This window comes from Streptomyces sp. NPDC059355, assembly GCF_042752335.1.
Taxonomy (GTDB): Bacteria; Actinomycetota; Actinomycetes; order Streptomycetales; family Streptomycetaceae; genus Streptomyces.
Genome location: NZ_JBHYXN010000001.1, coordinates 169,635 through 224,942, shown reverse-complemented (window position 1 = coordinate 224,942; position 55,308 = coordinate 169,635). Strand labels below are relative to the sequence as shown.

Sequence of the window (55,308 nt, the reverse complement as noted above, 5' to 3'; positions counted from 1 at the left end):
CACCCCCGATCCCGGGGAGTTATCGCCCGGCAGCGCTTCCGTGCGGGGCGCGGACCCGGCGGCGGGCGGCCGCGTACTCGCCCCCGGTGAGATCCCCGGCCAGGACGAGATCGTGCACAGCGCCAACGTCAAGCACCTGGCCAACATCCCGAGCACCTATCCGGGCGTCATCAACACCGACCTGGCGTTCCAGGGCAAGTACGCCTACGCCGGCAACTACAACGGCTTCACCATCTACGACATCGGCAACCCGAAGGCCCCGAAGACCGTCAGCCAGGTGCTCTGCCCCGGCGGCCAGAACGACGTCTCCGTCCAGGGGGACCTGCTCTTCCTCTCCACCGACTCCTCGCGCAGCGACGACTCCTGCAACAGCGTCTCGCAGCCCGCGACCGAGAAGTCCTCGTGGGAGGGCATCAAGATCTTCGACATCAAGGACAAGAAGAACCCCAAGTACATCAAGTCCGTCGAGACCAACTGCGGCTCCCACACCCACACGCTGGTGCCGGGTGAGCGCGACATCTACCTCTACGTGTCCTCCTACTCGCCGAACGAGGCGTTCCCCGACTGCCAACCGCCGCACGACGGCATCTCCGTGATCAAGGTCCCGAAGAAGCATCCGACGCAGGCGGCCGTCGTGGCCTTCCCCGTCCTCTTCCCGGACGGCGGCAACCCCGGCGGGGCCGCCAACCCCGGGGTCACCAAGACCACCGGCTGCCACGACATCACCGTGTTGCCGTCGAAGAAGCTGGCCGCCGGCGCCTGCATGGGCGACGGCATCCTCTTCGACATCAGCAAGCCCGAGCAGCCGCGGGTGATCGACCGGGTACAGGACAACGTGAATTTCGCGTTCTGGCACTCGGCGACCTTCAACGAGAAGGCCGACAAGGTGGTGTTCACCGACGAGCTGGGCGGCGGGGGCGGCGCCACCTGCAACGAGGCCACCGGCCCGAACCGCGGGGCCGACGGCATCTACGACATCACCGGCCGCGGCGACCAGCGCAAACTCGTCTTCCGCAGCTACTTCAAGATCCCGCGCCTGCAGGCCGACACCGAGAACTGCGTGGCCCACAACGGCTCGCTGATCCCGGTCGGCGGCGGCCGCGACATCATGGTCCAGTCCTGGTACCAGGGCGGCGTCTCGGTGTGGGACTTCACCGACTCCGCCCGGCCCAAGGAGATCGGCTACTTCGAGCGCGGCCCGCTCACCACGGACCGGCTCGGACTCGGCGGGTCCTGGTCGGCGTACTACTACAACGGGTACGTCTACTCGAACGACATCGTCAAGGGCCTCGACGTGCTGCGGATCGACGACTGGCGCACCGAGAGCGCCAAGTGGGTGTGGATGGACCGGCTGAACGTCCAGACGCAGCCCGAATACCACTGACCCGAGGTGCACTAGCCCGCCGAGGGACCCGCCGAGGGAAACGCTGCGCCGGGCGGCCCGCCGTCCGGCGGGAAGCCGAGCTCCCACTCCAGCCCGTACCGCTGGAACAGCTCCGCCCGCAGCCGCGCCATCGGCATCGGAGCCCCCGGCAGCAGGACGGCGACCACCGCGCCCATCAGCAGAGCCCGCAGCAGCGGGTAGTCGGTGTCCACGTCCGCCGATCCGTACCGCGTGACCGTGTCCCGGAGCAGCTCCGCCAGCCGCCGCTGCTCCGGGCACTGCACGAAGCCCTCGGCCTGGAGGATGCCCGCCATGTGCGTCCGCATCAGCAGCGGCTCGTCCCGGGCGAGCCCGAGGATCGCGTCGATCGCGCGGGCGAGCCGCTCGCGGCCGTCGTCGCTGCGCGGCTCGCGCTCCAGGGCGGCGTCCAGCCTCAGGTGCATCAACCGGTGCACCGCCGACTGGAGGAGCTGGCGTTTGCCCGGGAAGTAGTACGAGACCAGGCCGCGGGCCGCGCCCGCCCTGTCGGCGATGTCGCCGAGCGTCGTGGCCTCGTAGCCGCGCTCGGCGACGAGTTCGACCGTGGCCTGGAGCAGCCGCTCCCGGGAACGTCTGCGCAATTCTTCATTGACCGATGCGCTGCGCGGGGACATGCTTACTCCTGCGTTGACTGGCTCCCAGCCAATATACTCAGCGCACGGGGTCGCCTGCTCTGGGTGACGCGGGGGATCACCCAGAGCAGGGACTTCCAAACCTCGGGGCAACGACCGCTTTCGGCCTGTCCGCAACCGGGCGGGCGCGAGCGGGCCCGGTGGATCGCGAGCAGACCCGGTGGATCAGGCGAGCGCGCTCAGGCCCGGCATCAGGGCCACCACCAGTGGGACGGCCGGGACCAGTGTGGCCAGTGCCGTGAGGCGAAGCCGACGGCCCGCCGACAGCCGCGGCGCCGCCGACAGCAGCCGCCGCACCCGCTCGGACACGTGCGGCTGCGGGCTCGGGCAGGGCCCGAACACCCCCCGGTCCTCGTTGAGCCCGACCAGCGCCAGCGCGATCGTCAGCCTCCCGAACCGCCGCGAGGCCACGTCGTCGGCGGCCAGCTCGACGAGCCGGTGCATCTCCGCCTCGAACGCCGCGAACACCGGCACCTGCGGGAATCCCCCGGCCAGCGCCCGCGAGCAGTGCAGCAGCCAGTCGTGCCGGGCCTGCGCGTGCCCCTGCTCGTGCGCCAGTACGGCGTCCAGCTGGCTCCCCTTGAGCCGTCCGAGCGCCGCCGTGGTCACCACCAGCTGAGGGGCGGCGCCCGGCAGCCACCACGCGTCGGGCCGCTCCCCCTCCAGGACCACGAGCCGAGCCCCGGCCGGGTCCTCCCCGGGCAGCAGCGGCGCCCGTACGAGCAGTTCGGCGCCCTGCGCCCGGCGCCGGGCCCGGGCCCGCAGCACCTCCCCGGTCAGCCGGGCCCCCGTCCACAGCCCGCCGCCGGCCAGCACCAGCGCGGTCCCCACGGCCCACGGGCCGCCGGTCGGACCCAGGGCGTACGCGTCGACCACCCCGTGCGGGGCCGCCGCGAAGAGCCGGCCCCGGACCGCCAGCCAGGCGGCGGCCGCGCTCAGCAGCATCGACAGGGCGAAGCACAGGAGCACCGAGCCCACCACGCACTGCCACACCCACAAGGCGACGACGGGCTCCCGCTCGGGCCAATCGGCCCGGGCCAGCAGACGGGGAGCGAGCACCGCGGTCAGTGCGCCGAGCAACAGGAGTGCGGCGGGGACCATCATGTCCGCCAGCCTATGAGCGCGGGGCTACCTGCCGGTACGGCCTTTCGGGATTGGTGACGCAGGACACGTTTGTCCACCCCGGCCCGGAGCTTCACAGACTCAGGAGCATCGCCAACATCCCGATCCCCATGGCGAGTCGGCACGCCCGCGTCAGCTCCGCGGGCTTCACGGACGGCCCGCCCGCGACCGGCTGCGCACCCCCGCCCTCCGTCACCAGCCGGGCCCCGCCGAGCAGCACGTACCCCGCGAAATAGAGGAGCAGTGCCCCGGTGACGAGCGGCGGCCCACCACCGTGCCCGTGCCCGGCGGTCATCGTCAGCGCCATGTACGCCATGGCCAGCGAGCCGACCAGGTGGTGTGCGTGGTGCACCCCGCCCCGCAGCAGCCACAGGGCGTGCAGCACGGCCCCGCAGAAGACGGCCAGCAGGATCCCGGGCCCCCACGGACCGACGCCCGGAGGCACGGCCATCACCGCCATCCCGAACCCCATCAGCGCCTCGCCCGCCGCCCCGCCGCGGGCCTCCCGCTCCGCTCTGCCCGCCCGCCGCAGGCAGTACGCACCGCTCGCCGCGCACAGCAGGACGAGCAGCCACGCGGAGAGGGAAGCGGGAAGGGACATGGCGGGACCGTGCACGGCGGAACCTCCCGGTTCGTCGGCGTCACGGGAAGAGATGCCCCGGCCCGGACGCCCGCACGCCGCCCCGGGTTAGGCTCTCCTTGCCGCACCGGGCATGTCATATGCCGCTGAGCTGAACGGAGCCCCCCGATGTCGACCGCTCACCCCACCGCCCTGAACTTCCGCAGTGCCGTGGAGGCGGACGTACCGGACCTGGTGGCTCTCGTCGAGTCCGCCTACCGCGGAGACGCCAGCCGCGCCGGCTGGACCACCGAGGCGGACGTCCTGGACGGGCAGCGCACCGACCCCGAGGGCGTCCGCGCGGTCATCGGCGGCGCCGACGGCGTCCTGCTCGTCGTCGAGCGCGCCGGCGAGCTCGTCGCCTGCTGCCAGCTCGAACACCGCGGCGACCACGCCTACTTCGGGATGTTCGCGGTCCGTCCGGGGCTGCAGGGCGGCGGCCTCGGCAAGGAGATCCTCACCGAGGCCGAGCGCCGCGCCCGCGAGACGTGGGGCGCCAAGGAGATGCGGATGACGGTGGTGAACGTACGGGAGGAGCTCATCGCGTACTACGTGCGGCGCGGCTACCGCCGCACCGGCGAACTGAGCCCCTTCCCCTACGGCGACGAGCGCTTCGGCGTCCCGCTCCGCGACGACCTGGCCTTCGAGCTGCTGGTCAAGCCGCTGTAGCGCGGAGAGGGAAACCGGGAGCGGGACACCGGGGCAACCGGATCCCGGCTCCGGGCGCGGCCGTCAGGCCAGGAACCGGCCCGTGCTGCGGATCTCCGGGAAGTCGGTGGCCGCGCCGTCCAGTTCGAGGGCCCGGGCCAGCCGCAGCTGCTGCAGGGTGTTGACGGTCCAGCCGGTCACCCGCAGTCCGGCCGAGTGGACCGACTCCACCATGGCCAGGGTGAGCTCGCGGATGCCGAGGGCGACCGTGTTCGCTCCCACGGCGAGCGCCCGGTCCTCGACGGACCTCGGGTGGGTCATGCGCAGGTCCGCGTAGAGGGTGGTCCGTACGCCCGGCAGCAGCCGGGCCGTCGCGGCGAGCACCGCGTCGTCGAAGGAGGCGACCTCCACCCGCGCGCTCAGGTCGTGGCGCAGGACCAGCTCCGCGAGCGCCGCGGCGGTCGGCCCGTCCTGCACCGATGCCTGGAGCGGGGTCCGGACCGCGTCCAGGACCTCCTCGAAGACCGGCACGCGCTCGCCGTGGCCGGCGTCCAGTTCGCGCAGCGCGGCCAGGGTCAGATCGGCGACGGCTCCGGAGCCGTCGGTGGTGCGGTCCACCTCGGCGTCGTGCAGGACGACGAGCACGCCGTCCTTGCTCAGCTGCAGATCCAGCGCGATGACGTCCATCCCGGAACGTTCCGCGCGGACGAACGACCGCAGGGTGTTCTCCGGTTCGACACCCATGACCCCGCGGTGACCGATGGTGAGGAAAGTCAAGGTTCTCTCGCTTCCGTCGACGGCGGCTCCCCGCACGGTCGCGGTGTCCCTACCGGCCGGGCGGTGAGGACGCATGCTAGTGCGCCGGGGATGCGATGGGACCGCCCGTGCAGCGCCCGGAACGGGGCCTTCGGCCGGTTCCCGCCAGGGCTGTACGCCGCCGCGCGCGCCGCGGGGGTCCTGCCGCGTCACCCGGGCGTGGGCGCGTCCCCGCCGCCTTGACGATCCGCGGCCGGGGCTCCCTCAGGGGCTCCCGCCAGGGCTTTCGTGCCGGCCGCGGCCAGCTCCGCGAGATCGGCCAGCAGGGCTTCGCCGAGCTCCAGTTCGGCCAGGTGCTGCCGCTCGCTCCAGCGCAGTGCGAGCGCGGGGAATGCCCACTCGGCCACCTCGCCCGCCCGCGCCATGGCCTCCCGGACGGCGGCAAGTTCGCCCCGGGTGCGCTCCAGGTGCTCGCCGACCATCGCGCGCAGCAGCTCGGGCTCGGCGAGGTGGCCGAGCCAGATCCGCAGCAGCAGCCCGTGCTTGAGCACCGGGGGTCCGGCCTCCGCGGTGTCCGAGGCCCAGCCGGTGAGGGCGGCGCGGCCGGCGTCGGTGATGGTGTAGCGGCGCTTGGCCCGGGCCTCCTCCGGCCCCGAGCGCGCGGAGGCCGCGTACCCGAGCTCCTCCAGCCGGCGCAGTTCGGCGTAGATCTGGCTGATGGCGGGGGACCAGTAGAAGAAGCGCAGGGAGGAGTCCGCCCACTTCTTCAGCTCGTACCCGGTGCGCTCCCCGGGGAAGGACAGCATCCCGAGCACGGCCCACGCGGTCGCCGGCAGGTCTTGCTTCTTCGACGTCTGACTACTAGTCATATTCCGAATTGAAGTAAGGCCGGGCACGGGACGCAACCCTGGAGGCATCGTGAAATTCTCCGTGATCTTCGAAGCTCAGCTCGCCGACCCGACCGTGGAGCGGGAGCACCAGGTCATCCGCGACTGCGTGGAGCAGGCCGTGCTCGCCGAACGGATGGGATTCGACCGGATCTGGGCCGTCGAGCACCACGCGCTGAAGTGGTACGCACACATGTCCGCCCCGGAGATCTTCCTGACCTGGGTCGCGGCCCGGACGCACACCATACGCATCGGCCACGGGGTCGTCTGCATGCCCTTCAACTTCAACCACCCGGTCCGGGTGGCCGAGCGGGCCGCCATGCTCGACCTGCTCTCCGGCGGCCGCCTCGACCTGGGCGCCGGACGCGGCGGCACCGAGCAGGAGACCTCCCTGTGCGGGGTGGACCGGGAGCGCACCGCGCAGGAGGTGGAGGAGGCGCTGCGGATCATCGGCAAGGCCTGGCAGGAGGAGGAGCTGGAGTACCACGGCGAGCTGATCGACATCGACCCTCACCCGATCCTGCCGCGGCCGCGACAGACCCCTCATCCGCCGCTGTTCCTGGCGTGCAGCCGCGCCGAGACCCTCGTACAGGCCGCCGAGCTGGGCGTCGGGGCCCTGGTGATGGGCTTCGCCGGGCCGGAGTCCATCGCCACGATGCGGGCCGTGTACGACGGGGCGGTGGCCGGCCGGGACGGCGCGCGCTTCGTCTCCACCGCGGTCAACGACCACTTCTCGGTGCTCTGCCCGACCATCGTGCTCGACGACCCGGCCGAGGCGCGCCGGATCGGCATCCGCGGCCAGCGGTTCTTCGCGCAGTCCATCGGCCACTGGTACGGCGGCGCCGGCGTTCCGGACGAGGCGGTGGTCGCGGGCGCCGACGAGGTGGCGCAGATGCGCAGCGCGGCGGAGCAGGTGGTGGCCCGGCTGCACGAGCAGGCCATCCCGGTGCGTCCCACTTCGACGGCGACCTTCCACGCCGACCACGCGTACGGGAGCGCCGACGACGCCATCGCGTACGTGCAGCGGCTCAAGGAGGCCGGGGCCGACGAGATCATGTGCCTGATCCAGATGGGCACGGTGCCGCAGGAGGCCTGTCTGGAGACCCTGCGCCAGTGGGGCGAAAAGGTCATTCCGCATTTCCGTACCGCCTGAGTGACCGACGTCACCCGTCGGCCCCGCGGGCGGCCGCCCGCGGGGCCGATGAGTGCGGGCGGCGGTGTGCGAAAGGGGCGAAGCGCTCGCTCGGACGGTGGACGGCGGGAAGAATTACGGTGCCGATGGGGGTCGCGCAGGATAATTTCCCGCACAGGCCCTTGAGCAGGACAGGCTCGCACGCATACGCTGTGTTGACGCGAGGTTCTCCTGTGGAGGAAGTGACATGACGGAAATTCTTGTGCCGGGTTCTGGCGGTGCGGTGATAGCCGCCGGTGCGCGGGTGGTCGACCACCCGGCGTGGCCCGAGCTCAAGGCCGCCGTGGAGGAGATCCGCCCCTGGCAGGCCAAGGACGGTTCGATCGACTTCGAGGCCGCGGACGCCCCGGCTCCGACCGAGGTCGCGGCCGCCGTCGATCGGGCGGTCGCCGCCGTGGAGGCGCTGTCGCCGCTGCTGCCGCACGCCGCCGCCTACCACCAGGCGCTCGTCTCCGACCTGCGCAAGTGGGTCGCCGACGGCTTCAGGGTGCCGGACTTCCTGGACTCCCTGCTGGCCTTCCACCCGGCCGCCGAGCGTGCCGACGGGCTCCAGCACCTGGTCGTCTTCCCCATGTACACGCAGAACGGCAATCTCGACCGCAACTTCGAGGCCGTCGTCCTGAAGATGGTGTGGCCCGAGTGGCTCTCCGAGCTGGAGCGCACCCGGTACGACAACCCGCTCTTCCTCGGCATCACCTTCGAGGACTTCACCCCCGGCTACGACACGCACTCCGCCGTGCTCTTCCCGGAGACCATCGCCGTCCGCGAGGCCCCCGAGCGCTTCACCTGGGGCGGCATCTTCTGCGACCGCGAGGCCGCCCGCTACCGCAAGGTCACCGAGGCCGCCGTCGACATCCTGGGCATCGAGCTGCCCGAGGACATCGCCCGCATGGTCGAGGACCAGGAGCGCTGCGAGAAGGCCTTCGTCCTGTGGGACATGGTCCACGACCGCACCCACAGCCACGGCGACCTGCCGTTCGACCCCTTCATGATCAAGCAGCGCCAGCCGTTCTGGATGTACGGCCTGGAGGAGCTGCGCTGCGACCTCACCGCCTTCAAGGAGGCCGTGAAGCTGGAGTCCGAGGGCAACGAGCACGGCCGTGACGTGCAGTACGCCGTCCTCTTCGACCGGATGTTCCGCTTCCCGGTCTCGGGCGACCGCAACCGCAACTACGACGGCCTCGGCGGCCAGCTGCTCTTCGCGTACCTCCACAAGCACGACGTCGTGCGCTGGACGGACAACAAGCTGAAGATCGACTGGATGCGCGCCCCGCAGGTCACCAACCAGCTGTGCGCCGAGATCGAGGACCTCTACCGGGCCGGCATCGACCGCCCGAAGCTCGTCCACTGGTTCAAGGCGTACGAGCTCGTCTCCACCTACCTGGCCCCGCACCCGGGCTCCAAGTGGGCCAAGGGCCCCGACGCCCTCGACCTCACGCAGCCGCCGCGCAAGCTCGTCGACGACGTGCTTCCCGACGAGTTTCCGCTGAGCATGTTCTATGAGGCGCTCGCCAAGAAGCTCAAGGGAGTGATCGCCTCCACGAAGGGCATCACTGCAGTGAACGCCGATTCGGCCGAGCGGGTCGCCGCGTGAGCGCTCGCCCACAGGAGGCTGCACAGATGAACAGCGCTGGAAAGTCCGGGAACGGCATGCTCCACGGTGCCGTGGTGGCGGTCGCCGGGGCCGGCGGCCCCGCCGGGCGCGCCGCCCTGCTCCGCCTCGCCGAGGCCGGTGCCGTCGTCGTCGCGGCCGACGCCGACCCGACGCGCCTCGCGGAGTCCGTGGACGCGGCCCGCTACGCCCACGGCGGCGCCACCGTCACCGGTGACACCGTCGACCTGCTCGACCTGGAGGCCACCAAGGCCTGGGCCGAGCGCACGGAGAAGGAGTTCGGCCGCATCGACGGAGTCGTCCACCTCGTGGGCGGCTGGCGCGGCAGCAAGACCTTCACCGACGTGGACCTCGCGGACTGGGACTTCCTGGAGAAGCTCCTGATCCGCACCGTCCAGCACACCTCGCTCGCCTTCCACGACGGGCTGCTGCGCAGTGACCGCGGCCGCTACGTCCTGATCAGCCAGTCCGGCGCGCACAAGCCGGTCGCCAACAACGCCGCGTACAACGCCGGCAAGGCGGCCGCCGAGGCCTGGACGCTCGCCCTCGCCGACTCCTTCCGCAAGGCGGGGGGCGAGGACGGCCCGGGCGCCGCGGCTGCGATCCTGGTGATCAAGGCACTGGTGCACGACGCGATGCGCGCCGAGCGCCCCAATGCGAAGTTCGCGGGCTTCACCGACGTCAAGGAGCTGGCCGAGGCCATCGCCGGCGTCTGGGAGCGGCCCGCCATCGATGTGAACGGACAGCGTCTGTGGCTCACTCCGCAACCGTGAAGACCGATGCCCGCCGCCACCACGATCCGGCGGTGCGCGGATTCGCGAGCGACAACTACGCGGGGGTCCATCCGGAGATCCTGGAGGCCCTCGCCCTGGCCAACGGCGGCCACCAGGTCGCCTACGGCGAGGACGAGTACACCGAGCACCTGCAGAAGATCATCCGCAGCCACTTCGGCCCGTACGCGGAAGCCTTCCCGGTCTTCAACGGCACCGGCGCGAACGTCACGGCCCTCCAGGCCCTGACGGACCGCTGGGGTGCGGTGATCTGCGCGGAGTCGGCGCACATCAACGTCGACGAGGGCGGCGCCCCGGAGCGGATGGCCGGGCTCAAGCTGCTCACCGTCCCGACCCCGGACGGCAAGCTCACCCCCGAGCTCATCGACCGGCAGGCCTGGGGCTGGGAGGACGAGCACCGGGCGATGCCGCAGGTCGTCTCGATCACCCAGAACACCGAGCTCGGCACGGTCTACACGCCGGACGAGATCCGGGCGATCTGCGAGCACGCGCACTCCCACGGCATGAAGGTCCACCTCGACGGGGCCCGCATAGCCAACGCCGCGGCCTCGCTCGACGTGCCGATGCGCACGTTCACCAACACGGTGGGCGTGGACGTGCTGTCCTACGGCGGCACCAAGAACGGCATGATGTTCGGCGAGGCCGTGGTGGTCGTCAACCCGGACGCGGTCCGGCAGATGAAGCACATCCGCAAGATGTCGATGCAGCTCGCGTCCAAGATGCGGTTCGTGTCGGTGCAGCTGGAAGCGCTGCTCGCCAAGGACCTGTGGCTGCGCAACGCGCAGCACTCCAACGCGATGGCGCAGCGGCTGGCGGCGGGCGTGCGCGAGACCGACGGCGTGGAGATCCTCTACCCGGTGCAGGCCAACGCGGTGTTCGCGAAGCTGCCGCAGGAGGTGACGCGGCGGCTGCAGCAGCGCTACCGCTTCTACTTCTGGGACGAGGCCGCCGGCCACGTGCGCTGGATGTGCGGCTTCGACACCCAGGAGGAAGACGTGGACGGCTTCCTCCAGGCGCTGAAGGAAGAGCTGTCCCGCTGAAGATCTGAATAGATATACCCTCGACCGTAAATTAATTGATTCACGGTCGGGGGTATGTCTATGCTCCGGGCCATGCAGCTGATCCCGCAAAGCCCGCAGATTGACGCCTATCTGGCGGCCGATGAGGTCATCGACCACGACCACCCGCTTGTGAGCGAGACCGCCGACGCCCTCTGGACCGCCACCGGCGACGCATACTCATACGCCAAGGTCGCCTTCGAGTTCGTCCGCGACACCGTTCCCCACTCCGCCGACTCGGGGGACCTGCGCGTCTCCTGGCGCGCCTCGGACGTGTTGCGCACCCGCAACGGCATCTGCTTCGCCAAGTCCCATGCCCTGGTCGCCCTGTTGCGGGCCCGCGGCATCCCGGCCGGCCTCTGCTACCAGCGGCTCACCGATGACGACGGCTCGAACCCCGTCGTGCACGGGCTGATCGCCCTGCGGCTGCCGGGCGCCGCGGACTGGGCCCGCCAGGATCCGCGGGGCAACAAGCCGGGTGTGGACGCCCGGTTCTCGCTCGGCGCCGAGCGGCTCGCCTTCCCCGTGCGCCCCGAGCTCGGCGAGGTCGACTACCCCGAGCTGTACGCCACCCCGCATCCGGCCGCGCTGGGGGCCCTGCGGGAGTCGGCCGACCGGCCGGCGCTCTGGCGCAACCTCCCTACGGAGATAGGAAAGTTTCCTGTCGGATAACGTTGTCAACTTGGCATGCCCATGGGTACTTTCGGCGGCAGAACATCCCCGTTCCCCCCACCCCCGAACGGAAGGTGCTCCATGCGCTACGGAGTTCCCGCCGGACTTGCCGCCCTCGCACTCGGCGTGACCGCGGCCCTGACCCTCACCCCCACCGCCCAGGCCGGACCCCGACCGGCCCCCGCCCCCGCCCCGGCAGCCGCCGCCCCCGCGCAGTTCGCCCACCCCGGAGTCCTCAACAGCCGGGCCCAGCTGGACTTCGTACGCACGAAGGTGCAGGCGGGGGAGCAGCCGTGGAAGTCGGCGTTCGACGCCTTGCTCGCGAGCCCGTACGGCTCGCAGTCGCGTACGCCCAAGCCGCGCGCCGTCGTCGAGTGCGGCTCGTACTCGAACCCCGACAACGGCTGTTCCGAGGAGCGCGAGGACGCCATCGCCGCGTACAGCGACGCCCTCGCCTGGTACGTCACCCGGGACGCCAAGTACGCGAAGAAGTCGATCGAGCTGATGGACGCCTGGTCCGCGAAGATCAAGGACCACACCAACAGCAACGCCCCGCTGCAGAGCGGCTGGGCGGGCTCCACCTGGCCGCGCGCCGCCGAGATCATCAAGCACACGTACACCGGCGGCTGGCCGAACCAGGGGCGCTTCGCCACCATGCTCCGCGACGTCTACCTGCCCGAGGTCGTCAACGGGAAGCCGAACAGCAACGGCAACTGGGAACTGATCATGATGGACGCCGCCATCGGTATCTCGGTCCACCTCGACGACCGTGCGAGCTACGACAAGGCGATGGCGATCTACCTCGGCCGGGTTCCGGCGTACTTCTACCTCGCCTCCGACGGGGCGCAGCCCGCGTACCCGCCGCGCTCCACCATCGACACCAGAAGCGAGCTGGTCGAGTACTGGCACGGCCAGAGCACCTTCGTGGACGGCCTGGCCCAGGAGACCTGCCGGGACTTCGGCCACACCGGCATGGCGATCGCCGCGACCATGCACGTGGCCGAGACCTCACGGATCCAGGGGCTCGACCTGTACCCGCGGTTCAAGGACCGCTTCCGGTACGCGCTCGGTTTCCACGCCCAGTACGAGCTCGGCGCCAAGGTGCCGTCCTGGCTGTGCGGCGGGAGCCTGGCGAAGGGCATCGGCCCGTCCACCGAGGTCGGCTACAACGCCCTGCACACGCGGCTGGGCGTCAGCATGGAGAACACCCGCAAGCTCACCGAGGGGCGGCGCCCGGCGGGCACCGAGAACCACTTCGAGGCGTGGGAGACACTGACCCACGCCGAGAACCCCAACTGACCGCCGGGCGGGTGAGGCACCACGGGCGCGACACCGCGGCCCCGCCGTGAACAGCGGGGCCGCACGATCACCCGGACCGGTGGTACCCGATCAGCCCGCTTCCTTGACCTGGGCGGCCGTCGGCGCGGTTCCGCCCAGGTGCGCCGGCACCCACCAGGTGTCCTCGGGGCCCTTGGGCTTGCCCGGGTAGGCGCTCTGCGCGGCGTCCAGCAGCTCCTGCACCCGCTCGCGCAGGCGGCGGGTGATGGCGCCGGCGTACTGGTCGGTGGGTGCCTCGATGGGCTCGCCGATCCGCATCGTCACGGGGATGTGGCTGCGCTTGAGGTTCTTCGGGCGGCCCTTGGTCCACAGTCGCTGGGTGCCCCACAGCGCCACCGGGATGAGCGGGACGCCGGCCTCCTGGGCCATGCGCGCTGCGCCCGACTTGAAGCTCTTGAGGGTGAACGACTGGGAGATCGTCGCCTCCGGGAACACGCCGATGATCTCGCCGGACCGCAGCGAGTCGAGGGCGTGCTGGTAGGCCGTCTCACCCTGCTTGCGGTCGACCGGGATGTGCTTCATCGCGCGCATCAGCGGACCGGACACCTTGTGGCGGAAGACCGACTCCTTCGCCATGAAGCGGACCAGGCGCTTCTGCGGCCGCGCGGTCAGACCGGCGAAGATGAAGTCGAGGTAGCCGATGTGGTTCGACACGAGAACCGCCCCGCCCTTGCGCGGGATGTTCTCCGTGCCCTTCATGTCGATACGGATGTCCAGCGCCCGGAAGAGGGTGTGCGCGGCGCCGATCACCGGAGGGTAGACGAGCTCAGCCATGAGGGGGAGACCCCGCTTTCTGCCTGGGGAGGTGCTCCCGGCCGGAAGTTACGGCTGCGTAGGTACGCTGCCCTTGGGGATCGTGCCCCATACGCGGGCTGCTGGCCAGCCCAGACGACCGTGCCCGAGGAGATTCTCGTCACGCCGGGAATGCGGTGCGTAGCCGGGGCGCTCGGATCACCGTACGAACGCAATTCAATGATGCGGCAACGAGGTCCGCGGCGATGGGAGCAGTGTGCACCGGGACGAGGACGGGCAGGCCACGGGCCTGGCACGGCTGGGCGCGGCCGAACTGGGCGCATCGCCCGGACGGCGGGCCAGCCTGGTGCAGTTCTCCAGCGCGTTCTGCCAGCCCTGCCGGGCCACCCGGCGGATCCTCGCCGAGGTGGCGGGCCTGGTCGAGGGCGTCGAGCACATCGAGATCGACGCTGAGGCGCGTCTCGAGCTGGTGCGGGCCCTGGGCATCGAGAAGACGCCGACCGTGCTCGTCCTCGACGCGGGGGGCCGGATCGTGCGGCGCGCGGTGGGGATGCCGCGCAAGGCGGACGTGATCGCCGCGTTGGGCGCCGCGATATGAGGGGTTCGGCGGCCGGTTCGGCGGCCGGGCCGTCGGCCGGCGTCATGACCGGCACGCCGGTGCATGCGCCCGCACGCAGCGTGACGCGCCTCGCATCTGCCCGATGCGGCTTGACTGTGTACACGGGAGATCGCCAGGCTGGCGGCATGCGGTATGAACTCCTGCTTTACGGGCGGGTCCATGTGGACCTCGTCCGCTACGCGAGCGCGCGTTGTCGGGGCCACTGAACGACCCCGGTCCCCGACCCGATCGACCTGATCCCACCGCGCCCGTGCCCGCCGCCTCCGCGGCAGAAGGAAGCACCTCCATGACGGCCCCGACCGCTCCCACCGTCCAGACCGCCGCCCCCGGCTCACCCGACCTGCTGCGCTCCGTCTTCCGCCGCCACGCCGCGGGAGTGGCCGTGATCACCGCCGAGGACGGCGGCAGCCCCGTCGGGTTCACCGCGACCTCGCTCAACTCGGTCTCCGCCGATCCTCCACTGCTGTCGTTCACCATCGCCACGGGGGCCTCCAGCTGGCCCGCGATACGCGACGCCGAGCACCTCGGCGTCCACATACTCGGCGAGCACCAGCGGGACCTCGCGGGGCTGTTCGCCCGCAGCGGAGCGGACCGCTTCGGTCCCGGCACCGGTTGGGCCCCGGGTCCGTACGGGGTCCCGGTGCTGGACGGCGTACTGGCGTGGCTGGTGTGCCGGGTGGTGGCGCGTGTGCCCGCCGGGGCGCATCGGGTGATCATCGCGGAGGCGGTGGCGGGGGACCCGGCCGGGGAGGGCAGGCCGCTGCTGTACCACCAGGGTCGCTTCAACGCGCTGCGCGACTGAATCGTCCCTGCTGGGGCGGGTTCGTGCGGCGTTGGACAGATCACAGTTCACCGGCCTTGCCACCGTGGAGGACCCACGGTGTACTGACGAGTAACATTCCCTTCGGAGCGCGGGCCGCCCCGACCGGGATCCGCCCGACAAGGCGCCTATGCTGCCTGCACAAGGCGGTATCAGAAAAAAGACGATGCGGTAGGAGAGCCGGCGTGAGCCTGAGGATCGTTGTCTGTGTGAAGTACGTGCCCGACGCCACCGGCGACCGGCACTTCGCCGATGACCTGACGGTCGACCGCGACGACGTCGACGGTCTGCTGTCGGAGCTCGACGAGTACGCCGTCGAGCAGGCGCTGCAGATCGCCGAAGACGCCGACGACGCCGAGACCACCGTCCTGACGGTGGGCCCCGAGGACGCCAAGGACGCGCTGCGCAAGGCGCTGTCCATGGGTGCCGACAAGGCCATCCACGTCGAGGACGACGACCTGCACGGCAGCGACGTCATGGGCACCTCGCTGGTGCTCGCCAAGGCCATCGAGAAGGCCGGCTACGACCTGGTCATCACCGGTATGGCCTCGACCGACGGCACCATGGGCGTCCTCCCGGCGATCCTGGCCGAGCGCCTGGGCGTCCCGCAGGTCACCCTGCTCTCCGAGGTCAAGGTCGAGGACGGCACCGTGACGGGCCGCCGCGACGGCGACTCCGCGAGCGAGCAGCTGGAGGCCTCCCTCCCGGCGCTCGTCTCCGTGACGGACCAGTCGGGCGAGGCCCGCTACCCCTCCTTCAAGGGCATCATGGCCGCCAAGAAGAAGCCGGTGGAGTCCTGGGACCTCGAGGAGCTGGAGATCGAGTCGGACGAGGTCGGCCTCGAGGGTTCCTGGACCGCGGTCGACTCCGCGACGCAGCGCCCGGCCCGCACCGCCGGCACGATCGTCAAGGACGAGGGCGAGGGCGGCAAGTCGCTGGCCGAGTTCCTGGCCGGCCAGAAGTTCATCTAAGAGCTTCGGCCGAAACCCGCTCGATCGCCCCCTGACTACTTCGCATTCGCAGGAGCATTCCCATGGCTGAAGTCCTCGTCTACGTCGACCACGCGGACGGTGCCGTCCGCAAGCCCACCCTCGAGCTGCTGACGCTGGCCCGCCGCATCGGCGAGCCCGTCGCCGTCGCCCTCGGCGCCGGTGCGGCCGACACCGCCGCGGTGCTCGCCGAGCACGGTGCGGTCAAGGTCCTGACCGCCGACGCCCCCGAGTTCACCGAGTACCTCGTGGTGCCGAAGGTGGACGCGCTGCAGGCCGCGTACGACGCCGTATCCCCGGCTGCCGTACTCGTCCCCTCCTCCGCCGAGGGCAAGGAGATCGCCGCCCGCCTCGCGGTCCGCATCGGCTCCGGCATCATCACCGACGCCGTCGACCTGGAGGCCGGTGACGAGGGTCCGGTCGCGACGCAGGCCGCGTTCGCCGCGTCCTTCACCACCAAGTCGCGCGTCTCCAAGGGCACGCCGGTCATCACCGTCAAGCCGAACTCGGCTCCGGTCGAGGCCGCCCCGGCCGCCGGTGCCGTCGAGGCGCTCGCCGTCACCTTCGGCGCCCTGGCCACCGGCACCAAGGTCGTCTCCCGCACCCCGCGCGAGTCGACCGGCCGCCCCGAGCTGACCGAGGCCGCGATCGTGGTCTCCGGCGGCCGCGGCGTCAACGGTGCCGAGAACTTCGGCATCATCGAGGCCCTCGCGGACTCCCTCGGTGCCGCCGTCGGCGCCTCGCGCGCCGCCGTCGACGCCGGCTGGTACCCGCACTCCAACCAGGTCGGCCAGACCGGCAAGTCGGTCTCCCCGCAGCTGTACATCGCCTCCGGCATCTCGGGCGCGATCCAGCACCGGGCCGGCATGCAGACCTCGAAGACCATCGTGGCCATCAATAAGGACGCCGAGGCCCCGATCTTCGACCTCGTCGACTACGGCGTCGTGGGCGACCTCTTCGCGGTCGTGCCGCAGCTGACCGAGGAGATCAAGGCCCGTAAGGGCTGACCTGCGTCGATGCTGTGACTCGGGGCCGCGTGGTGACACTCACCACGCGGCCCCGAGGTGTTTCCTGCAACCATTGACTAGACAAGAACCCCTCATTAAATTCTGCTATGCGGATCTAAGCTTCCGTGAAGCGGAAAAAGAGGAGAGTGCACGATGGGTCAGCAGGAGAAGGTGGCGACGAGCCTCGCAGGCGCGGTCAGCGAGGGAATCAGCGCCTCCCTCGCGCCGGTGGACGCGGAGCTCGCGCGCCACTACCCGGGCGACCCCGGCACCCGCCAGCCCATCCACACGGTCTACGTCCCCGGTGACGTCTTCGCCGCCGACACCATCCGCTCCTGGGGCGACCAGGCCCTCGCGGCCCTCGACGAGCACGCCCCGGACGCCGCCACGTTCGCCGAGGTCCTCGGGATCAGCGACGAGCTCGCCGTACCCGTCTACGAGCGGGTCCGCGCCAAGCTCCTGCGCGAGCCCATCGAGGACCTCCGCGTCGACTTCGAGGACGGCTTCGGCGTCCGCTCCGACGAGGAGGAGGACCAGGCGGCCGCCCGCGCGGCCCGCCTCGTCTCCGAAGCCTTCTCCAACGGCACGAACGCCCCGTACATGGGCATCCGCATGAAGTGCATGGAGTCCAACGTCCGCGACCGCGGCATCCGCACCACCGACATCTTCCTGTCCGGGCTGCTGGAGCACGGCGGGCTGCCCGAGGGCCTCGTCCTGACCCTCCCGAAGGTCACGTACGCCGAGCAGGTCAGCGCTTTCGTCAAGCTGCTGGAGGCCTTCGAGACCGCCCGCGGCCTGCGCCCGGGCCGGATCGGCTTCGAGATCCAGATCGAGACCAGCCAGTCGATCGTCGCCTCCGACGGCACCGCCACCGTGGCCCGGATGATCGAGGCCTCCAAGGGGCGCGCCACCGGCCTGCACTACGGCACCTTCGACTACAGCGCCTGCGTCGGCGTCTCCGCCGCGTACCAGTCGAGCGACCACCCGGCCGCCGACCACGCCAAGGCGATCATGCAGGTCGCGGCCGCCGGCACCGGCGTACGCGTCTCCGACGGCTCCACGAACGTCCTGCCCATCGGCAGCACCGAGCACGTCCACGAGGCCTGGAAGCTGCACTACGGCCTCACCCGCCGGGCCCTGGCCCGCGCGTACTACCAGGGCTGGGACATGCACCCGGGCCACCTGCCGACCCGCTACGCGGCGGTGTTCACGTTCTACCGCGAGGGCCTCGAAACGGCCGCAGCGCGGCTGAAGGCGTACGTCGCGAAGATCGAGGGCGACGTGATGGACGAGCCGGCCACGGCCAAGGCCCTGGCCGGCTACCTGGTCCGCGGTCTGGACTGCGGCGCGGTGGGTGCGGAGGAGGTCACGGCCCTGACCGGCCTCTCCCGCGCCGAGCTGGACGCCTTCGCGATCCCGCGCCGCTCGGCGACGCTGACGGCGACCACCTGATCCGTCCCGCGCCGAGGAGGCCCGGCCGGGGATGTCCCGGCCGGGCCTCGCGGCGCTTCACACCGGGCCGATGACCCACCGGTTCAAGGTCCCGTCCCGGCCCGCGGTGACGAGCAGGCTCCCGTCGGGGGAGAAGGCCACGGCGTTGACGGCCTCGGCGTGGCCGGAGAGTGGTCCGCCGACGCGGCTGCCGGTGGCCGGGTGCCACAGCAGGACGACGCCGTCTTCGCCCGCCGAGGCCAGAAGCTGCCCGTCCGGGGAGAACGCCACGTCGTGCACCGCGGAGCGGTGGCCGGTCAGCGGTGTGCCGACCGGCAGGCCGCCGCCCGCATCCCACACCCGTACGGTGGCGTCAGCGCCTGCCGTGGCCAGAAGGGCCCCGTCCGGTGAGAACGCCGCCGACCACACCGCGCCCCGGTGGCCGAGCGAGACCTGGTCGGGCAGCAGCGGCCTGCCGGGATCCCGCCACAGCACCTGGCCGTCGGCGCCGGAGGTGACCAGGCGCCGCCCGTCCGGGGCGAAGGCGAGTCCGACGACCTCGTTGGTGTGACCGCCGAGGGGCTCACGGGAACGTGTGCCGGTGGCCGGATTCCACAGCTCCACGGTGCCGTCCGTGCTCCCCGTGGCGAGCAGTCGACCGTCAGGGGAGAACGCGAGCCGCTTCAGGGGTCCGCGGTGGTCGGTCGGCAGCTCCCGGACCCTCGTGCCGGTCGCCGGATCCCGCAGATAGACGGTCCGGTTGGCGGATGCCGTGGCGAGCACGGCCCCGTCGGGGGAGAAGGCCAGGCACCAGGGCAGGGTGGCGAGCTTGGCCGCGGGCGGACCGACGGGCCGCCGGGTGACCGGGTCCCACACGTGTACGGACCCCGCACCGGTGGTCGCCGCGACGAGGCGGCCGTCGGGCGAGAAGGCCACCCGGACGAGGGCGGCCTCGGCCTGTACGGGCGGCAGCCGGACCGGCTGCCGTTCCCGCAGGGCGACGGCCAGGGCCTCGGCCGCGAGCGGTGTCGTACGGGGGCGGCCGGAGCGTTCGTACAGCATCACCGTCTCGTCGGAGGACGCGGTGGCCAGCAGCCGTCCGGTCGGAGAGAAGGCGATGTCCTCGATCCGGCCGCGGTGGTCGCTCAGCGGCGGGCCGACGGGCAGGCCGGTGGCCGTGTCCCACAGGCGTACCGTCGCGTCGTCGGAGCCGGTGGCGAGGAGGCGGCCGTCGGGCGAGAAGGCCAGGGCGCAGACCGGTCCGGCACGGCCCCGGAGGGTCAGCGCGCCGCGGCCGCCGGCCGCCTCGCACACGGAGGTCCGGCCGTCGCGGTAGCCGAGGGCGAGCAGCAGTCCGTCGGGGGACAGGGCGATCACGTCCGGATGGCCGGCGGACACGGTGCGGGGCAGCCCGGCGAGGCCCCCGCCGAGCAGGTCCCAGACCCGTGAGCTGCGGGCGGCGGCGAGGAGCCGGCCGTCACGGGCGAAGGCGACCGCGCCGATCGGGTCCGTGCCGCCGCCGTGCGTGACGACGACCGGGAGGCGGCCGACGGACAGGTCGCAGAGCCGTACGGTGCCGCCGAGTTCGAGGGTGGCGGCCATGTCGCCGGTCGGTGCGCAGGTGATACCGGTGACGGGGGAGGCGTGGCCGGTGAGGGGCGGGCCGTCGGGGCGGCCGGTCGCGGGGTCGATCCGGTGGAGCAGGGAGGGATCCCTGGCATCCGCTGCCAGCAACCGCCCTTCGGGGGTGAACGCGAGGGGGTGCGTCGCGGTGAAGGGGGTGATGGTGCCGAGCCCTGACGTGGTGTCCCAGAGCTGGACGGTGTCGCCGCCGGCCGAGGCCAGCAGGCGGCCGTCGGGGGAGAAGGCCAGGTCCCGGACCGGTGCGAGGTGCCCGACGAGGCGGTGCCGGAGGGCGTACGGGGCCTGCCCGGCGGGCGGGGTCGCGGGCGGCGTGGGAGCCGGCCCGGGATCGGGTCCGGGGTCCGCTGCGAAGGTCGGTGCGGAGGTCGATGCGGGGTCCGCGCCGGCCGCCGCGCCGGCCGCCGGTTCGGGATGCCAGGGTGTTCGCGCCCGTTCGGCCGGGCCCGCGGAACCGGCGGGGGCGTGGAAGCCGTCGAGGCTCGCGATCCGGCCGGGGACGCCGTACACGGGGGCTTCGCGGGCTGGTTCGGGCGCGCGGTGCCCGGTGGCTTCGCGCGGCTCGGCAGCCCTTTCCCCCGGGCCCTCCCGCACCGCTTCCCCGCTCGTGCTCGTGCTCGTACCCGCGGCCTGCGCGCCGCGGGCCGCGCGGGCACGCGAGTGCCCCGGAGGCTGCAGCACGGCGAGTTCCTGCCAGCGCCGCCGCCAGACGGCGAGTTCGGGTGCGGCGTGGGACGGGACGGCGGCCGGACGACCGTACTCGTCGTACGACAGCAGGATCCGCACCAGCGCCATGAACGTGTCGGCGCGGACGAGCCGCTTGCCGTTGAAGACATCGCTCTGGGTGGCCACCGGCAGCCGGATCCCGGTCAGGGAACCGGCCGCGCGGGCTTCCAGATCGCGGTACGAGGGCCTGCCGCGCTCGATCCGTAATCGCGTCAGGTCACCGGCGAGCGCGCCGAGTCCCTCCTCGAAGGTGCCGCGCGGCCGCGGCTCCACATCCCCCATGTCCCCCCTCGGCCATGCGTGGCCGCCCAGGTTAGAACGCCGTGGGCGGAACAGTCCCGAACTTTCCCGAACAGCCGGGAACAGTCGCGGTGTTCCGCCGGACAACCGTGTCGTTCAAGGGACTTCCGGGGCGATCGGCCGGGCCCGGATTCGTTCCGTACGTGCCTGCCGGCCGCCTCGGCGGGGGTCTGATCGAGCCATGACCACTCCACGTGAAACGGACCAGCCGTTCCTGTCCCTGCACACCGCCGTCGTCCTCGTCATCGCCTTGCTGATCGGGTGCGCCGTCGGCGGGCTGAGCTTCATGGGCGCAGTCCCCGTCGCCCTCTCCGTGCTCGCCGGGCTCACCGCCGCAGGCGGGGCCGTACCCGTACTGCGGGGGCTGATCCGCTGAGGCCGAACCCTTACGGAGCCGGGGGGAGTTCGCCCGAGCCGCGGGGGATCAGCCGGGTCGGGAGTTCGATGCGGGCCGGGGCCAGGGCGGCGCCCGCGAGGCGCTGGAAGAGGCGGTCCGTGGCCACCCGGCCCAGGGCCGCCGCGTCCTGGGCCACCACCGTCACCCCGGGCCGCAGCAGGTCCGCCAGCTCGAAGTCGTCGAAGCCGACCAGGGCCACCGGCCGGGGGTGTTCGGCCAGGACCCGTACCAGCGTCACCGTCACCCGGTTGTTCCCCGCGAAGACCGCCGTGACGGGGTCGGGGCCCGCCAGCATCGCCCGGGCCGCCTCCCCGACGCGGTCCGGTGTCGTCGAGCCGAGGGAGACCCAGGGCTCCGCCACCGGCAGGTCCGCGTCCGCCATGGCCGCGCGGTAGCCGCGCAGGCGTTCCGTCGCCGTGTGGATGTGCGGGTGGTCCCCGATGAAGGCGATCCGGCGGTGGCCGCCCCCGATCAGGTGCGCCACGCCCGCGCGGGCACCCCCGAAGCTGTCCGACAGCACCACGTCCGCGTCGATCCGGCCCGCCGGGCGGTCCACGAACACCGTGGCCACCCCCGCCCGGATCTCCGGCTCCAGGTAGCGGTGGTCGTCCCCGGCCGGGATCACGATCAGCCCGTCCACCCGGCGCGCGCACAGCGCCAGCGCCAACTCCCGCTCCCTGTCGGGGTCCTCGGCGCTGGACCCGTTGATGAGCAGCGCCCCGTGGGCCCGGGCCACCTCCTCCACGGCCCGGTTCAGCGGCCCGTAGAACGGGTCCGCGAGGTCCTCCAGGACCAGTCCCACGGTGGCCGTACGCCCCTTGCGCAGCACGCGGGCGCTGTCGTTGCGGCGGAAACCGAGCGCCTCGATCGCCTCCTGGACCCGCCGCACGGTGTCCGGGGTCACCCCCGCCTCGCCGTTGACCACGCGCGAGACCGTCTTGAGGCCCACGCCGGCGCGGGACGCCACGTCCTTCATGGTCGGCCGGTTGCCGTAGCGGGGGTCGGACGGGCGGCGGGTCTGCTGCACGGGACGGAAACCTCCGGAGGTGGTGGGGCGGGCGGGGCCGGGCTCTGACCTTGAGGATAAGCACTGGGCCGGGGAGTGGGTTTCCGTGACAGGGTGTTGCGGGCAAGCCACTGGGGGCTCCGGACGAGCCATGGGGAGAGGTGTAGACGTGATTGTCTGGATCAACGGCACATTCAGCGCCGGGAAGACCAGCACGGCCCGCGAACTGACCAGGATCCTGCCGGACAGCACCCTGTACGACCCGGAGCTCGTCGGGGACTCACTACGCCAACTGCTGCCGCGCAAACGCCTCGCGGAGGTCTCGGACTACCAGGACCTGCCGAGCTGGCGGCGCCTGGTGGTGGACACGGCCGCCGCGATGCTCGCGGAGCTGGGCGGGGTGCTCGTCGTGCCGATGACGCTGCTGCGGCAGGAGTACCGGGACGAGATCTTCGGCGGGCTGGCGGCGCGCCGGATCCCGGTGCGGCATGTGCTGCTCGCCCCGGAGGAAACGATCCTGCGCGAGCGGATCGCGACGCGTGAGGAGCCGGGGGACCCGGCAGACGTGGACGTGCGGGTACGGCAGTGGGCGTACGAACACATCCCCGTCTACCAGCAGGCGCTGGGCGGCTGGCTCGCGGCGGACGCGCACGTCATCGACAACGGCGCCCTGAGCGTGCGGGAGACGGCGGAGCGGATAGCCGAGGCCGTACGCACGGACGCGGCCCGCGTCTGCGACATCGTGCAGACGCCGGAGCCGACGCGGGAGACGGTGGCGGCCGGGGTGCTGCTGTTCGACGACGAGGACCGGGTGCTGTTGGTCGATCCGACGTACAAGCCGGGCTGGGAGTTCCCGGGCGGGGTCGTGGAGGCGGGCGAGGCGCCGGGGGGCGCGGGCGTGCGGGAGGTCGCGGAGGAACTGGGCCTGGAGCTGGACGCCGTACCGGGGCTGCTGGTCGTGGACTGGGAGCCGCCGGTGCCTCCGGCGTACGGGGGCCTGCGGCTGCTGTTCGACGGGGGCCGCCTCTCGCCCGCCGCGGCGGCGCGCCTGCGGCTGCCGGGTCCGGAGCTGCGGGAGTGGCGGTTCGTGACGGAGGAGGAAGCGGCGAACCTGCTCCCCCCGATCCGCTACGAACGCCTGCGCTGGGCCCTCCGAGCCCGCGAACGAGGCCGCCCCCTCTACCTGGAGGCGGGCCGCCCGACACCGTAGCCGGGTCGGGGCGGTCCGCCGCCGGGGCGGACCCGCGCCCACGCCGCAGCCCCGACAGGGCGGCCGGGCCGCCGCCGTCGGCCGGGGCTGCGGCTAGGGGGTGTCTTGTGGGTCAGGCCGGTCCGATCGGCAAGACACCTCCCAGGGGAGGGCCGGTTCCGCGGCTGCGGCCGTGCGGAGGGCGGCCGCCGTGCCCTCGGTCAGCGGGTCTCCGTGCCCGAAGCAGGCCACGGACGGGGACAGCGCCGCCAGGCGCCGGAACGAGGCCCGGGCCTGCCCGCGGTCCACGTTGAACACACCCGGCATCACCTGCCCCACGGCGGCGATGCAGTCCCCCGCGAACAGCACACCGTGGCGCGGCAGGTGGATGCCGATGCTGCCCGGCGTGTGGCCCGGGGCATGGACCACCACCGCGCCGCCACCGAACGGCAGCACCTCACCGTCCTCGACCTCCAGGTCCACCCGCGTCGGCGGCGCCTGTGGCACCGTCAGGCCGTGCTCGTACAGCGGGAGTTCCCAGTCGAGCAGGTCGGGATCCGGGACCGGGAGCTCGCCCCGGACCACCGGAGCGTCCAGCCGGTGCGCCACCACCTGCGCACCCCAGCGGCCGGCGAGTTCCTCCGCGGCGCCGACGTGGTCGCGGTGGCAGTGGGTCAGGACGATCCGCTCCAGCCGTCGCGGGTCCAGTCCGAGGGAGCGGACGGCCTCCTCGATCACCGCCGCGGAACCGGCGTATCCGGCGTCGACGAGGGTCAGGGCCTCCCCGTCCTGCCAGAGGTAGGCCTGGCCGATCGGGAAGCGGAGCATGTGGAGCCGCTGCGGGAGCACTTCGACGAGATCCATGCCCCGAACGTACTTCCGCCGGCTCCGCTCCCGGCACGCCTTTCACCGGGAGCGGAGTTCGCCCGCAGCGCAGGTCAGCCGCGCTTGGACTCCGCGTAGTTGACGAGGAACAGGGCCTCCGCGACCGACAGCCGCTCCAGCTCCTGCGGCGACACGCTCTCGTTCACCGCGTGGATCTGCGCCTCGGGCTCGCTCAGCCCGATCAGCAGCATCTCCGCCTCCGGGTACAGCGAGTTCAGCGTGTTGCACAGCGGAATCGATCCGCCCATGCCACTGACCTGCATCTCCTGGCCCGGGTACGCCTCCTGCAGGGCCGCCGCCATCGACGCGTACGCCGGGCTGTCCGTGTCCGCCCGGAACGGCTGGCCCTGGCCGACGACCTCGAGTTCGAGGCGCGCCTGCCACGGGGTGTGCGCCACCAGGTGCGCCTCCAGCAGCTTGACGGCGTCGGCCGTGTCCACGCCCGGCGGCACGCGCAGGCTGATGAGCGCGCCGGCGCCCGCGTGCACCGAGGGGGTGGCGCCGACGACCGGCGGGCAGTCGATGCCGAGCACGGTGACGGCCGGGCGGGCCCACAGCCGGTCCGCGACCGTGCCCTCGCCGATCAGCTCGACCCCGTCCAGTACGCGGGCATCGGCGCGGAAGGCCGCCTCCGGGTACTGCAGGCCCTCCCAGACGGCGTCCGAGGCCAGGCCGTCGACGGTCGTCGAACCGTCCTCCGCGCGCAGCGAGTCCAGCAGCCGGATCAGCGCGGCCAGCGCGTCGGGGGCCGCGCCGCCGAACATGCCGGAGTGCAGGTTGCCGCCGAGCGTGTCGATCTTCACCTTGATCAGGCACATGCCGCGCAGGGTGGCCGTCACCGTCGGCAGGCCGAGCCGGAAGTTGCCCGTGTCGCCGATGACGATCGTGTCGGCGGTCAGCAGCTCCGGGTGCGCCTCGGCGTACTGCTGGAGGCCGCCGGTGCCCTGCTCCTCCGAGCCCTCGACGATCACCTTCACGCTCACCGGCACACCGCCGTTGGCCTTCAGCGCGCGCAGCGCCAGCAGGTGCATGATGAACCCGCCCTTGCAGTCCGCGGCACCGCGCCCGTACCAGCGGCCGTCGCGCTCGGTCAGCTCGAAGGCGGGCGAGATCCAGGCGGCGTCGTCCAGCGGCGGCTGCACGTCGTAGTGCGCGTACAGGAGGACGGTCGGCGCACCCTCCGGGCCGGGCAGGAAGCCGTACACCGACTGGGTGCCGTCGGGGGTGTCGAGGAGGGCCACGTCCTGGAAGCCCTCGGCGCGCAGCGCGTCGGCCACCCACTCGGCCGCACCCTGGCTCTCGCTCTGCGGGAACTGCGCCCAGTCCGCCACCGACTGGAAGGCCACCAGCTCGGTCAGCTCCTGCTTGGCGCGGGGCATCAGCGAGGTGATGGTCTCGGCGATCGGATTCTGGGACATGGGCACGCTCCTCTTGGGTGCGACGTTGTGTAGGTGTAGGCCGTGTATGTGTGTACTCGGCGGTACGTGTATGCCGCCCGTATCCGCGTGGTGGGCGTATGCCGGGTACGGCGAAAGACAGTCCCGATCCTCGCACAGCAGGACGGGCCGGACTCGCGCCGTAGGATTTCCCTGCATCGGAGCAATCGCATGATCAGGAGCAGCAGCACATCGTGAGCAGCGACGACAGCACCGTCGGGGGACCCGACTCAGCAGCAGGGCAGGCCGCTCAGGGGGCGGAGGACGGGGTGGCCGGGGTGCCCGGGGGCACCGGTGAGGTGTGGGACGTGGTCGTGGTCGGGGCCGGGCCGGCCGGCGCCTCGGCCGCGTTCGCGGCGGCGACGGCAGGGCGGCGGGTACTGCTGCTCGAGAAGGCCACGCTGCCCCGGTACAAGACGTGCGGCGGCGGAATCATCGGTCCTTCGCGCGATGCCCTCCCGCCCGGATTCGTCCTGCCCCTCAAGGACCGCATCCACGCGGTCACCTTCTCGCTGAACGGGAAGCTGACCCGGACCCGCCGTTCGCGGCAGATGCTCTTCGGGCTCGTCAACCGGCCCGAGTTCGACGCGGCGCTGGTCGCCGAGGCCGAGAAGGCCGGGGCCACCATCCGTACGGGTACGGCCGTCACGCGGGTCGAGCAGCACGGGGCGGCGGTGCCCGACCGGCGTACGGTCGCCGTGGTGCTCGCCGACGGCGAGACCGTCCTGGCGCGCGCGGTGGTCGGCGCGGACGGCAGCGCGAGCCGGATCGGCGCGCACGTCGGCGTCGAGATGGACCAGGTGGACCTCGGCCTGGAGGCGGAGATCCCGGTTCCGGAGACGGTCGCGGACGACTGGAAGGGGCGGGTGTTCCTCGACTGGGGCCCGCTGCCCGGCAGTTACGGCTGGGTCTTCCCGAAGGGCGACACCCTGACCGTCGGGGTCATCTCGGCGAAGGGCGACGGGGCCGCGACCAAGCGGTACCTGGAGGACTTCATCGCCCGTCTCGGACTGGCAGGCTTCGAACCCGCCGTCTCGTCCGGGCACCTGACCCGCTGCCGCAAGCCCGAATCCCCGCTGTCACGGGGCCGGGTCCTGGTCGCGGGCGACGCGGCCGGGCTGCTGGAGCCGTGGACCCGGGAGGGCATCTCCTTCGCGCTGCGCTCGGGCCGGCTGGCCGGGGAGTGGGCCGTGAAGATCTCCGAGGCGCCCGACGCGGTGGACGCGCGCCGCCAGGCCCTCAACTACGCGTTCGCGGTCAAGGCCGGACTGGGCGTGGAGATGAGCGTCGGCAAGCGGATGCTGACCGCCTTCGAGGCCAAGCCGGGGCTGCTGCACGCCGTGATCACCGGCTTCCGCCCGGCGTGGCGGGCGTTCGCCCGCATCACCCGGGGTGCGACGACACTGCCGGACCTGGTGCGGACGTACCCGCTCGCCCGCAAGGCGCTGCACGTCCTGGACGGCAGGCAGGCACGGAGCCGGGCCGAGCGTTCGGAGCCGGAGCAGGGGCAGGAGATGGAGAAGGCTTAAGGGCTTCGGGCTTCGGGCTTCGGGGCCTGGGGCTCCGGGGCCCGGGGCTGTGGCCCGGGCCGGGGGAGCCGGCAGCGCCGCAGGCGCCGACCGGCCGGAGCCGGGTCTGGGGAGTGGGCGCGGCGGCAGGGCTCTTCCCTGCCGGTGTGCCGATGATGGTGGCGGTCTTGCCGGGTGTCCGGGCAGGGCTGCCGCTGCTTTTGTGCGGGGCGGGGTGGGAGGCGCGGTCGGGGCAGCCGGGGCGGCAGGGGTGGACCCGGACGGGGTGCGGCGCGGGGTGCGGCCCGCGGGGCGCCGGATGCCCGGGTGTTACTTCGACACGGTGATGCGGAAGACCGGGTGGTCGCCGGCGGTGGCCTGGAGTTCCGCGTCGGTCGACCGGGCGGTGACCCCCTGGAAGAACCGGTTGACCTCCCAGCCCCACTTCTCCAGGTAGGTGCGCAGCAAGGCGGCCTTCTGCACCGGATCGGTGATCTCGGTGACCGTGAAGGTGCGCACCTTGCGGCCCACGCGCAGCTCACCGCCGCCCGCCACCCGCATGTTGCGCACCCATTGGGAGTGGCCGCGCGCCGACACCAGGTACTGCTCGCCCTCGTACGTGTGCGGGTTGACCGGGATCCGCTGCATCTGGCCGGACTTGCGGCCGCGCACCGACAGCTCGGCGGAGCCGGCCAGGCTGATCCCGAGCCGGGCCAGCTTCCCGAAGAGGGAGTTGAAGCGGGTGGCGAGCGGGCTTGCCTGGACGTAGTACGGGGTGGGCGCGTTCATGGCTTGCTCCGGGGTTGTCGGGAGAGCGGTGCTCTCGCTTGAGATCAGTGTGCACGGATTGCCGCTCCAAAACAAGAGCAGTGCTCTCGAAATGGAGCGACGCTCTGATTTTTGGGCAGTGCTCTGACTTCTGGCACACTGCTCGTATGAGTACCGTGCGCGGGGCCCGGGAGCGGGCCCGTATCGAGGTCACCGCCGCCATCAAGGACGAGGCGCGCCGCATGCTCGCCGCCGAGGGCGCCGCCAAGCTCTCGCTGCGCGCCGTGGCCCGCGAGCTGGGCATGGTGTCCTCGGCCCTCTACCGCTACTTCCCCAGCCGTGACGAGCTCCTCACCGCGCTCATCATCGACGCCTACGACAGCGTCGGCGCCGCCGCCGAGCGGGCCGACGCCCGCGCCCACACCGCCGGCGCCGCGCCCCGCGAGCGCTGGACGGCCGTCTGTGAGGCCGTCCGCGCCTGGGCCCTGGATCACCCGCACGAGTACGCGCTCATCTACGGCTCCCCGGTCCCCGGCTACAGCGCCCCCGCCGACACGATCGCCCCCGCCTCCCGTGTCGGCAACACGTTCATCGGCATCGTCCGGGCCGCCCACGCCGGCCGGGGTCTCGCGCTGCCGCCGCTGCCCGCCGCCCTGCGCCCCGAAGCCGTTCGGATGACCGCGGACTTCGCCGAAGGGCTGCCCCCGGAGGTCACCGCAGCCCTGGTCGCCGCCTGGGCGCAGTTGGTCGGCCTCATCTCCTTCGAGCTGTTCGGCCAGTTCAACCGGGTCGTCGAGGACCGCGCCGCCTTCTTCGCGCACGCCGCGGGCCAACTGGCCCACGCGGTCGGGCTGCCCGCCGTGTGACCGCCCGCGCTGCCGTCCGTACGGCGGCCCGCGGGGCTGCCCGTACGGCCACGTGGTGCACGTGGTTCACGTGATGAGGTGACGGATCGCTTGTCTGTTCCTCACATCAATACGAGTGGTTCGGCTTTCACCGAACGGGCGCCCGTCTAGTGTTCGTCGGGTCGTGCTCCCTGCCCCCGCCCCTTGCCGGAGGAACAGCCGTGGCCCGCGCCGTGAAGGCCCTGTACGCCGTCCTGGTCACCTCCTTGCTGGCCGCCCCCGCGCCCGCCGTGCCCGCCTCGGCCGGCACCGTGGCCGAGGACGCCGTCCCGGCCCCGAGACCCCGGACAGCCGGCGTGCGGGGCCTGGAGATCGGCGTCCCCGCGTACGCGTGGGCCGGGGACCGCATGCTCGGCGACCTCGTCGCCGCCACACCCGCCGCCTCCGTGGTCGTCCTCAACCCGGGCAACGGCGACGCCCCGTTCGACGCCCGCTGGCAGGCCCGCGCCGACGCGCTGCGGGCCGGGACCACCGCCACCGGCGAGAAGACCAAGGTCCTCGGTTACGTCCACACGGACCACGGCAACCGCGACATCGACGCCGTCAAAGCCTCCGTCGACAACTACCTGAAGACCCGCGACAGCCGCCTGCACGTGGACGGCATCTTCTTCGACGTCGTCAGTCGCGACTGCGGCCCCGGCAACGCCACCCGCGACCACTACGCGCAGCTGCGCGAGTACGTGCAGGACACCATGGACGCCGCGGACCCCGCGGCGGCCGAGCTCGTGGTCGACAACCCGGGCACCGCGATCGCCGACTGCTACCTGGAGCCGGGCCACCGCACGGCGGACGTCTTCGTCACCTTCGAGGACACGTACGCCGCGTACACGGGAGACGGTTGGCTCGGAGGGAACGTTTTCTCGGAGTCGGGCGGCTACCGCGCCGGTACGGAACTCGACCCGGCCGGCACCGCGTTCTGGCACCTCGTCCACGCCGTCCCGGACACGACCGCCATGCGCTCCACGCTCCGCACGGCCTTCGACCGCGGCGCGGGCTACGCGTATGCGACGGGCACGCGGATGCCCAACCCCTGGGACGAGTCGCCGAGTTGGAAGTACCGCAGCCAGACGCTGTACGCAGCCGGCCTGGGCTGACGCGCGGGAAGGCCCGGCGGCCGGGAAGCCCAGAGGCCGGAAGCCCGGCGGCCGGGCCGCGGCGATCCGTACGAGGGGGCGCGGCGGTCAGCGTTCGTCGTTCTCCGGGCGGCGGGCGAAGCGCCACAGGACGTGGGTGATCCGGAACAGGAACACCGCCCCCGCCAGGACGCCCGCCGCCACCTTCAGCGCCGCGTCGGCGGTGGGGGAGAGCTCGAAGGCCAGGGCGGGTCCGTACACCGCCCCGAAGACGAGCGCGGCAGCGACGCATCCGCTGACGAACGCGTAGCCGATCTCTATCGTGATCGCGTCGCGATCCGCCTGCGTCCGTCGCCCCATGAACGCAGTGTCACAGCCCGTACCGCTCCGTCACAAGGGTGCCTTGAGCCTCCTTCGACCGCCCGCACGCCGCCCACCGCCCGCACGCCGCCCACCGCCCGCACGCCGCCCCCGCACGCCGCCCCGCCCACCGCCCGCGTGCCGCCCTCCGCGGACGACGCGGCCCCGGATCCCGTCAGCCGATGCCGGCGGTCTCCACCCACCGCCGGGCCAGTGCCTCGTCCCCGGTCACGCCCGGGCCCATCAGCGGAAGCCGGTTCCACAGCGCCTCGTACAGCCACGAAGCCGTCCCGGTCACCTCGCAGTCCGCCGGGTCGCCCGTATCGCCCGCCACGGTGCGCGGCGGCTCCGCCGAGAGGTGTACGGTCCACACCGCTCCCGTGTCGGCGGCGCGCACCCGCAGTACGCGCGGCTCCTCCGTCCGCATCCGGCTGCGCGGCCGCGCGTGGAAGCCGGTCAGCAGCTCGTCCACCCCGTCCTCGGCGAACTCCGGTGCCACCGGGGAGTAGGCGACACCGAGCGCCGCCTCCGCGTCCATCCGGTGCACGGCCGTCTCGTGCGCCTGCCGGCGCGCCCAGAACGCCAGCGGCGACGGCGCGGCCGTCGGCAGGAAAGTCCAGCACTGCACGTCGGCCGGCGCCTCGGTCAGCGTCCGGACCAGGGCCTCGTGCCCCTCCCGGTACCAGGCCAGCAGCTCGGCGCCGGCCAGCTCGGGGGCGTCCGGGAACGGGCCCGGCTCCAGGACGGCGTCCCCGACGTACCCGGTGGCCCACCGGTGCACCGCGCCCGTGTGCCGCAGCAGATCGGTGACCCGCCACCCCGGACAGGTCGGCACGGGGGCCTCCGTACCCGCCCGCTCGGCCGTCTCGGCGAGCAACTCGCCTTCCCGCGCCAGGGTCTCCACATACTCCGAGATCTTCATGCGGGCAGTGTCGCACCGGCCGCCGACAATGCCGGTGAGAATGGAGCCATGGACGGGGAACTCTTCCCGGCTGACGGGGAACTCTTCCCGCGCGAGCGGACCGAGATCGCCCCGGGCGCCGTGCACGTGCCCGACTGGCTCGGGCCCGGGCTCCAGCGGGAGCTGCTCGACGCCTGCCGCGCCTGGGCGCGCCCGCCCGCCGGCCTGCGCACCGTACGGACACCCGGTGGCGGCACGATGACCGCCCGCCAGGTGTGCCTCGGGCTGCACTGGTATCCGTACGGCTACGCCCGCACCGCCGTGGACGGCGACGGGGCACCGGTCAAGCCGATGCCCGGCCGGCTCGCGGAGCTGGGGCGGGAGGCGGTGGCGGCGGCGTACGGCGGGCCGTCGCCGTCGCCGTCGCCGTCCGGGACAGGGGCCGGGGTCAAGGCCAAGGCCAGGGCCGGGGACGCCGGCGCGGACACGGGGGCGCCTGCGGAGCCGGCCCCGTACGCGTACGACATCGCGCTGATCAACTTCTACGAGGGCGACTCCCGCATGGGCATGCACCGGGACGCCGAGGAGAAGTCGGGGGCTCCGGTGGTCTCCCTCAGCCTGGGCGATACGTGCGTCTTCCGCTTCGGCAACACCGCCTCGCGCGGCCGCCCGTACCAGGACCTCCGGCTGCGCAGCGGCGACCTGTTCGTCTTCGGCGGGCCTGCGCGGCTGGCGTATCACGGGGTGCCGAAGGTCCTGCCCGGCACCGCCCCGCCCTGGCTCGGGCTGACCGGGCGGCTGAACATCACCCTGCGGGTCGGCGGCCTCGGGACGGCCCCCGACTGATGTGCGGCGCCGTGCACACCGCCGATCATGCGAGGATCGCTGTCATGAACGGCAACGGGGCCCCGCCGCGGGTGGGGGATGCGACCACGGTGTCCGCGGCGTCTTCTGCGTCTTCGGCCGCGTCTTCCGCCGGGTCTTCGGCCGGGTCCTCGGCGAGGACCAAGCTGGAGCGGGGCCGCGGCGCCCTCGGTCCGGCGCTGGAGCTCGTCCACACGGGCCGGGCGCCGACCCGCGCCGTCCTCACCGCCGAGCTCGGCGTCACCCGTGCCACGGCCGGGGCTGTCGCCGCCGAGCTGGAGGCGCTCGGCCTGATCCGCGTCGACTCCCGCCCGGGCGGCGCAGGCGGCACCCAGGGCCGCCCCTCGCACCGGCTCTCCATCGACGAGAATGGCCCCGTGGCGCTGGCCGCGCAGGTGCACTCGGACGGGTTCCGGGCCGCGCTGGTCGGCCTCGGCGGCCGGATCGTGGCCACCGCCCCCGGCAAGGTCACCGTCTCCGCGGATCCGGCACAGGTGCTCGGCGCGGTCGTCGAGGCGGGCGCGGCCCTGCTCGCCGAGACCGGCCGCCGCTGCATCGGCGCGGGGCTCGCGGTGCCGTCGGCGGTCGCGGAGCCGGACGGTACGGCGCTGAACCCGCTGCACCTGGCCTGGCCGGCCGGGTCTCCCGTACGAGCCATCTTCACGGAGTGCGTGAAGGCGGCCGGGATCGACGGCCCGGCCCTGACCGGCAACGACGTCAACCTCGCCGCGCTCGCCGAGCACCGGCACGGCGCGGGCCGCAGCGCCCAGCACCTGCTGTGCGTGGCCACCGGCCACCGCGGGGTGGGCGGCGCGCTCGTCCTGGACGGCCGCCTGCACAGCGGGAGTTCGGGGCTGGCCCTGGAGGTCGGCCACCTCACGGTGAACCCGGAGGGCCGGCCCTGCCACTGCGGCAGCCGCGGCTGCCTGGACGTGGAGGCCGACCCGCTGGCCTTCCTCACCGCGGCGGGCCGCATTCCGGGTCCGGAGGTGTCGCTGCTCCAGCAGGCGCGCGACCTGCTGCACGGGGAGTACGCGGAGCCCGCGGTACGGGCGGCCGCCGAGGAGCTCATCGACCGGCTGGGCCTGGGCCTCGCGGGGCTGGTGAACATCCTGAACCCGGACCGGATCATCCTCGGCGGGCTGCACCGGGAGCTCCTGTACGCGGACCCGGAGCGGCTGCGCGCGGTGGTCGCGGACCGCAGCCTGTGGGGCCGCAGCGGGGGAGTACCGATCCTGCCCTGCACCCTGGACCACAACAGCCTGGTGGGCGCCGCGGAGCTGGCCTGGCAGCCGGTCCTGGACGACCCCCTGGGCACCCTGGGCGCTGCGGCCTAGTCCCTCGCGGACGCACCCTGGGGCAGCCGCAGGACGCCGTGCGCGGAGCGCGGTGGCGGGCGGGGTGTCCGCGGTCGGCCCCCGGTGCAGCGATGGCCGGAGCCGATGGCGGAGCACGCCCGCCGCCTCGCCCCGTGCCCGACGGCTGCGGTGCCGGGGTGGTGCCGGCCGGGGTGGTGGGCGCCGGGAGCGGGGGTGCGGCGGCCGGAGCCTACCCGGGCCTGGCGCCGACCGAGGCCGCTACCGGCATGACTGTCGGGACGGCGCTCGGGTCGACGGCCACCACCACCGTCGGCGCGGGTTCTCGTACGGGCTTGGAACCACTGCCGACCGGGACGGCGCGGAGCGAGAACCAGACCACCTTGCCGGGGCCGTCGGCCTGGTTCCGGGCGCCCCAGGCCTCGCTGACCGCCTCGACCAGTGCGAGCCCGCGCCCGCAGGTCTCCAGCGCGTCCGCGGCCGCCTCCCGCAGGACGGGAAGGCGCGGATCGCTGTCGTACACCGAGACCGTCAGCCGACCCAGCCGCAGCTCGATCTCGACCGTGCACGTCTTGTCCGGCTGCGCATGGCGGTGGACGTTGCTGAGCAGCTCCGTCACGCCGAGCGCAGCCCGGTCTATGAGCGGATCGAGCTGCCAGTGGCGCAGTTGCGCTGAAACGATCCTCCGGATCTGTCCGATCCGGGACGGCAAGGCCTGCAGTTCGACGACGCAGTGCCTGCGTGAATGACTGATCACGGCTGCGACTCCCCGACATGAGTGTTACGGGTGCTGCACCCTCGGTAATGCTCCACCAGGGTCACCCACGGTGCCCGTGTATGCAACCGAACGCGATCGAAAGCGATCCATATGGATACCCAAAGCGACTGTTTGTGCAGGTGAGGGAGGTACATTGCGAAAGCAGGGGGCGAAGAACCGCACGAAGGAGCCAGTCGCATGAGCACCACCCGTACCTCCGGTACGACGGCTACGACAATCGACGTCGACCGTAGCGACGCGGACTACCGCGCCTGGCTGAAAGAAGCCGTCCGCAAGGTCCAGGCCGATGCCAACCGATCCGCCGACACCCACCTGCTGCGCTTCCCGCTCCCCGAGGAATGGGGCATCGACCTCTACCTCAAGGACGAGTCCACGCACCCGACCGGCTCCCTCAAGCACCGCCTCGCGCGCTCGCTCTTCCTCTACGCGCTGTGCAACGGCTGGATCCGCCCCGGACGTCCGGTCATCGAGGCCTCGTCCGGCTCGACGGCCGTCTCCGAGGCGTACTTCGCGAAGCTGATCGGGGTTCCGTTCATCGCCGTCATGCCGCGCACGACGAGCCCGGAGAAGTGCCGGCTCATCGAATTCCACGGCGGCGAGTGCCACTTCGTGGACGACTCGATGAAGATGTACGAGGAGTCCGCGGAGCTCGCCGCCCGCACGGGCGGGCACTACATGGACCAGTTCACCTACGCGGAGCGGGCGACCGACTGGCGCGGCAACAACAACATCGCAGAATCGATTTACCAGCAGCTGCGGTTGGAGCGCTACCCCGAGCCCGCGTGGATCGTGGCGACGGCGGGCACGGGCGGTACGTCCGCGACGATCGCGCGCTACGTGCACTACATGCAGCACGACACCCGGGTGTGCGTCCCGGACCCGGAGAACTCCTGCTTCTTCGACGGCTGGACCAACAACGACCCGCACGCGAGCAGCGACTGCGGCTCGCGCATCGAGGGCATCGGGCGGCCGCGGATGGAGCCGAGCTTCGTTCCCGGCGCCATAGACCGGATGATGAAGGTGCCGGACGCGGCGAGCGTCGCCGCCTGCCGAGCCCTGGAACAGGCCATCGGCCGCAAGGCGGGCGGTTCGACGGGGACGGGCGTGTGGAGCGCACTGAAGATCATCGCGGAGATGGTGGCCGAGGGCCGCAAGGGCAGCGTGGTCACGCTCCTGTGCGACCCGGGCGACCGCTACCTGGACAAGTACTACTCGGACGAGTGGCTGGCCGGCCAGGGCCTGGACATCGCCCCGTACACGCAGACCCTCGAAACCCTGCTGGCGACCGGCGTCTGGCGCGAGCCGGCGGCCTGACCGGCGGCCTGACCGGCGGCGGCCCTGGCGCCGGTCCCTCCCGAGCCATCGGGCGGCGGCGGCCGGTCCTGCCCGGGAGTTCCGCCCTCCCGATCCGGACTCCGCGTCACTGACCGGCCGGGCGGCGGGCGGCCAGGCGGGCGTCGAGTGCGCGGACCGCCGACCGGAACGACTGCCCCAGGGCCGGACGGGCTGCGGCGAGGGCGAGCCGGAGCGGCGCCGGGCCGTCCGCCGCGAAGGTCCACCGGACGAGGGTGCCGGAGCAGGGGTCGGCGGGGGTGAGCCGCCACTCTTCCAAAAGGGCCCGGATCCCGGGGGCGTTGGTCGCGTCGACCCGGTACGCGTAGCGCCGCTCCGGCTCCGCGGCCATGATCGTCTCCTCGAAGCGGGTCCCGCCGACCAGCCGGACCTCCCGGCCCGCGCCCCCGTGCGTCGGCCGGGCCAGGGTCACCGCCCGGAACCACCGCGGCCACCCCTCGACGTCCTCGGCCAGCGCCCGGTACACGGCCTCGGGCCCCGCCGTCGTCCGCGCGGCGAAGACCAGGCGGGTCGGGGCGTTCTCGATGAAGTCCAGCTCCACGGGGCGGAGTCGGCGAGCCATGGCGGTTCCTCCTGGGGATGAGCAGTGGAACATGCGTCCGCGTACCTTAACTGCCGACCCGTCAGATGTCCGCCGCGCGACGGCCGCCACATCGGCCCGCGCGCGCGAGGCCCCCGGCCCCGAGTGTCGCCGCCCGTCGCCCGGACGGGGCCTAGGCAGGGGGGTCGGGGCGCGGGATGCTCGGAGGTGCGCCGATACCGCCCAGCGAGCGGAGGCCGTAGTGCCGGACCATCCCCAGCCTCCCCAGTCCCCCCAGTCCCCCCAGCCCCTCCATCCCCTGGCCCTCGAACTCCTCACACCCGCACGCCCCCTGGCCCTGGAACTACACGTGCACGGAGTCCACGGCGCACCCCCCGAGGAGCTGCTCGGTGATCCGCGCACCGTCCGGATCACCGGCGACTCCACCGCCGCCGTGTTCCGCCGCGCCGCGGACGCCGACGCCGAGAACCACCCCGAGTGCTACGCCGGCCGGCCCGTGGTCGAGGCCTACTGCTGGTCCCGGCTCACCTCCGGCAACGGCTCCCGCGCCCTGTGGCTGCTGCTCCTGCCGTTCATGGTGGTGAACCTCGCCCACTGGGCCCGGCCTGCCGCGCCCGCCACGGCTCCGGCGGCGCGCGCGGTGCGCACGTACGGGGTCCTCGTACGGGTCCTCGCGCTCAGCCTCACCCTGCTGCTGATCGCGGCCGCCTGCGAGGTCGCGCTCGACCTCCTCGCCTGGCAGTGCGCCGGGTCCGGGGCCTGCACGGGCTCACGCTCCTGGCTCGGCTTCCTGCAGCCGGGCGGCTGGTGGGGCCAGCCGGGGCGCCGGCTGGCGCTCGGCGCGCTGGTCCCGGCCGCACTGACCGGGCTGCTGTGGTACCTGTCGAACCGGACGTGGAGCGCGTACGAGTCCCAGCCGCCGCCGGCGGACGCGGCCGCCCCCGCGGCCGACCCGGACGGGACACCCGCCCTCGGCCGGCCCGGATTCTGGTACGGGCGGCGCATCGTGGCCCGGCTGCGCGCCGCGCACACAGCGGCCGGGCTGCTGATCGTCGCGGCCGCCGTCGCCGCGCCCACCGCCCGCTACGACCGCCGGGCCGGCGGCCCCGTACTCGAAGCCGTCGGCTGGGCGGTGGAGGCGGCGCTCGCCGCCGGGGCCCTCTCCGTCACCTGGGTCGTCTGCCGGCGCGGCCGTACCGAGGACCGCGCCGACCCCCGCCTCGACCGGGCCGCCGTCACGCTGATGCCCGGATCCGCCCTCGCCCTGCTCGTCGCAGTCCTGCTCTACGCCGGCTGGTCGCGCCCCGGGTGGATCTCCGGCGGGCGACTCCCCGGAGACTTCGCATTCGGCGTGCTCATGCTCGGCCAGGGCTGCTGCGTCCTGCTCCTCGCCGCCGTCGCGGTCCGCCTGTACCGGATGGCCCCCGACCCGGCGACCGCTCTGTACGGGCTCGGCGGTCCCGCCATCGCCATGCTCGGGTGCGCCCTCGGCGGGGTGATGACGGGCGGGGTCGCGCAGCGGGTCGCCGACTGGCTGGACGCGCCGGGGGTTCCCGGACCGGCCGGGGCCGCCGCCCTGTCGCCCCCGCCGCCCGCGCCGCCCGTGCTGCTGTCCTGGCAGGCCGCCGTACTGCCCCCGCTGCTCCTCGTACTGGCCCTGCTCGCGGCCTGGTTCGCCGTACGCGGGGTCCTCGCGCGGCGCCGGCTCGCCGCCGGGGTCGCCGCCGAGTACCCGGGGGCGCAGCCCGACGTGAACCGCAGCCGGCGGATCGCCGGGGCGCGGGCCGCCGCCGCGCTCACCGACTCCGCACCCTGGTTCGTGGCCGCCGTCTCCGGGATCACCCTGCTGCTCGGCGCGGGAGCCCTCGCCGGAGCCTGGCTGAGCGGTCAGGTCCCGGGCGAGGCGGCCCGAGGCGCCCACCCGCTGCTGGAGACCGCGGCCCGGGCGGCGCAGGACGCCGGGTCCTGGCTGATAGGACTCGGCATCGCCGCGTTCGTCGCCTGGGGCCGCCGCGCCTACCGGGACCCCGCCGCCCGCCGCACCATCGGCGTGCTCTGGGACGTCGGCACCTTCTGGCCGCGAGCCGCCCATCCGTTCGCGCCGCCCTGCTACGCCGAGCGCGCGGTCCCCGACCTGACCTGGCGGATGACCGGCTGGACCGGCCGCACCGGCGGCCGCCTGGTCATCTCCGGGCACTCGCAGGGCAGCGTCCTCGCGGCCGCCGCCGTCTGGCAGCTGCCGCCACAGGTCCGCCGCCGGGTCGCGCTGCTCACGTACGGCTCCCCGCTCCGGCGGCTCTACGGCCGCTGGTTCCCGGCGTACTTCGGCCCGGGCCCCCTCGCCGCGCTGCACGCCGACATCGACTGCTGGCGCAACCTCTGGCGCGCGACGGACCCCATCGGCGGCCCGGTCCTCCCACACCCCGCCGAGACGTCCCCGACCACGGCGCCGACCAACGCGACGGTTCCGACCAACGCGCCGGCGCCGACCAACGCGCCGGCGCCGACCAACGCGACGGTTCCGACCCACTCGCCGGCGCCGACCCACTCGCCGGCCCCGACCGGCACGGCGGGTCCGACTGCCCCGGCCGCCCGTGCCGACCGCGCTTCCCCGGCCGCTCCCAACGCTCCTACCGCCCCGGGCGACTCCGTCGACCGGGGGCCGCTGGCCGACCCGCTCGCCTATGGGCGCAGCGCCCGCCACCCGCTGCCCGCGCCGATCCTCGGGCACTTCGACTACCAGGCCGACCCGGCCTTCGCCGCCGAGCGCGACGCGCTCCTGGCCAGGCTGGCCGGACCGGCCCGCCGCGCCCGCTCCGCCGCGCTCGCCGTCCCGGCCCCGGCGCCACCGGCCGCTCCCGCAGCACCTGCCCCGGCCCCACCGGCCCCGGAGGCACCCGGCCTGCCCGGGCCCAGGGTCAGCGAGGCGTCGGAAGCGCCGGCAGAGTCGGGAGATCCTCCGGGAACAGGAGGGTGAGTTCGTCCGTGCCCGGGTCCGCCAACTGCGCCACGCGCCCCGCGTGGCGCTCCACCATCGACTCGAAGGTCTGGCGCGCCGTGCGGCCGTTTCCGAACGCCGGGCCCTTCGGCAGCTCCGTGAAGTACGTCAGCAGCGCCTTGGCCGTGCCCTCTCCGAGCCGGTACTCGTGCTCCTCCGCCTGCTGCTCCACGATCCGCAGCAGCTCCTCCGGCCCGTAGTCCCCGAAGGTGATGGTCCGGGAGAACCGCGAGGCCACACCCGGGTTCACGGTCAGGAACCGGTCCATCTCCGCCGTGTACCCGGCGACGATCACCACGACCGCGTCCCGGTGGTCCTCCATCAGCTTCACCAGGGTGTCGATCGCCTCGCGCCCGAAGTCCCGCCCCGAGTCCTCCGGGGCCAGTGCGTACGCCTCGTCGATGAACAGCACCCCGCCGCGCGCCCGGTCGAACGCCTCCTGGGTCCGGATCGCCGTGGAGCCGATGTGCTCGCCGACCAGGTCCACCCGCGAGACCTCGACCAAGTGGCCGCGCTCCAGGACCCCGAGCGACGCCAGGATCTCCCCGTACAGCCGGGCCACCGTCGTCTTGCCCGTGCCGGGGCTGCCCGTGAACACCAGATGGCGGCGCACCGAGGCCGCCTTGAGGCCCGCCTGCTGACGGCGCCGCCCCACCTCGATCATGTCGGTCAGTGCCCGCACCTCGCGCTTGACGCTGTCCAGGCCCACCAGCCCGTCCAACTGTCCCAGCACCTCGCCGGAGCCGCGCGCCGCCCCCGGCGACTCCCGGTCCGCCTCCTGCGCGGCGCGCGGGGCCGGCACCTGCGCCGCCTCCGCAGCCGGGCCCCGGACCTCGCCGACCGTACGGATCCCCGCGCGCTCACCCGCGAGGGCGCCGGCGCCGGTGCCCGAAGACTGGGCGGCGAGCCGCGACCCGGACTCGTCGCTGGTGCAGTCCTCGGCGACCGGGCCGTCCTCCGCGAACTCGTAGCCCCCGCGCGCGCAGCGCTCGGTGTGGCAGCGGGTCAGCGTGGTGCGGCAGCCGTCGATGACGTGGAAACCGAAACTGGAACTGCCCGTCACCCGGCAGGACTGGAAACTCCCGCGGCCGCCCGCCGACACGTAGAACCCCGCCTCGGAGGGGGAGCTGACCGTGCACCGCTCCAGCGTGGGATCGGCCCCCTTGGTGACGATCACCCCCGTCTGGACCGCGTCGATCGTGCAGTTGGCGAGGGTGCCGCCGCTGCCGTGGTCGCGGAACCAGGCCCCGGTCGCCGCCTCCCTGATCCGGCAGTCGTCGACCTGCACGGTGGCCCCGTCGCTCACAGAGACGGCCGTGTTGCGCACCTGGGAGAGATCGCTGTCGACCACGTCGGCGCGCGAGCCCCGGTCCAGGACGAACACCGCGTCCGGTACGTCGTGCACCCGGCAGGAGCTCAGCGAGGCGGTGGCCCCGTCGCTGATCCACACCGCCGGATAGTCGCCCGTACTGTCGTGGATCTCGCAGGACTCGGCATCCACCCGGGTACCCGGATCCCACACCGACAGGCCGTTGCGGCCGAACCGGCGGACGGTGGTGCGGCTGAGCGTGAGCACCGAACGGGAACGCAGGTCCACCGCGTTCTCCGGGATGTCGTGGATGTCGCAGCCGGCGAGCGTGAGCACCGCGTCCGTGTCGAGGGTGACCCCGTCCGTCGAAGTGCGGTGCACCGAGCAGTCGGTGAGACGGGCCGCCGCACGCGCGGCGATCTGCACACCCGTGCCCTTGATCTCGTACACCTCGCAGCCCAGCGCCTCCAGGCCCGAGCCCTCGCCGGTGACCGCGATGCCCGCACCTGAAGCGTGGTGGATCCGGCAGCGCTCCAGCCGTGGCCGCCCGCCGCCGCGGACGGAGACCCCGGTCTGCCCGGCGGCCAGCACCTCGCACTCCTCGAACACCCCGCCGCCGCCGTCCAGTACGGCGATCCCGACGCCCGCCGGATTCTCCACCGTGCACCGCCGCACCAGGGGTCTGGCCCCGCCGCGCACCTCGATGCCCGCCGCGGAGCGGGTGCTCACCCGCAGGTCGGTGAGCTCGGGCGAGCCCTCCTCTACCAGCAGCGCGGGCGCCGCCCGGTCCTGTCCCTCCAGGTGGAGGTCCTGGACCACGGCCGAAGCGCGCACCGTCAGCGCGACCCCGTCGAGCGGCGCGATCCGCACCGAGCCCACCGAGCCCTCCGGCCCGCGCAGGGTCACGGCATGGTCGAGCACCAGGTTCTCCCGGTAGGTGCCGGGGGCGATGGACAGCACGTCCCCGTCGCCAGCGACGGCGAGCGCGGCGGCCAGCGTCGGATACTCACCGGAGCGGCGGCGCCACCGCGAAGACCCGCCGTGCGTCACCTGGACCGTGCCCTGTGCCATGGTGCTGTCGCGCCCCCGCCCTCGTGCTCGTGCTCGTGCCATCGAAGCGGCGGAAACCACCGCCGCCGCCCACCGCCTTGGCGACGACCGACTCTGGCCGCTCCACCGTAGCGCGCGCGGAGCCGGTGAGATGCCAGGTCAGCTGCCCGCGCCCGCCCGGCCCCAGTCCGGTCCCGCCGCCGCCCACGCGCGGTCCAGCCGTATGTACCGACGATGCATGAGCCTTCGTACGACCAGCCGGCGAACCGTCTCCACCAGCGCGGCCGCGCCGAGAGCGGCGGCCAGGCCCACCATCCCCGCGTGAACGCTCGCCGAGCCCGCGTCGAGGGGCCGCCCCACGAGCCGGCCCTGCGTATCGGTCCATATCCGGAACCGTTCGCCGGCCTGCGGCGGTTCCTCCGCGGCCGGCACCGTGCCCTGGTGGCTGCTGCCGTCGGGCGCCGTCCAGGACGCGACGATCTGCGTGCGCTGCGGGGTCTGCCGCTGCGCCGACGGATCGGCCTCCGTCCCCGCGGGCGGCGCCAGGGCCGGCCGGACCACCACCGCCGGGACGAGATACCGCTCCTGCCGCTGCTCGCGCGCGGCCCGCTGCAGCGTGCCGTCCACCTCCAGGCCCGCGACCGTGCCGACGGCCGGAGCCACCAGCAGGAGGCACGCCAGCGCGGCGAACGCCACCCATGCCTCGAAGAGATCAGTCGGCCGGCGCAGTGGATTGCGCCGCCAACGCCACACACCCGTTGCTGTCCACACGGTCCGGCACCCCCTTTGCCTCCGTCTGCCTGCGGTCCAAGCCTCCCGCACCCCCCGGCAACGCGCATTGCGGGACGCGCGGCAGCCGTGTCACCCGATCCGGTGCAGGAAGCCCTGGGAGCGAGGCCGCAGCCCTGGCCGACGCCGAGCTCGCTCCCGCACCTTCCTGTCACAGCCGTCGCATACACCAACGGCCCGCCCACGGTGCTTGGTTCCAGAGTTCCCCCACAGCCCCTCGAAGGTGTCATTCCGAGGGGTCGGTGCCGCGGTCCCGCGGCCCTGCGGTCCCGCCCGCTACTCCAGGACGCGGACCTCGTCGCCCACCCGCACCGTGCCCGTCCGCACCGGCACCAGCTGCCGCCCGAAGGCCAGGGACTTGCCGATCCGCCGGTGCCGGGCCAGCGTCTTGAGGGGCTCCTTGCCCCGCTCCGCCGTCGCCTGGTCGGTGGTCGTGACGATGCACCGCCCGCACTCCCGCACACCGCGGAAGACGGCGTCGCCGATCGCCAGGCGCCGCCAGCCGTCCTCCGCCCACGCCTCGGCGCCAGCGACCACCACATTGGGGCGGAAACGGTTCATCGGCAGCGGACCCTCCTCGGGATGGTCCCCCTGCGCGATCAGCGAGTTGAGCGCGTCCAGCGACGCGAGGGTCGTGAGCAGCACCGGGTAGCCGTCGGCGAGGCTCACCGTCTCGCCCGGCAGCGCGTACTGCGGGTCGACGGGACGCCGCACGGCAGGGTCGTCCATGTGCACCAGCCGCGCCGGGACCCCCAGGTAGGCGCTGAACCAGTCGGCCGCGGCGCTCGCGGCGACCACGGTCTCGATCTTCTTGCCGAACAGGGTGACCGGCTCCAGCGGACCCGGATCCGGCACCTCCACGGTCAGCTCGGCCATGCCCGGCGCCGACAGGGCGACCGCGCCGCCCCCCAGCGGACGCGCCGCGGCCAACGCCAGCCGGGGCTGCTGGCGTTGGGTGATGACCGTGCCCCCGGTGTCGACCAGTGCCCACCGCCGGTCGCCGGACAGCCCCCAGGGCTCCACGGCCATCTCGTCGGGAGCTGTCCCCGCCACCGACTTGACGGGATGGATGTGGAGCGCCTGGACGTACAAGTTCGACATGGGAGCATCCTGCCAGGAGCTCCCGCGCCCGCCCTAGTGGGCGTCCCCGGGTCTGTCAGCACCGGGCCCGCCGGTACCGGGGTCTGCCGGTACCGGGTCTGCCGCTTCCGGATCCGTCAGTAGCCGCGCCCCTGGTACGGGCGGCCGTACGGGTCCTCGTACGAGGCGGCCGGAACCGGAGCCGGAACCTGCATCGGGCGCGGCGCGGCCGGACGCATCGCCTCGTACCCGGTGCCCGTGGCCACCGGCCGGGGCTGCTGCGGCTGGGCCTGCTGCATGTATCCCGCGCGGGCCACGGCCGGCTGCTGCTGCGGGATGTACGGAGCGGGCGCCTGCTGCAGGGGCATCGGTGCGGGCGCCATCTGCTGCTGGTACGGGTACCCGTACGCCGGGGCTTGCTGCTGCTGCGGCATGGCCGGGGGCAGCGCGGCCGGCAGGGCGGGCAGCGAGGAGGCGAGGGCAGGGAGGTACCCGCCGCTCGAGTAGCCGGAGCCGGGGGAGTCGTAAGCGGCCGGAACGCGGATCGGGGCGATCTGCGGGGTGCCCCGTTCGGCGACGAGGGAGTCGTAGATGGGGGTGTCCGGGAAGGAGGGCGCGGAGTAGTAACCGCCGCCATAAGTGGAGCGGGGGGAGGTCATGGGACCTAAGTTAAGCCCACGACTTCACCGGGTCCATAGCGAGGTGTGACGAACACCGCGCTGACCTGCATATTCGCAGGTCAGAGCCACACCCTTCACTTCCCGTTCAGGTGCACGTTTTCGCCACTTCCGCACCGGGTTGTTCCTACTCGTACTCACCGGTTGGCTGTTGCACCGACTTGCCGCTGACGCAGCGTCACAATGCGGTGACCTGGGATGACATCGATGAGGGGGGTGGTGCGGAGGGTGGCTTTTCGTTTCAGGCGTCACTGGGGCGGGCATAGGTACGGCCCTTCCAGGCGGCGCCGCGGCCGCGGTAGTGCTGAACGGCGGAGTCCACGGTCATCAGGAGGTACAGGAGGGCCGTGAGCGGAAGGAGTGGCGCGAGTGCTGCGGGCTGCCGGTAGTAGCGCAGTATCGGCAGATATGTGCCCGCCATCAGCAGCCAGGCGAGCCCGCCCGCCCAGGCGGTCGCGGCATGCCCGGTCGCCAGCCCCGAGAGGAGCGCGGCCGGGGGGACGAGGTAGACCAGCACGAGCCCGGCCACCGTCCCGGCCAGCAGCAGCGGCTGGTGGCGCAGTTGCGCGTACGCACTGCGCGAGATCATCCGCCACAGGTCCCCGAGCGCGGGGTACGGGCGCACGCTGTCCACCCGCTCCGCGAGCCCCAGCCAGATCCGGCCGCCCGAGCGGCGGACGGCGCGGGCGAGGGAGACGTCGTCGATGACGGCGTGCCGGATCGAGTCCGGCACGCCGGCACGGAGGGCGGCCTCGGTGCGCAGCAGCACGCAGCCGCCGGCCGCGGCGGCGGTCCGGCCGGCCGGCCGGTTGATCCGGCGGAAGGGGTAGAGCTGCGCGAAGAAGTACACGAAGGCCGGTACGACGAGCCGCTCCCAGGGGCTGACGGCGCGCAGCCGGGCCATCTGCGAGACGAGGTCGAGATCGGCGCTGGTCGCGGCCGCGACCAGCTCGCGGAGGCTGTCGGGCTCGTGCGCGATGTCGGCGTCGGTGAGGAGCAGGTACTCGGGCTCGGTGGCATGGGCGGTACGGCCGAGCGCGATGCCGTGGCGCAGCGCCCACAGCTTCCCGGTCCAGCCGGGGGGCGGGTCGCCCGGGGAGGTGACGGTGAGGGGCAGCCCGGGGTGCTCCCGGGCCAGCCGCCGGGCGAGGTCGCCGGTGCCGTCGGTGCTGCCGTCGTCGACCAGGACGACCTCGGCTTCGCCGGGATAGTCCTGGGCGATGAGCGAGGGCAGGCTGCGGGGCAGCACCGCGGCCTCGTCCCTGGCCGGGACCACGATGGCGACGGACGGCCACCGCCCGGGGGCGCTGCGCGGCGGGAGCCGCACGTCGGTCCGCCAGAACATGCCCTGGGCGAAGGTGAGCCAGAGCCAGGCGAGGAGGGAAGCGCAGGCGGCGCAGAGAAGGCCCATGCGGGCAGTGTGCCGAAGGCGGAGGGGGGTGTCGTGGATTTGGGCGGAGTGGGGCGGGGCGAGGTCGGAGGGGGCGGGGTCCGAGCGCGGGGCGGGATCCCCGGTCGGCGGGGTTCCGTTGTCCGGCGTCAGGGGTGCGGGGCGGGATCCTCGGCCGGCGGGGTCTCGTTGTCCGGGGTCGGGGTGCCGGCCGGGATCCTCGGCTGGCGGGGTCTCGTTGTTCGGGGTCGGGGGTGGTTCGGGGGTTTCCCGGCAGTCGACTGTCCTTCCGTGTCGGTCCGGGCCGTCAAGGGCGCTCCCTTTGGTCGCGTCGCTTCGCGATGTCGCTGCGCTCCACCCTTGACTGCCCGGCCCGCCCCGGAATGCCATAAGACTGCCGGGAAGCCCCCGAAGGAACGGTCACGGGGGACAGGTCCACACACGGGCCCTCAAGGATGCCGACCTCCCGGTTCCGGGAGGCGAGGCTTCCCCAAGCAGTTCCGTCCCTCTTGCCGCACCACGGCAGCCCACCCCCACCAGGCAGCGACCAGATGCCCATCCCGCGCCGATGGGACCGGAACGCGCATCAGTTCGCTACGTGCTCCTCACGTCTCAGCGACCGACGACCGTCTGTGGCCGGACATAAGCCGCCCACACATCGCGGACGAAAGGCCCTTTCGGCGCCTGCACGTCGCCGGAGGACGCCAATGGACCCTCGTGGGCCGCTCGCGGGCGTCCGCGGACCGTCCGAGGACGAAGAACGGGCGAGAGGGAGTCTGATGCCGGATTTCCCAACCTCTCACTCCGGCAAGGCGGTTCGTGGGTCCCGACCGGCCACCAAAAGGGACAAACTGCCCGCAGGCGCCCTATCGGAGCGGTTGATGCCGGTCGTGGGCGGCTTATGTCCGGCCACAGACGGTCCGGTGACGCCAAACCGTGAGGAGCGCGTAGCGATCTGACGCGCCCTGTCGTCATGGCCGGGGATGGTGGTCCCGGGACGGGAACAGGACCGGCCAAGAACACCGGTCGGCATCGCTGAGAGCCCGTCCCTGAACATGAACCTCCCGGCCATTCCTTCGGGGGCTTCCCGGCAGTCTGTTGTCTTTCCGGGGCGGGGCGGTCGGTCAAGGGTGGAGCGCAGCGACATCGCGCAGCGACGCGACCGAAGGGAGCGCCCTTGACGGACCGACCCGACACGGAAGGACAGTGGACTGACGGGACGCCCCCGGACACACCACCGACCCCGAGCACACGAGCCCCGCCCCCGAAGCCCCGGACCAGCTCGTCCGCCCGCCCTCGATCGGCGGACCCCGCCGGAGCCCCCACGCCCCTCCGACGCCCCCCGACGCCCCTCCGACTCCCCCCTCCGACTCCCTCCGCCGCGCCCGGCGCCTCCGGCCCCCGCGCCCCAGCCTCCCGGCCCCCCAGCACCCCCCGGCGGCCTCCGCCCGCCCTCGGTGGCGTCCCTTCCATTAAGGTGACCAGGTGAAGATCGCCCTCATGGACTCCGGAATCGGCCTCCTCGCGGCGGCTGCCGAGATGCGGCGGCTGCGGCCCGACGCCGATCTCGTCCTCTCCTCCGACCCCGTCGGCATGCCCTGGGGGCCCCGTACGCCCGCCGATCTGACCGGGCGCGCCCTCGGTGTGGCCCGGGCCGCCGCCGAGCACCGGCCGGACGCGCTGATCGTGGCCTGCAACACCGCCACCGTGCACGCCCTGCCGACCCTCCGGGCCGAGCTCGAGCCCGGGATCCCGGTGATCGGGACCGTGCCGGCGATCAAGCCCGCCGCCGCCCCGGGTGGCCGCATGGCCATCTGGGCCACCCCCGCCACCACCGGCAGCCCCTACCAGCGCGGGCTGATCCGCGACTTCGCCACCGGGGCCCGGGTCACCGAGGTGCCCTGCCCGGGACTGGCCGACGCCGTCGAGGTGGGGGACGACGCCGCCGTCGCGGCGGCCGTCGCCGCAGCCACCGCGCTGACCCCGGCCGACGTCACCGACGTCGTCCTCGGCTGCACCCACTACGAGCTCGTCGAGGTGGCCATCCGGGCCGCCCTGGCCGAGCGGACCGGCGGCGCCGAGCTCCGCTACCACGGCTCCGCCGAGGCCGTCGCCGTACAGGCGCTGCGCCGCCTCGGCGCCCTCCCCGAGCCGGGTCTGCCCCGTACCGGCACCCTGACCGTCCTGCTCAGCGGGCAGGAGGGCGCGCTCCCCGCGGCCGCTCTCGGGTACGCCGAAGGGCGGCTGCTCGCGGGCGAGGGCGCGGCCGTCGGGCGATGAGCCCGCCCGGCGTGCCCAGCCCGCAGCACCTCGCCCTCGTCGGGGCCGCCACCGATCCGGCGCGGACCCGCCGCCACGGCGACGAACACACCGTGGCAGCGGTGGCCGCGCCCGGGACGGCCGGACCGCACAGGGCCTGAACGTGTTCCACTTCCCCGGGGCCGCTGCACCGAGCTCGTCGTCCCAGGGGGTGTCCGCGGAGTCCCGCCTGCCCCGCGAGCGCGGGGTGCTCCCGCCCTGCGGCCGCTCCCGTCAGGCGCCGCTCGACCTCCGTCCCGGGCTGCAGGTCGTCCTCGGATCCGGCGGCACCCGGCGCGCCGTTCCCATGGTGGATCTGCCTCCCGAGCGCTACGTCCGCTCCGCAAGCGACCGGGCGAGCGCGCGCAGCCCGTCCGCGTCAAGTACCCGGTCCCCGAACCCGGGCAGCGGCACGTGCAGCGGAGCCGTCCACTCCGGCGGGATCGCCGCCTGGCCGTAGCGGGCCCCGGCCAGGGTGCCGGTGACCGCCGCCACCGTGTCGGTGTCCCCGCCCAGGTCCACGGCGGCCCGTACGGCCCCGGCGAACCCGGTGGTCGTCCGCAGTGCCCACACCGCGGAGCCCAGGCAGGGCCATACCGCCCCGTTGAACTCGGTGGCCAGCCCCGGATGCCAGTCGGGGCCGAGGACGTACGCGTACCGCTCGCGGTGGTGGGGGTGCACCGCGGCGAGCACCTCGGGGAGCGCGGCCAGCGGATCGCCCCCGACGAGCATCACCCGTACGAGCTCGTGCAGTACGGCCGTACCCTCCCAGGCCGCCCGGTCGCCGTGGGTCAGGGCGGCGATCCGCCGGGCGGCGTCCATCGTCCCCTCCCGCCCGTCGGCGGCGAAGTAGACCGCCGAGGTGGAGGCCCGCATCAGGGAACCGTTGCCGGCGGCCCGCGCGTTGATCTGGAAGTGCAGTGCGGCGGCGAGGTCCCAGGCCTCGCCGCTGGTCAGCACGTCCTCCGTCTGGAGGCCGATGTCCTTCGGCTGGGCGGCCGCCCAGCGCTGGAACCGCTCGAAGACGTCGGGTAGTTCGAGGCCGCCGTGCTCCAGGAGGGATTCGCCGACGATGACGGCCATCTGCGTGTCGTCGGTCGCCTCGCCCGGATCCCAGCCGCCGCCCCCGCGCATCTCCTGGCCGCGCGCGGTCAGTTCCCCGGCGGGTCCGAACTCGTAGGGCGCGCCGAGGGCGTCGCCGACGGCCGAGCCCAGAACCGCGCCCACGGCGCGGTCGAGTCGAGTGATCATGATTCCTCCTCGGGCGGTTCGGGGCATACGCAGGCCAGTACACCGCGTCCGAAGCCGTCGAGGTCGTCGAATCCGTCGAGGTCACCGAGGCCGGTGGCGGCGAGGGTGTCCGGTGTGCCGGCGCACGCCGGGCCCCTCCTGCCCGGCTGAGCCCCCCGGGTGCCGCGTCGCTCGGCTGTGCGGCCGTCGGCTGCGGCTGTGCCTATGCCTCCCGCGGGCGGGGCTGAAGGGCGTCCGGCGGGACGTCCTCGAAGTGGGTCAGGAAGATCCAGAGGTGGCCGAACGGGTCGCGCAGGATCGCGGTGCGGTCGCCGTGGAACTGGTCCGTCGGGGGCTGGAGCAGGTCCGCGCCCTGCGCCACCGCCGTGCGGACGAGCGCGTCCACGTCCGGTACGTACACGTGCAGCGCCGTCGAGGTGCCGCCCGGCGGCGACGGGGCGGTGAACGGGCCTTCGGAGACGTCCCCGAGCATCAGCACCGCCCCTGCTATCCGGATCTCTGCGTGCATCACCCCGCCCTCCGGGTGGGCGAGCCGGATGTCCTCGACGGCGCCGAAGGCCCGGCGGTAGAAGGAGAGTGCGGCGGGCGCGTCCGACACCATGATGTGCGGTACGACCGCCGTCCGGTAGCGCTCCGGGGCGGTGCTGCGAGGGGTGCCGTGCGTGTTCTTTCGACTGGTCATGCGGGCGACCGTAGAAGCTCAAGTTTGCTTGAGGTCAAGCTCGGGCAGACGCGTGCATGACGCGCCCGCGCCGAGTGGCCCAGAGGCGGTGCCGCACATGCGGAACGTGAGTACGCTGCTACACATGACGGTGCACCCCCCAGGTCCGCTGTGGACGGGACGGGCCTCCAACCGCGTGCAATGGCTGCTCGCCGCGGCCGGCGCGGCCTGTCTCGCGCTCGGTGTCCAGCTCGCCGTCGACTCGAACTGGACCTCCGGCTTCGTCCCGCTGCTGATGTCCGTGATCGGCTGCCTGGCCGTCGGCCTGCTGATCCTCTACGGCACGCTCGCCTTCGTGCACGTCACCGTCACCGTCGACGCCGAGGCGATGGAGGTCCGCTGCGGCCACATGGGGCTGCCCCGCCGCAAGATCCGGCTCACGGAGGTGGCCTCCGCCGAGTTCGTCCCCCGGATCACCCCCCAGCAGTGGGGCGGCTGGGGCTATCGCTGGCGACCCGAAAGGGGAACCGCCGTCATCGTCCGCCGAGGCGAGGGGGTGGAGCTGCGGCTCGACGACGGCAAGGTGTTCACCGTCACCGTCGACGACGCCGATAACGCGGTCCGGGTCATCCGCACCCACCTGCGCGCCCTTGCCCGCTGAGGGTCCTCCCGCCGCCGCGGGCGGGCACGTACACTCCGGCAGATGAGCAGCAGCGTCACCGCACAGCGCGGACCCGGCACCGCCGGCGATGCGGAACCCGGAACCACGGCCGCACCCGCCTGGAAGGGGTGGCCGCTGCGCGCCGCCCTCGCCATCGGCTCCGGCGTGCTGCTCTACCTGAGCTTCCCGCCCCGCCCCCTGTGGTGGCTGGCCCCGTTCGCCCTCGCCGTGCTCGGCGCCTGCCTCCGCGGCCGCCGCGCCCGCGCCGGCTTCGGCCTCGGCTTCCTGCACGGCCTGGGCTTCCTGCTGCCGCTGCTCATCTGGACCGGCGAGGGCGTCGGCCCGATCCCGTGGCTGGCCCTCGCCACCCTCGAAGCCCTCCTGATCGGCCTCACCTGTCTCGGGATCGCCCTCGTCAGCCGGCTCCCCGCCTGGCCGCTGTGGGGCGCGGCCGTCTGGATCGCCGGCGAGGCGCTGCGCGCCCGGGCCCCCTTCGGCGGCTTCTCCTGGGGCAAGCTGGCCTTCGGCCAGGCCGACGGCGTCTTCCTCCCGCTCGCCGCCCTCGGCGGTACCCCGCTGCTCTCCTTCGCCGTGGCCCTGTGCGGATTCGGGCTGTACGAGGCCCTGCGCGTCGGCGCCGACACCCGGCGGGCCACCGCCGCGCTGCTCGCCGCCACCGCCGTGGCCGCCCCGCTCGCCGGGGCGCTCGCCGCCCGGCCGCTGGTCTCCGACGCCGCCGAGGAGGGCACCGCGGTGGCCGCCGTGGTCCAGGGCAACGTCCCGCGCGCCGGGTTCGACTTCAACGCCCAGCGTCGCGCGGTCCTCGACAACCACGCCAACCGCACGCTCCAGCTCGCCGCGGACGTCAAGGCCGGCCGGGTCCCGAAGCCGGACTTCGTCGTCTGGCCGGAGAACTCCTCCGACATCGACCCGTACACGCAGCCCGACGCGTACGAGGTCATCGACAACGCGGTCAAGGCCATCGGAGTGCCGGTCGCGATCGGCACCGTGGTGGCCCCGGAGACCGGCCCGCTGCGCAACACGATGATCTTGTGGGACCCGGTGAAGGGGCCGGTCGACACGTACGACAAGCGCAAGATCCAGCCCTTCGGAGAGCGCATCCCGATGCGGTCCTTCGTCCGGCTCTTCAGCTCGGACGTGGACCGGGTGCAGCGCGACTTCGGCCCCGGCAAGGAGCCGGGCGTCTTCGCCATGGAAGGCAGCGCGGTCGGCATGGTGACCTGCTTCGAGGCCGCCTTCGACGACGCCGTGCGCTCCACCGTCCAGGACGGCGCGCAGGTGATCGCCGTACCGAGCAACAACGCCACGTTCGGCCGCTCGCAGATGACGTACCAGCAGCTCGCGATGGACCGGGTCCGGGCGGTCGAGCACAGCCGGACCGTGCTCGTGCCCGTCACCAGCGGTGTCAGCGCCGTGATCCGCCCCGACGGGCAGATCGTCCAGGAGACGAAGATGTTCACGGCGGACGCGCTGGTCGCGGAGATCCCGCTGCGCTCCACGCAGACGCCGGCCACCCGCTTCGGGCCGCTGCCGGAGTACGTGCTGCTCCTGGTCGCCGCGGGCGGCCTCGGCTGGACCCTCGCCCGCCGGATCCGGTCCCGCGGGTCGGCCGCCTGACGCGGGTCGGCCGCCTGACGCGCGACGGCCGCCCGACGCGGGTCGGCCGGACGGCCCGGCCGCGTTCACTGCCCGCGGCCTCGTAGGGTCGGAGGATGACCACACCTGAGTTCATCCGCCAGATCCGCGCCTCCGCCGGGAACCAGCTGCTCCTGCTGCCCGGGGTCACCGCCATCGTCTTCGACGACGACGGGCGGGTCCTGCTCGGCCGCCGCTCCGACACCGGCCGCTGGTCCGTGGTCGGCGGGATCGCGGAACCGGGGGAGCAGCCCGCGCAGACGGCGGTGCGCGAGGTGTACGAGGAGACGGCGGTGCACTGCGTCCCGGAGCGGGTGGTGCTGGTCCAGATGCTCGAACCGATCACGTACCCGAACGGGGACGTCTGCCAGTTCCAGGACATCACCTTCCGCTGCCGCGCCACCGGCGGCGAGGCCCGCGTCAACGACAGCGAGTCGCTGGAGGTGGCCTGGTTCGAGGTGGACGCCCTGCCCGAGCTGGAACCCTTCGCGGTGGACCGCATCCACCGGGCCCGCCACGATGCCCCCACCTGGTTCGCACCGATGCCGGGCCCGACGGTGGAGAACGCCGTGCCGGACGGGGACCCCGGCGCGCTGCGCGCCGAACTGGAGCGGGCGCGATCCGAGCGTGACGCGGCCCTGGGCGACCTCGGCCGGCTGCGGATCCAGGTCGAGTCCCTGACATACCCGAGCGAGGCCACGGCGGCGAGCTGGTCGCGGATCGACCACCTGATCCTCGGGAGCCGAACGATCCAGGCCGTGCAGAAGATCCGGGAGGAGTTCGGCGCGAGCCTGCAGGAGGCGGTCGAACTGCTCGGCAACCGCGTCGGGCGGCTCCAGGAGGAGCGGCCGGACGATTTCCACACGGACCCGGTCGACCCCGGGCAGCCCGCCGGGCGGGGCGGGGGTCAGCCTGCGGATACCGCCGCCTCGCGGTAGAGCTCCAGGGCCTGGTCGTCCATGACCGCGCTGTACGAGACCTCCGGGACCGTGCCGCCGCCCTCGTACCCGCCGAGGACGCCGACCAGGGTGCCGTCCGCCAGCCAGGGGCTGCCGCTCGTGCCGCCGCTGAGGTCGGGGCAGTCGATCCGGCGCTGCGTCTCGGAGAACAGGCTCGTGGTGTTCGCGCAGCGCAGCGGGGCCTCGTCGCTGCTGGGGTAGCCGAGGATCGTCACCGTCACGTCGTCCGGCTGCGCGGTGGCCACCGGGAAGCCGCCCACCGCGTCCTCGATGCGGGCCGTGCCGCCGTCCGCCGGGGCGACCGTCGCGAAGGCGATGTCCTCGTCCGGGTCCTTGCCGTCCGTCCAGCCCGGGGCGAGGGACACGCCCGTCAGCTTCCACGTCCCGTACGGGGCCTTGCCGTCCCGGTAGCCCGGCGCGAACACGGTGCTGTCCGGATTGTCCAGGCAGTGCGCGGCGGTCGCGATCACGTTGCGGTCGTCGCTGTGCACCACCGCCGCGGTGCAGAAGTGCCCGCTGTCGAGGGAGCCCGCGAACAGCGCGCCCACCCGGTTCGCCGTCGGATCGGACCCGGCCTCGGCGGTGACCCCCAGCGGCGGCACGGCCGCCGCGTCGGGCAGGTCCACGCTCAGCAGCGCGGCCATCGCGGCCAGCGCCAGCAGGATCCGGGACGCCCGCCGGGTGCGGGCGCTGTGGGCCGGTCGAGGAAGCATGCGGGGGATCATGCCCCGAGCCTCCCCACCGAAGCTATGGCCGGAGCCTCATATTCCATATGAATGTCCTGTGAATCCGGGCTCCGCAGGCGGCCGCCCGCCGCGCGGGCGAGACTGGCAGAGGCCGGCAGGGGGGTCCAGGAGGTGTGTCCCCCATGACCGCACAGCACCGCACGCCCGTGGTGTTCATCCACGGCCTCTGGCTGCATTCCACGAGCTGGGAGGGGTGGGCCGACGCCTTCAGGGAAGCCGGCTACGAACCCGTCCTGCCGGAGTGGCCCGGGGTGCCGGACACCGTCGCCGAGGCCCGGCGCCGCCCCGACGACCAGGCCGGGGTGGGACTCGTCGAGATCTCCGACGCACACGCCAAGGTGATCCGCGACCTGCCCGTCCGGCCCGTCCTCGTCGGGCACTCGGTCGGCGGGTTCATCGCCCAGCACCTGCTGGGCCAGGGCCTCGCCGAGGCCGCCGTCGCCATCTGCCCCGGGCAGATCAAGGGCGTCAGGGCCATCGCCCCGGCCCAGGCCAAGTCGACGTTCGCCGTCCTGCACAACCCGGGCAACACCCGCCGGTCCGTCTCCCTCAACCGTGAGCAGTTCCGCTACGGCTTCGCCAACGCCGTCTCCGAGGAGGAGTCCGAGGAGCTCTACGACGAGTGGACCATCCCGAGCAGCGCCCGGCCGCTGTTCCAGCTGGCCCTCGGCAACTTCACCCCGCACTCCCCGGCGAAGGTCGACACCGGGAACGAGACCCGCGGCCCGCTGCTCCTGCTGTCCGGCCGGCTCGACCACACCGTCCCGGACCTGCTGACCCGCTCGACCTACAAGCAGTACCGCCACTCGCACGCGACCACCGAGTACCAGTGCTTCGAGGACCGCGGCCACTCCCTGATCGTCGACCACGGCTGGCCGGACCTGGCCCGCGCCTCACTGTCCTGGCTGGACTCCCACACCGCCGCCGCGGCCGCCTGAACGCGCGCCAGGGGGTGTCCGCGAAGTCCCGCCTGCCCCGCGACGCCCGGCACGCGACCGCCCTTCGGGCGGCCGGCGCTACTTTGCGGACACCCCCTGGCGCCGCTCGTACACCGTCACCCGGCGGCCCCGGACCTGCCGGTCCTCCACCACCGTGAACCGCTCCTTCAGCACCGCGGCCTTCGCCGCGTCCCGGGCGGCCCCCGAGGGCTTCGCCACCTTCGCCGCGTCCGTCACCAGCAGCACCCGCGACCGCCCGAGCAGCGCTTCCCGGATCCGCGCCGGGTCCGCCTCCTCGCCCTTGAGGGTGGCCGAGGCCACGGGACTGCGCTCCAGGGCCACGTCCGCCAGCCCCGCGAAGGCCTCCGGCGACACCAGCGCCGTGTCCCGCCGGGCCGCCGGTACGAACACCACCGCGTCCCCGGGCCGCCCCAGCCGGGCCACCTCCCCGGCCACCGCCAGTACGTCGTCGACCCGGCTGGCCGGAGCCCGCTTGCCCAGCTCCACCGGGAGCAGCGCCAGTACCGAT

The 55,308-nt window shown here is 73.3% G+C and carries 52 protein-coding genes and 1 pseudogene (2 of these 53 running past the window's edge); 29 read left to right on the top strand and 24 right to left on the bottom strand.

The annotated features are described in order from the left end of the window. Positions 1–1,384, top strand: the 3' portion of a protein-coding gene (locus ACFXGI_RS00985) for an LVIVD repeat-containing protein (protein ID WP_384701324.1). Its footprint begins 104 nt before the window's first position; 1,384 of the gene's 1,488 nt are visible here — the last part of the coding sequence; its start codon lies beyond the left edge, outside the window; the stop codon is at positions 1,382–1,384. A gap of 11 nt (positions 1,385–1,395) precedes the next feature. On the opposite strand, the gene ACFXGI_RS00980 is transcribed toward ACFXGI_RS00985, so the two are convergent. From ACFXGI_RS00980 to ACFXGI_RS00970, 3 genes are all read right to left on the bottom strand, one after another. Beyond that, on the bottom strand, positions 1,396–2,037 hold the full coding sequence (locus ACFXGI_RS00980; RefSeq protein WP_384701321.1) for a TetR/AcrR family transcriptional regulator: 642 nt from the start codon (positions 2,035–2,037) through the stop codon (positions 1,396–1,398). A 183-nt stretch (positions 2,038–2,220) separates the two neighbouring features. Continuing rightward, positions 2,221–3,159 carry a M56 family metallopeptidase gene (locus ACFXGI_RS00975; RefSeq protein ID WP_384701318.1) on the bottom strand — a complete coding sequence of 313 codons (939 nt, stop codon included), beginning with the start codon at positions 3,157–3,159 and terminating at the stop codon, positions 2,221–2,223. Positions 3,160–3,250: 91 nt separating this feature from the next. Then, positions 3,251–3,778, bottom strand: a complete 528-nt coding sequence (locus ACFXGI_RS00970) for a DUF5134 domain-containing protein (protein WP_384701314.1) — start codon at positions 3,776–3,778, stop codon at positions 3,251–3,253. Positions 3,779–3,925: 147 nt separating this feature from the next. Here ACFXGI_RS00970 and ACFXGI_RS00965 point away from each other — a divergent pair, with 147 nt between their 5' ends. Continuing rightward, positions 3,926–4,465 (top strand): GNAT family N-acetyltransferase, encoded by a 540-nt coding sequence (locus tag ACFXGI_RS00965; RefSeq protein WP_384701311.1) that lies wholly within the window; start codon positions 3,926–3,928, stop codon positions 4,463–4,465. Positions 4,466–4,528: 63 nt separating this feature from the next. On the opposite strand, the gene ACFXGI_RS00960 is transcribed toward ACFXGI_RS00965, so the two are convergent. Further along, complete coding sequence (locus tag ACFXGI_RS00960) at positions 4,529–5,221, bottom strand: glycerophosphodiester phosphodiesterase (RefSeq protein WP_384701308.1); 693 nt, start codon at positions 5,219–5,221, stop codon at positions 4,529–4,531. Between the two features lie 188 nt (positions 5,222–5,409). Continuing rightward, positions 5,410–6,069, bottom strand: coding sequence for a PadR family transcriptional regulator (locus ACFXGI_RS00955; RefSeq protein ID WP_384701305.1), 660 nt, complete (start codon positions 6,067–6,069; stop codon positions 5,410–5,412). 49 nt (positions 6,070–6,118) lie between these two features. Here ACFXGI_RS00955 and ACFXGI_RS00950 point away from each other — a divergent pair, with 49 nt between their 5' ends. The 6 genes from ACFXGI_RS00950 (at position 6,119) to ACFXGI_RS00925 (ending at position 12,711) form a co-directional block, all read left to right on the top strand. Next, positions 6,119–7,240 carry an LLM class flavin-dependent oxidoreductase gene (locus tag ACFXGI_RS00950; RefSeq protein WP_384701302.1) on the top strand — a complete coding sequence of 374 codons (1,122 nt, stop codon included), beginning with the start codon at positions 6,119–6,121 and terminating at the stop codon, positions 7,238–7,240. Between the two features lie 226 nt (positions 7,241–7,466). Beyond that, a complete protein-coding gene (locus ACFXGI_RS00945) occupies positions 7,467–8,873 on the top strand; it encodes a DUF6421 family protein (protein WP_384701299.1) in 1,407 nt (468 codons plus the stop codon). A 26-nt stretch (positions 8,874–8,899) separates the two neighbouring features. Continuing rightward, positions 8,900–9,664 (top strand): SDR family NAD(P)-dependent oxidoreductase, encoded by a 765-nt coding sequence (locus tag ACFXGI_RS00940; protein ID WP_030860425.1) that lies wholly within the window; start codon positions 8,900–8,902, stop codon positions 9,662–9,664. Beyond that, positions 9,661–10,722 carry a low specificity L-threonine aldolase gene (locus tag ACFXGI_RS00935; RefSeq protein ID WP_030860423.1) on the top strand — a complete coding sequence of 354 codons (1,062 nt, stop codon included), beginning with the start codon at positions 9,661–9,663 and terminating at the stop codon, positions 10,720–10,722. Before ACFXGI_RS00940 ends, ACFXGI_RS00935 begins: the two co-directional genes overlap by 4 nt. Before the next feature lie 72 nt (positions 10,723–10,794). Then, the gene (locus tag ACFXGI_RS00930; RefSeq protein ID WP_384701296.1) at positions 10,795–11,412 is read left to right on the top strand and encodes a transglutaminase family protein; all 618 of its coding nucleotides are present in this window, start codon (positions 10,795–10,797) and stop codon (positions 11,410–11,412) included. A gap of 81 nt (positions 11,413–11,493) precedes the next feature. Continuing rightward, positions 11,494–12,711 carry an alginate lyase family protein gene (locus ACFXGI_RS00925; RefSeq protein WP_384701292.1) on the top strand — a complete coding sequence of 406 codons (1,218 nt, stop codon included), beginning with the start codon at positions 11,494–11,496 and terminating at the stop codon, positions 12,709–12,711. Positions 12,712–12,801: 90 nt separating this feature from the next. Here the strand turns inward: ACFXGI_RS00925 and ACFXGI_RS00920 are convergent, their stop codons facing one another. Beyond that, entirely contained in the window at positions 12,802–13,524 is a 723-nt protein-coding gene (locus tag ACFXGI_RS00920; RefSeq protein ID WP_384701289.1) for a lysophospholipid acyltransferase family protein, read from the bottom strand. A 235-nt stretch (positions 13,525–13,759) separates the two neighbouring features. Between ACFXGI_RS00920 and ACFXGI_RS00915 the strand changes: the two genes are divergently transcribed. The 6 genes from ACFXGI_RS00915 (at position 13,760) to ACFXGI_RS00890 (ending at position 18,390) form a co-directional block, all read left to right on the top strand. Next, positions 13,760–14,101: a thioredoxin family protein gene (locus tag ACFXGI_RS00915; RefSeq protein WP_384701287.1), complete on the top strand. Its 342-nt coding sequence runs from the start codon at positions 13,760–13,762 to the stop codon at positions 14,099–14,101. Further along, complete coding sequence (locus ACFXGI_RS00910; RefSeq protein WP_384701284.1) at positions 14,098–14,328, top strand: putative leader peptide; 231 nt, start codon at positions 14,098–14,100, stop codon at positions 14,326–14,328. Before ACFXGI_RS00915 ends, ACFXGI_RS00910 begins: the two co-directional genes overlap by 4 nt. A gap of 80 nt (positions 14,329–14,408) precedes the next feature. Then, positions 14,409–14,924: a flavin reductase family protein gene (locus ACFXGI_RS00905; protein ID WP_384701282.1), complete on the top strand. Its 516-nt coding sequence runs from the start codon at positions 14,409–14,411 to the stop codon at positions 14,922–14,924. A 203-nt stretch (positions 14,925–15,127) separates the two neighbouring features. Continuing rightward, positions 15,128–15,913, top strand: coding sequence for an electron transfer flavoprotein subunit beta/FixA family protein (locus tag ACFXGI_RS00900; RefSeq protein ID WP_384701279.1), 786 nt, complete (start codon positions 15,128–15,130; stop codon positions 15,911–15,913). 62 nt (positions 15,914–15,975) lie between these two features. Then, positions 15,976–16,938: an electron transfer flavoprotein subunit alpha/FixB family protein gene (locus tag ACFXGI_RS00895; protein ID WP_099894061.1), complete on the top strand. Its 963-nt coding sequence runs from the start codon at positions 15,976–15,978 to the stop codon at positions 16,936–16,938. A gap of 153 nt (positions 16,939–17,091) precedes the next feature. Then, on the top strand, positions 17,092–18,390 hold the full coding sequence (locus tag ACFXGI_RS00890; protein ID WP_384701277.1) for a DUF6986 family protein: 1,299 nt from the start codon (positions 17,092–17,094) through the stop codon (positions 18,388–18,390). 57 nt (positions 18,391–18,447) lie between these two features. On the opposite strand, the gene ACFXGI_RS00885 is transcribed toward ACFXGI_RS00890, so the two are convergent. Next, positions 18,448–21,018, bottom strand: coding sequence for a WD40 repeat domain-containing protein (locus ACFXGI_RS00885; RefSeq protein WP_384701275.1), 2,571 nt, complete (start codon positions 21,016–21,018; stop codon positions 18,448–18,450). A 199-nt stretch (positions 21,019–21,217) separates the two neighbouring features. On the opposite strand from ACFXGI_RS00885, the gene ACFXGI_RS00880 reads away from it, so the two are divergent. Continuing rightward, positions 21,218–21,412, top strand: a complete 195-nt coding sequence (locus tag ACFXGI_RS00880) for a hypothetical protein (protein WP_030860407.1) — start codon at positions 21,218–21,220, stop codon at positions 21,410–21,412. Positions 21,413–21,422: 10 nt separating this feature from the next. On the opposite strand, the gene ACFXGI_RS00875 is transcribed toward ACFXGI_RS00880, so the two are convergent. Further along, entirely contained in the window at positions 21,423–22,409 is a 987-nt protein-coding gene (locus tag ACFXGI_RS00875; protein WP_384701816.1) for a LacI family DNA-binding transcriptional regulator, read from the bottom strand. A gap of 199 nt (positions 22,410–22,608) precedes the next feature. Between ACFXGI_RS00875 and ACFXGI_RS00870 the strand changes: the two genes are divergently transcribed. Next, positions 22,609–23,649: an NUDIX domain-containing protein gene (locus ACFXGI_RS00870; protein ID WP_384701272.1), complete on the top strand. Its 1,041-nt coding sequence runs from the start codon at positions 22,609–22,611 to the stop codon at positions 23,647–23,649. Positions 23,650–23,742: 93 nt separating this feature from the next. Here ACFXGI_RS00870 and ACFXGI_RS00865 read toward each other — a convergent pair whose 3' ends face one another. Together ACFXGI_RS00865 and ACFXGI_RS00860 are read right to left on the bottom strand one after the other, a co-directional pair. Further along, positions 23,743–24,492 (bottom strand): MBL fold metallo-hydrolase, encoded by a 750-nt coding sequence (locus ACFXGI_RS00865; protein WP_384701269.1) that lies wholly within the window; start codon positions 24,490–24,492, stop codon positions 23,743–23,745. Between the two features lie 74 nt (positions 24,493–24,566). Next, on the bottom strand, positions 24,567–25,931 hold the full coding sequence (locus tag ACFXGI_RS00860) for a dipeptidase (RefSeq protein WP_384701266.1): 1,365 nt from the start codon (positions 25,929–25,931) through the stop codon (positions 24,567–24,569). A 287-nt stretch (positions 25,932–26,218) separates the two neighbouring features. Between ACFXGI_RS00860 and ACFXGI_RS00855 the strand changes: the two genes are divergently transcribed. Then, on the top strand, positions 26,219–27,478 hold the full coding sequence (locus ACFXGI_RS00855; RefSeq protein ID WP_384701813.1) for a geranylgeranyl reductase family protein: 1,260 nt from the start codon (positions 26,219–26,221) through the stop codon (positions 27,476–27,478). Between the two features lie 309 nt (positions 27,479–27,787). Here ACFXGI_RS00855 and ACFXGI_RS00850 read toward each other — a convergent pair whose 3' ends face one another. Further along, a complete protein-coding gene (locus ACFXGI_RS00850) occupies positions 27,788–28,246 on the bottom strand; it encodes a nitroreductase/quinone reductase family protein (protein ID WP_384701263.1) in 459 nt (152 codons plus the stop codon). A 146-nt stretch (positions 28,247–28,392) separates the two neighbouring features. Here ACFXGI_RS00850 and ACFXGI_RS00845 point away from each other — a divergent pair, with 146 nt between their 5' ends. Both ACFXGI_RS00845 and ACFXGI_RS00840 read left to right on the top strand, forming a co-directional pair. Then, the gene (locus ACFXGI_RS00845) at positions 28,393–29,091 is read left to right on the top strand and encodes a TetR/AcrR family transcriptional regulator (protein WP_384701261.1); all 699 of its coding nucleotides are present in this window, start codon (positions 28,393–28,395) and stop codon (positions 29,089–29,091) included. Between the two features lie 200 nt (positions 29,092–29,291). Beyond that, the gene (locus ACFXGI_RS00840; protein WP_384701258.1) at positions 29,292–30,224 is read left to right on the top strand and encodes a spherulation-specific family 4 protein; all 933 of its coding nucleotides are present in this window, start codon (positions 29,292–29,294) and stop codon (positions 30,222–30,224) included. An 87-nt stretch (positions 30,225–30,311) separates the two neighbouring features. On the opposite strand, the gene ACFXGI_RS00835 is transcribed toward ACFXGI_RS00840, so the two are convergent. Beyond that, complete coding sequence (locus ACFXGI_RS00835) at positions 30,312–30,563, bottom strand: DUF6332 family protein (RefSeq protein WP_384701255.1); 252 nt, start codon at positions 30,561–30,563, stop codon at positions 30,312–30,314. A 175-nt stretch (positions 30,564–30,738) separates the two neighbouring features. Further along, positions 30,739–31,485, bottom strand: a complete 747-nt coding sequence (locus ACFXGI_RS00830; protein WP_384701251.1) for a maleylpyruvate isomerase family mycothiol-dependent enzyme — start codon at positions 31,483–31,485, stop codon at positions 30,739–30,741. A gap of 48 nt (positions 31,486–31,533) precedes the next feature. On the opposite strand from ACFXGI_RS00830, the gene ACFXGI_RS00825 reads away from it, so the two are divergent. Both ACFXGI_RS00825 and ACFXGI_RS00820 read left to right on the top strand, forming a co-directional pair. Further along, the gene (locus ACFXGI_RS00825; RefSeq protein WP_384701248.1) at positions 31,534–32,310 is read left to right on the top strand and encodes an alpha-ketoglutarate-dependent dioxygenase AlkB family protein; all 777 of its coding nucleotides are present in this window, start codon (positions 31,534–31,536) and stop codon (positions 32,308–32,310) included. Between the two features lie 44 nt (positions 32,311–32,354). Then, positions 32,355–33,665 (top strand): ROK family protein, encoded by a 1,311-nt coding sequence (locus ACFXGI_RS00820; protein ID WP_384701245.1) that lies wholly within the window; start codon positions 32,355–32,357, stop codon positions 33,663–33,665. Positions 33,666–33,876: 211 nt separating this feature from the next. Here ACFXGI_RS00820 and ACFXGI_RS00815 read toward each other — a convergent pair whose 3' ends face one another. Then, positions 33,877–34,401 carry an ATP-binding protein gene (locus ACFXGI_RS00815; protein ID WP_384701242.1) on the bottom strand — a complete coding sequence of 175 codons (525 nt, stop codon included), beginning with the start codon at positions 34,399–34,401 and terminating at the stop codon, positions 33,877–33,879. Between the two features lie 198 nt (positions 34,402–34,599). On the opposite strand from ACFXGI_RS00815, the gene ACFXGI_RS00810 reads away from it, so the two are divergent. After that, positions 34,600–35,736: a PLP-dependent cysteine synthase family protein gene (locus ACFXGI_RS00810; RefSeq protein WP_384701239.1), complete on the top strand. Its 1,137-nt coding sequence runs from the start codon at positions 34,600–34,602 to the stop codon at positions 35,734–35,736. 106 nt (positions 35,737–35,842) lie between these two features. Here the strand turns inward: ACFXGI_RS00810 and ACFXGI_RS00805 are convergent, their stop codons facing one another. Next, on the bottom strand, positions 35,843–36,337 hold the full coding sequence (locus ACFXGI_RS00805) for an SRPBCC family protein (protein ID WP_384701236.1): 495 nt from the start codon (positions 36,335–36,337) through the stop codon (positions 35,843–35,845). A gap of 328 nt (positions 36,338–36,665) precedes the next feature. On the opposite strand from ACFXGI_RS00805, the gene ACFXGI_RS00800 reads away from it, so the two are divergent. Then, positions 36,666–39,293, top strand: a complete 2,628-nt coding sequence (locus ACFXGI_RS00800; protein ID WP_384701233.1) for a hypothetical protein — start codon at positions 36,666–36,668, stop codon at positions 39,291–39,293. Here the strand turns inward: ACFXGI_RS00800 and ACFXGI_RS00795 are convergent. From ACFXGI_RS00795 to ACFXGI_RS00775, 5 genes are all read right to left on the bottom strand, one after another. Further along, positions 39,235–41,694 carry a right-handed parallel beta-helix repeat-containing protein gene (locus tag ACFXGI_RS00795; RefSeq protein WP_384701230.1) on the bottom strand — a complete coding sequence of 820 codons (2,460 nt, stop codon included), beginning with the start codon at positions 41,692–41,694 and terminating at the stop codon, positions 39,235–39,237. The two genes, ACFXGI_RS00800 and ACFXGI_RS00795, sit on opposite strands and share 59 nt — an antisense overlap. A gap of 138 nt (positions 41,695–41,832) precedes the next feature. Continuing rightward, positions 41,833–42,444, bottom strand: a complete 612-nt coding sequence (locus ACFXGI_RS00790; protein ID WP_384701227.1) for a hypothetical protein — start codon at positions 42,442–42,444, stop codon at positions 41,833–41,835. 294 nt (positions 42,445–42,738) lie between these two features. Next, positions 42,739–43,563: an MOSC domain-containing protein gene (locus ACFXGI_RS00785; RefSeq protein ID WP_384701225.1), complete on the bottom strand. Its 825-nt coding sequence runs from the start codon at positions 43,561–43,563 to the stop codon at positions 42,739–42,741. A 116-nt stretch (positions 43,564–43,679) separates the two neighbouring features. After that, complete coding sequence (locus tag ACFXGI_RS00780) at positions 43,680–44,201, bottom strand: DUF6643 family protein (RefSeq protein ID WP_384701222.1); 522 nt, start codon at positions 44,199–44,201, stop codon at positions 43,680–43,682. Positions 44,202–44,460: 259 nt separating this feature from the next. Continuing rightward, positions 44,461–45,630, bottom strand: coding sequence for a glycosyltransferase (locus ACFXGI_RS00775; RefSeq protein ID WP_384701219.1), 1,170 nt, complete (start codon positions 45,628–45,630; stop codon positions 44,461–44,463). A gap of 1,464 nt (positions 45,631–47,094) precedes the next feature. Here ACFXGI_RS00775 and ACFXGI_RS00770 point away from each other — a divergent pair. Both ACFXGI_RS00770 and ACFXGI_RS00765 read left to right on the top strand, forming a co-directional pair. Further along, positions 47,095–47,889 carry a glutamate racemase gene (locus ACFXGI_RS00770; RefSeq protein WP_384701217.1) on the top strand — a complete coding sequence of 265 codons (795 nt, stop codon included), beginning with the start codon at positions 47,095–47,097 and terminating at the stop codon, positions 47,887–47,889. 11 nt (positions 47,890–47,900) lie between these two features. Beyond that, complete coding sequence (locus tag ACFXGI_RS00765) at positions 47,901–48,029, top strand: hypothetical protein (RefSeq protein ID WP_384701214.1); 129 nt, start codon at positions 47,901–47,903, stop codon at positions 48,027–48,029. Between the two features lie 208 nt (positions 48,030–48,237). Here ACFXGI_RS00765 and ACFXGI_RS00760 read toward each other — a convergent pair whose 3' ends face one another. Together ACFXGI_RS00760 and ACFXGI_RS00755 are read right to left on the bottom strand one after the other, a co-directional pair. Continuing rightward, entirely contained in the window at positions 48,238–49,158 is a 921-nt protein-coding gene (locus tag ACFXGI_RS00760) for an ADP-ribosylglycohydrolase family protein (RefSeq protein WP_384701211.1), read from the bottom strand. Positions 49,159–49,360: 202 nt separating this feature from the next. Continuing rightward, complete coding sequence (locus ACFXGI_RS00755) at positions 49,361–49,840, bottom strand: VOC family protein (protein WP_384701208.1); 480 nt, start codon at positions 49,838–49,840, stop codon at positions 49,361–49,363. A 124-nt stretch (positions 49,841–49,964) separates the two neighbouring features. Here ACFXGI_RS00755 and ACFXGI_RS00750 point away from each other — a divergent pair, with 124 nt between their 5' ends. From ACFXGI_RS00750 to ACFXGI_RS00740, 3 genes and pseudogenes are all read left to right on the top strand, one after another. Continuing rightward, complete coding sequence (locus ACFXGI_RS00750) at positions 49,965–50,480, top strand: hypothetical protein (protein WP_384701205.1); 516 nt, start codon at positions 49,965–49,967, stop codon at positions 50,478–50,480. A 42-nt stretch (positions 50,481–50,522) separates the two neighbouring features. After that, the gene (gene lnt, locus ACFXGI_RS00745; RefSeq protein WP_384701202.1) at positions 50,523–52,118 is read left to right on the top strand and encodes an apolipoprotein N-acyltransferase; all 1,596 of its coding nucleotides are present in this window, start codon (positions 50,523–50,525) and stop codon (positions 52,116–52,118) included. Positions 52,119–52,213: 95 nt separating this feature from the next. Next, positions 52,214–52,678: pseudogene (locus tag ACFXGI_RS00740) on the top strand (NUDIX domain-containing protein); the annotation flags it as partial. Positions 52,679–53,043: 365 nt separating this feature from the next. Here ACFXGI_RS00740 and ACFXGI_RS00735 read toward each other — a convergent pair. Then, positions 53,044–53,808, bottom strand: a complete 765-nt coding sequence (locus ACFXGI_RS00735) for a trypsin-like serine peptidase (RefSeq protein ID WP_384701199.1) — start codon at positions 53,806–53,808, stop codon at positions 53,044–53,046. Positions 53,809–53,963: 155 nt separating this feature from the next. On the opposite strand from ACFXGI_RS00735, the gene ACFXGI_RS00730 reads away from it, so the two are divergent. Continuing rightward, positions 53,964–54,779 (top strand): alpha/beta hydrolase, encoded by an 816-nt coding sequence (locus ACFXGI_RS00730; protein ID WP_384701196.1) that lies wholly within the window; start codon positions 53,964–53,966, stop codon positions 54,777–54,779. Between the two features lie 78 nt (positions 54,780–54,857). On the opposite strand, the gene ACFXGI_RS00725 is transcribed toward ACFXGI_RS00730, so the two are convergent. Further along, positions 54,858–55,308 carry the final stretch of a hypothetical protein gene (locus ACFXGI_RS00725; protein ID WP_384701193.1) on the bottom strand. The gene runs 1,034 nt beyond the window's last position, so the window shows 451 of its 1,485 coding nt (coding positions 1,035–1,485); the start codon falls outside the window, past its right edge; its stop codon occupies positions 54,858–54,860.

Bases quoted from the DNA above. Each gene is read 5' to 3' on its own strand.
- ACFXGI_RS00750 (WP_384701205.1), top strand. From the start codon at position 49,965: ATGACGGTGCACCCCCCAGGTCCGCTGTGGACGGGACGGGCCTCCAAC.
- lnt (WP_384701202.1), top strand. From the start codon at position 50,523: ATGAGCAGCAGCGTCACCGCACAGCGCGGACCCGGCACCGCCGGCGAT.
- ACFXGI_RS00925 (WP_384701292.1), top strand. From the start codon at position 11,494: ATGCGCTACGGAGTTCCCGCCGGACTTGCCGCCCTCGCACTCGGCGTG.
- ACFXGI_RS00735 (WP_384701199.1), bottom strand. From the start codon at position 53,808: ATGCTTCCTCGACCGGCCCACAGCGCCCGCACCCGGCGGGCGTCCCGG.
- ACFXGI_RS00895 (WP_099894061.1), top strand. From the start codon at position 15,976: ATGGCTGAAGTCCTCGTCTACGTCGACCACGCGGACGGTGCCGTCCGC.
- ACFXGI_RS00875 (WP_384701816.1), bottom strand. From the start codon at position 22,409: ATGAAGGACGTGGCGTCCCGCGCCGGCGTGGGCCTCAAGACGGTCTCG.
- ACFXGI_RS00850 (WP_384701263.1), bottom strand. From the start codon at position 28,246: ATGAACGCGCCCACCCCGTACTACGTCCAGGCAAGCCCGCTCGCCACC.
- ACFXGI_RS00760 (WP_384701211.1), bottom strand. From the start codon at position 49,158: ATGATCACTCGACTCGACCGCGCCGTGGGCGCGGTTCTGGGCTCGGCC.
- ACFXGI_RS00835 (WP_384701255.1), bottom strand. From the start codon at position 30,563: ATGGGGCGACGGACGCAGGCGGATCGCGACGCGATCACGATAGAGATC.
- ACFXGI_RS00810 (WP_384701239.1), top strand. From the start codon at position 34,600: ATGAGCACCACCCGTACCTCCGGTACGACGGCTACGACAATCGACGTC.
- ACFXGI_RS00865 (WP_384701269.1), bottom strand. From the start codon at position 24,492: ATGGATCTCGTCGAAGTGCTCCCGCAGCGGCTCCACATGCTCCGCTTC.
- ACFXGI_RS00805 (WP_384701236.1), bottom strand. From the start codon at position 36,337: ATGGCTCGCCGACTCCGCCCCGTGGAGCTGGACTTCATCGAGAACGCC.
- ACFXGI_RS00905 (WP_384701282.1), top strand. From the start codon at position 14,409: ATGACGGCCCCGACCGCTCCCACCGTCCAGACCGCCGCCCCCGGCTCA.
- ACFXGI_RS00845 (WP_384701261.1), top strand. From the start codon at position 28,393: ATGAGTACCGTGCGCGGGGCCCGGGAGCGGGCCCGTATCGAGGTCACC.
- ACFXGI_RS00930 (WP_384701296.1), top strand. From the start codon at position 10,795: ATGCAGCTGATCCCGCAAAGCCCGCAGATTGACGCCTATCTGGCGGCC.
- ACFXGI_RS00780 (WP_384701222.1), bottom strand. From the start codon at position 44,201: ATGACCTCCCCCCGCTCCACTTATGGCGGCGGTTACTACTCCGCGCCC.
- ACFXGI_RS00890 (WP_384701277.1), top strand. From the start codon at position 17,092: ATGGGTCAGCAGGAGAAGGTGGCGACGAGCCTCGCAGGCGCGGTCAGC.
- ACFXGI_RS00955 (WP_384701305.1), bottom strand. From the start codon at position 6,069: ATGACTAGTAGTCAGACGTCGAAGAAGCAAGACCTGCCGGCGACCGCG.
- ACFXGI_RS00970 (WP_384701314.1), bottom strand. From the start codon at position 3,778: ATGTCCCTTCCCGCTTCCCTCTCCGCGTGGCTGCTCGTCCTGCTGTGC.
- ACFXGI_RS00730 (WP_384701196.1), top strand. From the start codon at position 53,964: ATGACCGCACAGCACCGCACGCCCGTGGTGTTCATCCACGGCCTCTGG.
- ACFXGI_RS00825 (WP_384701248.1), top strand. From the start codon at position 31,534: ATGGACGGGGAACTCTTCCCGGCTGACGGGGAACTCTTCCCGCGCGAG.
- ACFXGI_RS00795 (WP_384701230.1), bottom strand. From the start codon at position 41,694: ATGGCACAGGGCACGGTCCAGGTGACGCACGGCGGGTCTTCGCGGTGG.
- ACFXGI_RS00785 (WP_384701225.1), bottom strand. From the start codon at position 43,563: ATGTCGAACTTGTACGTCCAGGCGCTCCACATCCATCCCGTCAAGTCG.
- ACFXGI_RS00980 (WP_384701321.1), bottom strand. From the start codon at position 2,037: ATGTCCCCGCGCAGCGCATCGGTCAATGAAGAATTGCGCAGACGTTCC.
- ACFXGI_RS00775 (WP_384701219.1), bottom strand. From the start codon at position 45,630: ATGGGCCTTCTCTGCGCCGCCTGCGCTTCCCTCCTCGCCTGGCTCTGG.
- ACFXGI_RS00965 (WP_384701311.1), top strand. From the start codon at position 3,926: ATGTCGACCGCTCACCCCACCGCCCTGAACTTCCGCAGTGCCGTGGAG.
- ACFXGI_RS00975 (WP_384701318.1), bottom strand. From the start codon at position 3,159: ATGATGGTCCCCGCCGCACTCCTGTTGCTCGGCGCACTGACCGCGGTG.
- ACFXGI_RS00755 (WP_384701208.1), bottom strand. From the start codon at position 49,840: ATGACCAGTCGAAAGAACACGCACGGCACCCCTCGCAGCACCGCCCCG.
- ACFXGI_RS00910 (WP_384701284.1), top strand. From the start codon at position 14,098: ATGAGGGGTTCGGCGGCCGGTTCGGCGGCCGGGCCGTCGGCCGGCGTC.
- ACFXGI_RS00885 (WP_384701275.1), bottom strand. From the start codon at position 21,018: ATGGGGGATGTGGAGCCGCGGCCGCGCGGCACCTTCGAGGAGGGACTC.
- ACFXGI_RS00860 (WP_384701266.1), bottom strand. From the start codon at position 25,931: ATGTCCCAGAATCCGATCGCCGAGACCATCACCTCGCTGATGCCCCGC.
- ACFXGI_RS00880 (WP_030860407.1), top strand. From the start codon at position 21,218: ATGACCACTCCACGTGAAACGGACCAGCCGTTCCTGTCCCTGCACACC.
- ACFXGI_RS00920 (WP_384701289.1), bottom strand. From the start codon at position 13,524: ATGGCTGAGCTCGTCTACCCTCCGGTGATCGGCGCCGCGCACACCCTC.
- ACFXGI_RS00820 (WP_384701245.1), top strand. From the start codon at position 32,355: ATGAACGGCAACGGGGCCCCGCCGCGGGTGGGGGATGCGACCACGGTG.
- ACFXGI_RS00945 (WP_384701299.1), top strand. From the start codon at position 7,467: ATGACGGAAATTCTTGTGCCGGGTTCTGGCGGTGCGGTGATAGCCGCC.
- ACFXGI_RS00830 (WP_384701251.1), bottom strand. From the start codon at position 31,485: ATGAAGATCTCGGAGTATGTGGAGACCCTGGCGCGGGAAGGCGAGTTG.
- ACFXGI_RS00940 (WP_030860425.1), top strand. From the start codon at position 8,900: ATGAACAGCGCTGGAAAGTCCGGGAACGGCATGCTCCACGGTGCCGTG.